This window comes from Nonomuraea sp. NPDC051941, from assembly GCF_044593615.1.
This window is the reverse complement of record NZ_JBIUCF010000083.1, coordinates 1-40,680: the sequence shown is the minus strand read 5'-3', so window position 1 is coordinate 40,680 and position 40,680 is coordinate 1. Positions and strand designations below refer to the sequence as shown.

Annotated in this window: 30 protein-coding genes; 9 read left to right on the top strand and 21 right to left on the bottom strand. The window is 68.9% G+C overall.

Annotated features, from left to right (window positions below; all coding sequences use genetic code 11):
* Nucleotides 1-423 precede the first annotated feature (423 nt).
* Complete coding sequence (locus ACIHFD_RS63885) at nt 424-1,446, bottom strand: hypothetical protein (RefSeq protein WP_397375285.1); 1,023 nt, start codon at nt 1,444-1,446, stop codon at nt 424-426.
* A 190-nt stretch (nt 1,447-1,636) separates the two neighbouring features.
* Here ACIHFD_RS63885 and ACIHFD_RS63880 point away from each other — a divergent pair, with 190 nt between their 5' ends.
* Complete coding sequence (locus tag ACIHFD_RS63880; RefSeq protein WP_397375284.1) at nt 1,637-1,933, top strand: GNAT family N-acetyltransferase; 297 nt, start codon at nt 1,637-1,639, stop codon at nt 1,931-1,933.
* 34 nt (nt 1,934-1,967) lie between these two features.
* Nucleotides 1,968-3,140, top strand: coding sequence for a hypothetical protein (locus tag ACIHFD_RS63875; RefSeq protein WP_397375283.1), 1,173 nt, complete (start codon nt 1,968-1,970; stop codon nt 3,138-3,140).
* Between the two features lie 186 nt (nt 3,141-3,326).
* Here ACIHFD_RS63875 and ACIHFD_RS63870 read toward each other — a convergent pair whose 3' ends face one another.
* A complete protein-coding gene (locus tag ACIHFD_RS63870; RefSeq protein WP_397375282.1) occupies nt 3,327-4,352 on the bottom strand; it encodes an alpha/beta fold hydrolase in 1,026 nt (341 codons plus the stop codon).
* A gap of 216 nt (nt 4,353-4,568) precedes the next feature.
* Entirely contained in the window at nt 4,569-5,402 is an 834-nt protein-coding gene (locus tag ACIHFD_RS63865; RefSeq protein ID WP_397375281.1) for an AraC family transcriptional regulator, read from the bottom strand.
* 79 nt (nt 5,403-5,481) lie between these two features.
* On the opposite strand from ACIHFD_RS63865, the gene ACIHFD_RS63860 reads away from it, so the two are divergent.
* A complete protein-coding gene (locus ACIHFD_RS63860) occupies nt 5,482-6,300 on the top strand; it encodes a phytanoyl-CoA dioxygenase family protein (protein ID WP_397375280.1) in 819 nt (272 codons plus the stop codon).
* A 36-nt stretch (nt 6,301-6,336) separates the two neighbouring features.
* Here ACIHFD_RS63860 and ACIHFD_RS63855 read toward each other — a convergent pair whose 3' ends face one another.
* The 6 genes from ACIHFD_RS63855 to ACIHFD_RS63830 form a co-directional block, all read right to left on the bottom strand.
* A complete protein-coding gene (locus ACIHFD_RS63855) occupies nt 6,337-7,161 on the bottom strand; it encodes a carbohydrate ABC transporter permease (RefSeq protein ID WP_397375279.1) in 825 nt (274 codons plus the stop codon).
* Nucleotides 7,158-8,138, bottom strand: a complete 981-nt coding sequence (locus tag ACIHFD_RS63850; protein WP_350734863.1) for a sugar ABC transporter permease — start codon at nt 8,136-8,138, stop codon at nt 7,158-7,160. Before ACIHFD_RS63850 ends, ACIHFD_RS63855 begins: the two co-directional genes overlap by 4 nt.
* Before the next feature lie 4 nt (nt 8,139-8,142).
* Complete coding sequence (locus ACIHFD_RS63845; protein WP_397375278.1) at nt 8,143-9,603, bottom strand: extracellular solute-binding protein; 1,461 nt, start codon at nt 9,601-9,603, stop codon at nt 8,143-8,145.
* Between the two features lie 38 nt (nt 9,604-9,641).
* The gene (locus ACIHFD_RS63840) at nt 9,642-11,453 is read right to left on the bottom strand and encodes an endo-1,4-beta-xylanase (protein ID WP_397375277.1); all 1,812 of its coding nucleotides are present in this window, start codon (nt 11,451-11,453) and stop codon (nt 9,642-9,644) included.
* A 123-nt stretch (nt 11,454-11,576) separates the two neighbouring features.
* The gene (locus ACIHFD_RS63835; protein WP_397375276.1) at nt 11,577-12,599 is read right to left on the bottom strand and encodes a LacI family DNA-binding transcriptional regulator; all 1,023 of its coding nucleotides are present in this window, start codon (nt 12,597-12,599) and stop codon (nt 11,577-11,579) included.
* A gap of 226 nt (nt 12,600-12,825) precedes the next feature.
* Entirely contained in the window at nt 12,826-14,808 is a 1,983-nt protein-coding gene (locus tag ACIHFD_RS63830; RefSeq protein ID WP_397375275.1) for an MGH1-like glycoside hydrolase domain-containing protein, read from the bottom strand.
* Nucleotides 14,809-15,061: 253 nt separating this feature from the next.
* On the opposite strand from ACIHFD_RS63830, the gene ACIHFD_RS63825 reads away from it, so the two are divergent.
* The 3 genes from ACIHFD_RS63825 (at nt 15,062) to ACIHFD_RS63815 (ending at nt 17,863) form a co-directional block, all read left to right on the top strand.
* Entirely contained in the window at nt 15,062-16,033 is a 972-nt protein-coding gene (locus ACIHFD_RS63825; protein ID WP_397375274.1) for a Gfo/Idh/MocA family protein, read from the top strand.
* Complete coding sequence (locus tag ACIHFD_RS63820) at nt 16,030-17,019, top strand: Gfo/Idh/MocA family protein (RefSeq protein WP_397375273.1); 990 nt, start codon at nt 16,030-16,032, stop codon at nt 17,017-17,019. Before ACIHFD_RS63825 ends, ACIHFD_RS63820 begins: the two co-directional genes overlap by 4 nt.
* A 76-nt stretch (nt 17,020-17,095) precedes the next feature.
* A complete protein-coding gene (locus ACIHFD_RS63815; protein WP_355192541.1) occupies nt 17,096-17,863 on the top strand; it encodes a phytanoyl-CoA dioxygenase family protein in 768 nt (255 codons plus the stop codon).
* A gap of 178 nt (nt 17,864-18,041) precedes the next feature.
* Here the strand turns inward: ACIHFD_RS63815 and ACIHFD_RS63810 are convergent, their stop codons facing one another.
* The 8 genes from ACIHFD_RS63810 to ACIHFD_RS63775 all read right to left on the bottom strand — a co-directional run bounded on the left by ACIHFD_RS63810 (nt 18,042) and on the right by ACIHFD_RS63775 (nt 28,488).
* Complete coding sequence (locus ACIHFD_RS63810) at nt 18,042-20,096, bottom strand: CHAP domain-containing protein (protein ID WP_397375272.1); 2,055 nt, start codon at nt 20,094-20,096, stop codon at nt 18,042-18,044.
* Between the two features lie 541 nt (nt 20,097-20,637).
* Entirely contained in the window at nt 20,638-22,239 is a 1,602-nt protein-coding gene (locus tag ACIHFD_RS63805) for an FAD-dependent oxidoreductase (RefSeq protein WP_397375271.1), read from the bottom strand.
* 21 nt (nt 22,240-22,260) lie between these two features.
* Nucleotides 22,261-23,286, bottom strand: a complete 1,026-nt coding sequence (locus tag ACIHFD_RS63800; protein ID WP_397375270.1) for a LacI family DNA-binding transcriptional regulator — start codon at nt 23,284-23,286, stop codon at nt 22,261-22,263.
* 25 nt (nt 23,287-23,311) lie between these two features.
* Nucleotides 23,312-24,568, bottom strand: a complete 1,257-nt coding sequence (locus tag ACIHFD_RS63795) for an enolase C-terminal domain-like protein (RefSeq protein ID WP_397375269.1) — start codon at nt 24,566-24,568, stop codon at nt 23,312-23,314.
* The gene (locus ACIHFD_RS63790) at nt 24,565-25,413 is read right to left on the bottom strand and encodes an NAD(P)-dependent oxidoreductase (RefSeq protein ID WP_355192549.1); all 849 of its coding nucleotides are present in this window, start codon (nt 25,411-25,413) and stop codon (nt 24,565-24,567) included. The genes ACIHFD_RS63795 and ACIHFD_RS63790 overlap by 4 nt, the downstream gene beginning before the upstream one ends.
* Nucleotides 25,410-26,255 carry a carbohydrate ABC transporter permease gene (locus tag ACIHFD_RS63785; RefSeq protein ID WP_350734886.1) on the bottom strand — a complete coding sequence of 282 codons (846 nt, stop codon included), beginning with the start codon at nt 26,253-26,255 and terminating at the stop codon, nt 25,410-25,412. Before ACIHFD_RS63785 ends, ACIHFD_RS63790 begins: the two co-directional genes overlap by 4 nt.
* A 5-nt stretch (nt 26,256-26,260) precedes the next feature.
* Nucleotides 26,261-27,127 carry a carbohydrate ABC transporter permease gene (locus tag ACIHFD_RS63780; protein WP_397375268.1) on the bottom strand — a complete coding sequence of 289 codons (867 nt, stop codon included), beginning with the start codon at nt 27,125-27,127 and terminating at the stop codon, nt 26,261-26,263.
* The gene (locus tag ACIHFD_RS63775) at nt 27,124-28,488 is read right to left on the bottom strand and encodes an ABC transporter substrate-binding protein (RefSeq protein ID WP_397375267.1); all 1,365 of its coding nucleotides are present in this window, start codon (nt 28,486-28,488) and stop codon (nt 27,124-27,126) included. Before ACIHFD_RS63775 ends, ACIHFD_RS63780 begins: the two co-directional genes overlap by 4 nt.
* Before the next feature lie 172 nt (nt 28,489-28,660).
* Between ACIHFD_RS63775 and ACIHFD_RS63770 the strand changes: the two genes are divergently transcribed.
* From ACIHFD_RS63770 to ACIHFD_RS63760, 3 genes are all read left to right on the top strand, one after another.
* Nucleotides 28,661-30,949, top strand: a complete 2,289-nt coding sequence (locus ACIHFD_RS63770; RefSeq protein WP_397375266.1) for a hypothetical protein — start codon at nt 28,661-28,663, stop codon at nt 30,947-30,949.
* A gap of 406 nt (nt 30,950-31,355) precedes the next feature.
* Nucleotides 31,356-32,288, top strand: a complete 933-nt coding sequence (locus tag ACIHFD_RS63765) for an AraC family transcriptional regulator (RefSeq protein ID WP_397375286.1) — start codon at nt 31,356-31,358, stop codon at nt 32,286-32,288.
* Between the two features lie 228 nt (nt 32,289-32,516).
* Entirely contained in the window at nt 32,517-32,681 is a 165-nt protein-coding gene (locus tag ACIHFD_RS63760) for a hypothetical protein (RefSeq protein WP_355192557.1), read from the top strand.
* Nucleotides 32,682-32,937: 256 nt separating this feature from the next.
* On the opposite strand, the gene ACIHFD_RS63755 is transcribed toward ACIHFD_RS63760, so the two are convergent.
* The 4 genes from ACIHFD_RS63755 to ACIHFD_RS63740 are packed head-to-tail and all read right to left on the bottom strand — an operon-like array spanning nt 32,938 to nt 40,543.
* Complete coding sequence (locus ACIHFD_RS63755; protein ID WP_397375265.1) at nt 32,938-35,661, bottom strand: thiopeptide-type bacteriocin biosynthesis protein; 2,724 nt, start codon at nt 35,659-35,661, stop codon at nt 32,938-32,940.
* Entirely contained in the window at nt 35,654-37,423 is a 1,770-nt protein-coding gene (locus ACIHFD_RS63750; RefSeq protein WP_397375264.1) for an ABC transporter ATP-binding protein, read from the bottom strand. The genes ACIHFD_RS63755 and ACIHFD_RS63750 overlap by 8 nt, the downstream gene beginning before the upstream one ends.
* Nucleotides 37,416-39,059: an ABC transporter transmembrane domain-containing protein gene (locus ACIHFD_RS63745; RefSeq protein WP_397375263.1), complete on the bottom strand. Its 1,644-nt coding sequence runs from the start codon at nt 39,057-39,059 to the stop codon at nt 37,416-37,418. The genes ACIHFD_RS63750 and ACIHFD_RS63745 overlap by 8 nt, the downstream gene beginning before the upstream one ends.
* The gene (locus ACIHFD_RS63740) at nt 39,056-40,543 is read right to left on the bottom strand and encodes a hypothetical protein (protein WP_397375262.1); all 1,488 of its coding nucleotides are present in this window, start codon (nt 40,541-40,543) and stop codon (nt 39,056-39,058) included. Before ACIHFD_RS63740 ends, ACIHFD_RS63745 begins: the two co-directional genes overlap by 4 nt.
* Between the last annotated feature and the right edge of the window lie 137 nt (nt 40,544-40,680).

The window sequence follows — 40,680 nt, the reverse complement described above, 5'->3', positions numbered from 1 at the left end:
CCGGCCGCCAGGAGCGCCCCCGCCCAGGCGGGGGCCACGCCGGCGCTGTCGGTGCCGCCGAAGAAGCACAGCACGCGCGGCACCGGCCCCGCCGGGGGGGGGGGCCCCCCCCCCCCCCCCCCCCCCCCCCCGCCCCGCGCCCCCCCCCCCCCCCCCCCCCCGCCCCCCCCCCCCCCCCCCCCCCCCCCCCCCCACGGTGAATGTATGCGTACCGGTGTGCGTGTCGCCTCTCGGCGAAAGGCACAACGCGGCTCCAGCCGAACGGTAGTCCGCGAAGGCAATAGGTGAGGCCCGGGGACACTGGGCACACCGGCCACGACAGGTGTAACCATCCAGCGGCGCTGGATGTTCCCTGCCTTACGAGGGGATGCGCTACTACTCAGGCAACGGTGCCCTGATCCTGCTGTTCGGCGTCTTCCGCGGCTACCGGGTGTCGGTGAGGCGCAAGACGCCGAGCATGTCGGAGTAGCGCGGATCGCTGCCCGAAGGGTAGAAGGACGCCTCGGCGCCCACCCAGCCGTGGAAGCCGCCGTCGTCGTCGAGGATCTGCAGCAGCGGCTTGACGTGGGAGTTGCCGGTGTAGCAGAACTCGCCGCGCTCCCTGGCCAGGCACGTACACCAGTGCCAGAGCGTGTCGCGCCGGTCGTCGCTGGAGACCTTGACCAGGTAGTACTGGATCGAGCTGTCATTGGTGGCCGTGCCGCCGCCGTAGTTGGGGCAGCCGCCGCTCGCCTGGCACGCGCTCGCCGACGACGGCTGGGCGTAGGTCAGGCACCAGGTCGTCGTCGCGCACGTGCGATAGGCCGTGTTGGTGAACACCTGCCCGGTCGAGGTGGTCACGTTCTCCTTCGTCCAGGACGCGAGATCCTGCTTGAGCGTCCCGGGGAAGGCTTGCACTGTGCTCATCGCCCGGCGCGTGGACAGCGCCGCGTTGCTGCCGTAGCCGTAGGCGTGGGTGGCGAAGGTGTTGTACTTGTTTTCCAGCCGGACGAGCGTGCCGTCGCTGTTGGGCCGCAGGTACCACTGTTCGGACCAGTCCTGGGCGAAGTTCCACGTGATGTTCAGGACATCGCCGGCGACGCCGAAGGTCCCGGTGCGCGACTCGGGCGGGGAGCTCATGAACCCGCCCGCCGTCAGCACCTCGCAGTGGCGGGCGCGGGTGTGGCCGACCGCGCCGCTGACGGTCGAGCAACTGTCGAGGTCGGGTGTGGTGCCGGTACCCTCGCGGGCGGCGGGCGCGGTCTGCCGCCACAGGTATGTGCGCGCCGTGACAGTGCCGTCGGTCGCGAACCGGTACGTGCCCAGACGCACCCAGTTGTCCCGGACGTCGGCGCGCAGCCGGCCCAGGGTGACGACGTAGTTGGCCTTGCCACCGGGGAGGTCAGTGGCGTAGGCAGGGGCCGGGAGCAGCGGTAACAGCAGCAGGACGACGGCAAGGAATCGCATTATGGGCTCCAGATTTCGGCCAAGTCCGAAATGATCTCTTGGGGCAGAGAATAGCCTCGTATCGACTTCCGGTCATGACCCTTATTTGCGCACTCTGCTCCCGCCGGTAATGTCATCGACGCCTGCGGTTGCCGACTGTGGGGGAGGCACGCTGAGGTGATGCCGATCATCATGCCTTTCGATCCCGTCGATGCATTCGAACCCGACCTTCGCCGTCTACACGGACATGGCCGTGGTCCAAGTCCGTGTACACCCCGCCTCGCGCAGGCAAGGGGTCGGCACCCGGCTGCTCCGGGAGGCGGTGCGCGACCTGCGCGCGGAACGGTTCAAGGAAGTCGAAAGCTTGGTGCCGCGCCGTCCGACCATCCGTACGGACGCCGAGGAAGCGGTGCCGCGCCTGGCCCGGAAACCCCTCGTGGGGTTATCCGCGCATCGGCGACGAGCCGGCGGCCGAGCTTGTCACACCTGTACGGCATGCTGTCCTTGATCATCAACTGCCGCTTGGACGATGGAAGGGCACCATGGCGCGACTGCTCCGCAGCATCGAGGACGAGTTATACGTGGAGTACGGAGAACTCGGTCTCGCGGACATCGATCTTCCCGCGATCAGCAGCCCAGACCCGGAGGATTACCACTACATCGCCGCCGTCCGCATGGAGGCATGGGACGCCGAGCCACCAGGCGTCGATGACTCATGGACGCAAGTCGATCAGCCGACATTCGTGGCTGACAGCGGAGTGATCCACCTGGTTTCCATGATGGACGGGCGAGGCCACGACTTCCTCATCGGCCCGCCGTACTTCCAGTACGGCCTGACCGCGCACGTGCGAACGGTCGACGAGCGGGGTGAGGACGCCCCCGACCTGCGATGGCTGTTGCGGTTCTGGCCCATCCGCGATGTTTTCGACCCTCTCATTCATATGCGGGCGATGGAGCGCTTCATCCGGATGCCCAAGGGGTACGTGCCGTTGCCACTCCCGCCCGAGATGCTGCCTCCGCCGCTGGAGCCCCGCCAAGCACTCGTCCCCGTTTCCACGGCGCAGGAGTGGGCCGCCATGCAGCCCGGGGAGTTCGGTGACCGGCTTCGGCGGTTGGAGGAACGGCTCGCCGAGACGGGCGTCACGGTCCACGACTGGCTTCGGGAGCAGGGCGCCGACATCTCCGACGACACGCCCATCACCGAGGACGTCTTCGACGGCCTCAAGGACCGGCCGGGACGCTTCCGCGATCCCTACGTCGATCGCTACTTCGACCGGACTGGGCAGATGTTCGGGCTGCCGCACGGCTTCGACGGCTGGGAACCGCACGTCCAGGAGGAGCGCCTGCGCGAGCTCGCCGACGACGAACGCATCGCCAAGGACCTGAACCCCCGACGCGCCCGCGAGTTCTCCATGCCCTACCACCAGCGGGGAGTCGAGAGCCTCCAACCCGGGAGCACCCGGCGCCTCTGGCGATGGGAAGACGAGATCATCGACGGCCTGCCGTTCGACGAGAGTCTCGTGGTCGGCCGGCAGGTTCATGCTCGCGACCCCTACACCCGGCAGATCTACGCGTCGGGCATCGTCACGATCCTCCGCCCCGAACGGTACAACGGCCGGGCGAACTGGTACGTCGTGCGAGACGCGGAGCCGCACGAGGCCGCACGCGTCCTGTGCTCTGAGGCGACGTGGCTCGATCCAGACGGTCAACAGTGATCAAGGCCCCATGGAAGAGGGAGCCGGCTCCTCGGGGAGTCGGCTCCGTTTCGGGCCGGACGAATGCCAGGACATACCCGACCGGTGCGGCAGGCATTCCCTTGCCGTCACCGGTCACCACCGCGATCCTGCCCTGCCGAGGCGCGATCCGCAGCGTTGACCGGTGACGGCGATCAACGCTTTCGTCTAAAGGTCGTTCCTGGTGAGCCAGGTCAGGCAGGCGTCGGCGACCTCACGCCAGCCGTGGTCGATGGTCAGGGAGTGGCCGCGGTCGGGGAACTCCTGAAAGTCGGTGATCGCGGTGGAGCCCCGGTACTGCTTGAGGGTCGCCTTGGTGACGGTCTCGGGGACAGTGTGGTCCTTGCCGCCGGCGATCAGGAGCAGCGGCCCCCGGGCGTTGTTGCCGGTGTCGACCTTGGCGGGCGAGTGGGGGGAGAAGTTGGCGGCGGCGGCCTCGAACAGCGGCTTGCCCGGCGCGGGGATGGTCCAGCGTTCGTACAGTTCGGCGGCCTCCTCGGCCGGGATGGCGTTGCCGAACGCGTAGGTGAACTGGTCGAGGGTGAGGGAGACGGCCCGGTGCTTGTTGGCCGGGTTCTTGAACACCGGCAGGGTCGAGCGCAGCGCCGACAGCGGCAGGGGCAGCACCCCCTTGATCTGTGCGGCGTCGATCGCGATCGCGGCTCTGGCCAGGTCCTGCCCGAGCAGCTTCTCGGCGATCATGCCGCCGAAGGAATGGCCGATCAGGATCGGCTTGACGTCCAGAGCGTTGATGATCTCCGTGTAGTGGGCGACGACGTACCAGGACGGCAGGGTCTTCCAGCTCGCGGCGGGAGAGCTCTCCTCGAACGCCACGGCCGCGATGGGGCGCTGCGCGGCGGCCGCCACCGAGGTGAGGCGCCGAGGCAGGTCGGCGGCGAACACCGCGGGAAACTGGTCGTCCTTGAGATACAGCTCCACGGCCTCCTCCCCGTCGCCCGTGCGGAAGACGGCCGGCCGCAGCGCCGGGCCCAGCAGGCTGTCAGGGAAGCGGCCCGTGACGTCCAGCACGCTCTCCCCGGCCTCCAGGGCGCCCAGCTCGACGCGTCCGTGAAGGCGCCGTGGGCGTACCGGCATCGCCCCGCCGCTCTTGCGGACGCCGTCCACGAAATCGCCGAGACGCCGCTGTTCGGACTCCCGCCCGAAAAGTGCTATTCCTGGATGATTTGCTGGCATATGAAGCCATGGTCGCGTGCGCTCGGGGTCCCGTCCAGCGAACGTGGCCTCCGGGTAGGACCGGACCGGTGAAGTCGTCGACGGAGCGCGGCAGCTCGCACAGCCCGGTCGGGCGGGCCCAGTGATCGCGCAGGCGGCCCTCGCGCCAGCTCGACGAGCCATCCCTGACCGGCACGCTCGACCGCCGGCGAAGAGCCGGCAGCCGTGGCCCCGTCGTCAGGTCCGCCAGAGCGCCCGGTACTCGCGTGGCGACATGCCCCTCAGCTCCCGGAAACGGCGGTTGAAGTTGGACAGATTGGAGAAGCCGCAGTCGGCGGAGATGCCGGAGACGGTGCGGTCGGTCTCCCTCAGCAACCGGCAGGCGGCGTTGACCCGCAGCATGGTGAGGTAGCCGGTGATCGTGGCACCGGTGGTGCGGCGGAAGAACCGGCTGGCCGAGGCCGGGGCCAGGTGGGCGGCGCGGGCGACGGCTTCGAGCGTGACCGGCCCGGCGTACTCCTCGTTGAGCAGCCGGACGATCGCGTCGATGCGGTCGCGAGTGGCCCCGTTGAGGGAGGGGACGTACCGGTCGCCGGCCAGCGGGCGCGTGTCGGCGCGACGCGACAGCCGGACGAGCGCGTCGATCAGCGCAAGGGTCCGCTCGGGTGGCGGCATCGCGTCGAGGTCGCCGAGGTCCACGGCGTACGGGGGAAAGCTCAGCCCCCGAGCCGAGCGTTCGAGCAGCGCGGCCACGTCGGCGAACTCGGGGCGGTCGAAGAAGTCCCGTCCCAGGAAGTCCCGGCGGAACTGGGCGACGATCGCCTCGTGCCTGCCGTGACCGGGCACCGACTGGTACGTGTGCGGCAGCTGGGGGCCGATCAGGGTCAGGTCGCCGGGACCGTACTCCTCGACGCAGTCGCCCACGAACCGGGTGCCGGTGCCTTGGGTGATCAGGGTCAGTTCGTATTCGCGGTGGAAGTGCCAGGCGAAGCGGAAGTGCGTGGCCTGGCGGACGTACAGCGTCCAAGAGAGCTGGGAGGTGGCCTCGATGTGCTCGTAGAACGCGCGCATGGTGCTCCGTCGTCATGAAAGTATCGGAATCGGTCATCCGTCGCGTGGCTCGAACACCAGGGTGCGGCAGGCTGGTCGCATGACGATCACACCCCACGATCTCGAGTCCCGGTACGACCTCGACGCCGCCGCGCTGCGGCATTTCGACGACAACGGCTTCGTGAAACTGCCCGGCGTGCTGGACGCCGGGACGATCGCGGCGTACGAACCCGAGATCACCGCGAAGGTCATCGACCTGAACACCCAGCACCTCCCCCTCGCCGAACGCGACACGTACGGCAAGGCGTTCCTCCAGGTCACCAACCTGTGGCGGCACAGCGACCTCGTCCGCGAGTTCGTCTTCTCCCGGCGCCTGGCCCGCATCGCGGCCGAGCTGCTCGGCGTGGACGGCGTCCGGCTCTATCACGACCAGGCGCTGTACAAGGAGCCGGGCGGCGGGCTCACCCCGTGGCACGCCGACCAGTACTACTGGCCGCTGGCCGGCGACCGGACCGTGACGGTCTGGATCCCCCTGCAGGAGACGCCGGCCGAGATGGGGCCGCTGGCCTTCGCCGCCGGCAGCCACCGCTTCGAGTACGGCCGTGACCTGCCCATCAGTGACGAGTCCGAGCGGGAGCTGCAGCGGGCGCTGGCCGAGCGGGACTTCCCGTCGGTCGAGACGCCGTACCGGCTCGGCGAGGTGAGCTACCACCTCGGGTGGACGTTCCACCACGCCGCGCCGAACCGCTCGGACCTCCCGCGCCGGGTCATGACCGTGATCTACATGGACGCCGACATCACGGTCTCCCGGCCGGTCAACGACAACCAGCGGCACGACCTGCGTGCGTGGCTGCCCGGAGCCGAGGTGGGAGCCGTCCCGGACACCCCGCTCAATCCCGTTCTGCACCGGAGAGGGTGACCGGCTCCCCGGGGATGGGACACGGAAACCTTTCTGTCACTGCTTGACGGCGCCGGCGAGTCCGTTCACGAAGAACCGCTGCAGCACCAGGAAGATCGCGATGATGGGGGCGAGCGTGATGACGGAGCCGGCGCACAGCAGCGTCCAGTCGGTGGAGTTCTCGCCGATGAAGGCGTACATCCCGACGCCCAGGGTGCGCAGCTCGGGACGGGCGAGGGTGAACACGAGCGGGATGAAGAAGCTGTTCCACGCCGAGATGGCGGTGAACAGGCCGACCGTGGCCAGCATCGGACCCGACAACGGGAGCATGATCCGCCAGAAGACCTGGTGGAAGCTGGCCCCGTCCACCCGGGCGGCGTCCTCCAGCGAGTGGTCGATGGCCCGGAAGTAGCCCATGAACAGGAAGGTGCCGAAGACGATCCCGCCCGCGGACTGCACGATGATGATCGACCAGAGGCTGTTGAGCAGGCCGAGCGCGTCCATGATGTCGAAGATCGGGATGATGGTGTAGCCGTGGGGCAGGAATACCGTCCCCGCGACCACGACCAGGACGAGCCCCTTGCCGGGGAACTCGGTGCGGGCCAGCGTGTAGCCGGCCATGGCGGTGACGAGCAGGGTGATGACCACCGTGGCGACGGTGATGGTGAGGGTGTTGAGGAAGTACTGGCCGAAGGACGCCCCCTGCCAGGCCTGCCCGTAGTTGGCCCACAGCGGCGTGCCGGGCAGCGGGTTCAGGCCGCGGCCGAAGAACTCGTCGGTGCTCTTCAGCGAGCTGCCCAGCGTCCACAGGAACGGGTACAGCCAGGCGATCCCGCCGAGGAGCAGGAACGCGTGCGTCAGCCACGGCGCGCGCCGGGTCATGCGCGACCTCCCCTGCGCTTGACCAGCACCCGCAGGAAGAGGGCCTGGGCCACGGCGAAGACGATGAGCAGCATCCCGTAGAAGAACGACGCCGCCGAGGCCAGGCCGACGTCCCGCTCGACGCCGGTGCCGCCGAACCCGCCGAACGCCAGGTGGTAGACGTAGGTGTTCACGACCTCGGTGGCGAAGTACGGCCCGCCGTTGGTGAGCACCTGCACGAGGTCGAAGACCTGGAACGAGCCGATGACCGACAGCAGGACGATGACGACCCCCACCGACCTGAGCATGGGGACGGTGATGTAGCGGAAGCTCGCGAGGGCGCCCGCGCCGTCGAGCCGCGCCGCCTCGTACAGCTCGTCGGGGATCGTCTGCAGACCGGCCAGGAAATAGACGAGGTTGTAGCCCAGCGTGTGCCAGATCCCGACCCCGATGATGATGATCATCGCGAAACTCGGGTCGCCGAGCCAGTCCACGTATTCGTCCGTGAGGCCGATCGACATCAGCACGTCGTTGACCACGTCGCCGAAATTGGAGAAGAGCAGCTGGACGACCACGCCGACGACCGCGGCCGACGTCACCACCGGAAGGAAGAAGAGCGTCCGGTACAGAGTCCTCCCGCGCAGCCGGCGGTTGTTCAGCACGAGGGCGAGCGCGAGCGCGAGAACGAGCTGGACGGGCACCACGAGCAGCACGTAGAAGAACGTGTTGCGCAGGGCTCCCCAGAAGATGGAGTCCGTCATCACCCGGGCGAAGTTGGCGAGCCCGACGAAGTCGCCGGGCTCGCCGATCCCGTCCCACCGGTAGAAGGTGTAGCCGAGCGACGCGATGATCGGGTAGATCACGAACGCCAGCAGCAGCACCAGCATCGGCAGGACGTACAGGTAGGACCAGCGCGCCGCGGCGATCCGCCGTCGCAGGCGGGACGCCCTGCCCGCGATCAGCGCGCGGGGCCGGCCGACCAGTTGGATGTCCGTCATCAGCTCATCCGCGCTTGGTGGTGTACGGCTTGGCGATGTCCCAGTCGGCGAACACGTAGTCGTCCATGCTGACCTTGAGCCCCTGCCCGCGGGCCTTCGACACGGCCTCGCTCAGGGCACTGTTGAGGCGGTCCTCGAGTTCCTTGAGCGCCTTGGGCGTGTCCTTGAGCTGGCCGGTGTAGATGCCGGCCGCGACGTCCGGGAGGTCCGGCTGGACCGGCGCCACCTCCACCTTGGCGATCTCCGGGTTGCGGATGGCGGGCACCGGGCCGACGAGGGCCGTGTTCGCCATGGCCACGTACTGCTTGAACGTCGGTGAGGTCACCCCCGCCGGGTCGTTGTTCTCGGGGTAGACCGACAGGCCGTAGCCGCCCTGCACCCAGCGCTTGCCGGCGGCGGGGCTGTAGAACCAGTCGAGCCAGGCCCACGCCTGGTCGGGGTTCCTGGCCTTGGCCGAGATGCCCATCAGGTAGCTGCCCGGGGCCCCGTAGAAGAAGCCCTGCGGGGTGCCGGTCGGCGACGGGAGCGTCATGAGGCTGTAGTCCTTGAAACCGGCCTCCTCCCAGGGCGCCTGGTTCCACACGCCGCCGACGATCATGCCGAACCGGCCCTTCGAGAAGAACGCCCTGGCCTGCTCGTCCGAGATGCTCATCGAGTTCGGGTAGATGAAGCCGCGGCTCTTCCAGTCGAGGAGGAGAGCGAGGAAGTCGGCGTAGTTGCGGTCGGTCCCGTACGTCCATTTCCCGGTGCGGTAGTCGACCGACTGGCTGCCCCCGGGCGACCCGGCGCCGCGGCAGAACAGCTCGATCAGCCACGGCAGGGCCCCCTTCTGCGCGTTGCCGAAGCCGAGCCCGAAGACCTTGCCGCCGCTCTTGCTCGTGATCGCCTCGGCGGCACGGGTGATGTCGTCCCACGTCTTCGGGATGAGCACCGACCCGTCGGGGTTGGTCAGGCCGGCCTCCTTGAAGACCCCGTTGTGGATGTAGAGCTGCAGCGCCGGCGCCAGGCCGCTGAAGGGCGCGGAGTAGACCTTGCCGCCGAAGATGTTGACGCCCTCGACGAAACTGTTGGCGGGGAACCTCGACCGCCACTCGGGGGTGGCCCACTTGTCCAGGGGCATCAGCCAGCCCTCGCCGACGTGCGTCTCCAGTTTCGGCTTGGTGGGCAGCAGGAGGACGTCGGGGGCGGTGCCGCTGCGGAAGGCCAGCGCCACGAGGTCGAGGTACTTGTCGGTGACCTGGGTGGTCTTCTTGATCGTGGTCTTGCCGTTGGCCTGCTGGAAGAGCTTGATCTCGTTGTCCACCCACGGCGCCTGGCTGACGTACCAGTCCCAGTACGCCAGCGTGGTGCCCTGCGCCGGGGCGGCGTTCTGCCGGGAGTCGCCGCAGCCGGCGAGGAACGCGGCGCCGCCGGTGGCGACGGCGGCCCCCAGGAGTTGCCGGCGGCTGAGCTGAATGGCTGACATGGACTTTCCTTTCGATGAGCCGACTCGATGTGCTGACGTCAGCCGACGACCACCGTGATGGCCTTGCCGGCGATGGTCGGCATCGAGACGGCGACCTCCTTGGTGACGCCGCCGGCCGTGACCTTGACGGTGTAGTCGCCGAGGAAGCCCCGCACCGTGGTCGATCCGGTCGCCCCGGTCGTGGCCGTCGCCCTGGTCCACCACTTGCCGTAGATGAGGTCGCGCCAGGCCACGGCGTTCGGCTTGGGCGTGTAGTCGGTCCGGAACAGGGCCCGCTTGGGATCCCAGGTGTCGCCCTCCCAGAACCCGAACGTGCTGACCCCGGTGACCTGCGGCATGCTGAACATCACGGTGAGGAAGTCACGCGTGTAGTCGGCCTGGAGCTGCTCGTCGGTGGTGCCCACGTCGAACTCGGTGATCGCGACGGGCAGGCCGATCCCGCCGAACTTGTTGATCAGCGTGATCAGGTCCTGCGGCGAGGTGAGCTGCTCACCGGTGAAGTGCCCCTGGATGCCGATCCCGCCGATGGGTGCCCCGCCGTCCTTCAGCGAGCGGGCCAGGGCGGCGAACTGGTCCTGGTGGCGGACCTCCCAGCCGTTGTCCTCGATGATGTCGTAGTCGTTGAGGTAGAGCCTGGGGCCCGCGTCGGCCTGCCGGGTCAGCCGGAACCAGCGGTCGATCTCGCCGTCGCCGAGCACGTTCTGCACGTCATGGTTGGCGTACGGCTCGTTGACCACGTCCCACTCGTCGATCTTGCCGGCGAGCGTGCTCGCCTCGTCGGTGATGTGGGTGTCGATCCTGTTCCGCAGCGCGGCCGGGTCGTTGCGCAGGCCGCAGACATCGGCAGGCATGTTGCCGCACGAGGGCCAGATCAGGGTGTGCCCGCGGACGAACAGGCCGTTGTCGCGTCCCCACTGGAGCGCGGGCAGCGTGTACGTGTTCCGCTCGGTCACGTTCTCCCAGTGGTTCCACTTGAGGTTGTTGCCGAGCGTGAACTGGTTGAAGTTGGCCAGCAGCGTGTCGCGGTACTTCTGCCCCGCGGTGTTCTGGGTCATCAGGCGTATGCCGTCCGCGGCCGAGCCGAACTTGAAGGCGTGCCTGGTCATCTCCGCCTGAACGGTGGCGCCTGGGACGAGGTGGCCCTGGGAGTCGACGACCTTGACGTAGATGTTGCCCTTGCGGTCGCGTTCGATCCGGTCGGCGGCGGCGGCCCGCCAGGACGCGGCCGCGTCACGACCGGCGTAGGTGGCCTGCGGCCACCCGGCCGGGGTCCCCGGTCCGTACCGCAGCACCGACACTCCCGCGATCTGCAGCACCTGCGGCCCGTACCCGAGCCAGAAGTTGACGCGGACCTGCCCGGCCGCGTAGTCGGCGGCCATCCGGAACGGCAGCTGGAAGCGCTGCCACCCGGCCCCGAACTTCATCGCCGCCTGGGTGGACTTGCTGTAGCTCCCGCCGTTCTGCTCGAACACGAAGTGGGCCAGGCCGGATCCGGACGGGGTCGGCGTGACCGACCGCGCCCAGAAGGTGGCCAGCATCGCCTCGCCCTTGACCGTGGGCTGCGCGGACGGGACGCCCACGCCGAAGGAGTACTCGCCGTCCAGGCCGGACGAGCTCGGCTGCCCGGTCACCGTGACCTGCAGCGCCTGGTCGAAGTCCGGCTGCCCTTGAACGGTGACTATCTTCGTCTGGGGTGCGGGATTACCCGTGAACTGGGTGAACGATTCGAGGACGTCGGCCGGCATGACCTCGGTCGGTGCGGCGGCGGTCGCGGGCGCCGCCGGTCCCATCAGCGCCGCGAGCAGCGCTCCGGGGATCACGTACGCCAGCGCCTTGGTGAAGCGACCCATGAGGGGGCCTTTCTTTCGACGGGCAGGGGGGATCATGACCGGTGCCGCCAGGGCGCCGGTCTTCGCTTCGTCGATGTGAAAGTTGAGGTGAAAGTCGAGATGAGAGTCGAGGTGAGATGCGTGTCAGACGGGAGCGGGGCCCGTGCTGTCCCGGACGACGAGAGTGGTCGGCAGCTGGATGCGGGTAGGCGGTGGCGGGTCTTCCCCGGACCCAGGGGAGACGATGGCGAGCAGCATCCGGGCCGCCTGCTGGCCCATCGCCTCGAACGGCTGGCCGACCGTGGTGAGGGCGGGCTTGACGTGCGCCGACGACGGTATGTCGTCGAATCCGACCACTGACAGGTCCTCGGGCACCCGCAGACCACGGTCGGTGGCGGCCTCCATGGCGGCGTAGGCGGTGACGTCGTTGTGCGCGAACACCGCCGTCGGCCGGTCGGCGCGATCCAGCAGCTCGCGCACCAGCTCGCGGGCCCGCGGCGGCTCGAACGCGCTCTGCGCGGTGAGCGAGGCGTCGATCGGGACTCCGGCCTCGGTCAGCGCGTCCTCGTAGCCGCGCTGCCGGTCCTGGCAGCACGGGTACGTCATCGGCCCGGCCAGCGACGCGATCCGCCGGTGACCGAGGTCCAGCAGGTGGCGGACCGCGCCGCGGGCGCCCTCGTAGTTGTCGGCCTCGACCGACGGCAGGTCGAAGTGGGAGCCGAGGGTGTTGATGAGGACCACGGGCACGCCCTGCCCGTGCAGGTCGAGCAGGGGCTTCATGGGCTGGTCCTGGTTGATCACCAGGACCCCGGCCGACAACCCCGAGGCGAGCATTCGGTCGATGACCGGCCCGTAGTCGCGGTCGTTGGTGCTCGTGTAGAGGATGATCTCGTACGGCGTGCGCTCGATGACGGAGGCGACCCCGAAGTTCAGCGGGGCCACCATCCGCCACGTCAGCCCGGGCACGATCATGCCGATGAACGGCGGCCGCCCCTTCGCCAGCGCGCTCGCGGTGGCGCTGGGCACGTAGTTGTGGCGGGTGATGACCGCCAGCACGCGCCGCCGGGTGGCCGGGTCGACCCGCGGGCTGTTGTTGATCACCAGCGACACCGTGGATTTCGATACGCCGGCCAGCCGTGCTATATCGCGGATCGTGATTTTCTCCATGCCCGTTCCCCAGCTGCGTCCGGCCTTTTGTCAAACCGGTCCAACACCATTTCCTGGGACGGTAGCGCTGGACCGGTTCGATAGCAATACTTCGACGAAAAACAGGAGTAACTCGCCCGTAACTCTTGCGACGAATACGGGCCGATGGCGTGCCGGCTCGGCGGTCGTGCCGCCCGGCATGAGCAGCCCGGCCACCTGGGCGCTGACCCGTAGCCCGGCGTCGCCGTTACTCGATCACCTCGCCGGTCTTGCGCGGACGGCCGTCGACGGTGACGACGCCTGAGGCGGTCGAGACGTCGATCATGCGCCCCCGGTGGACCAGCCCGGTCAGCTCTAAGTCCCCGTCGGGGAGCGCTGCCGGGGTGACGACCAGGCTGCCGTCGAGCCGGAAGCGCACGCCCGCCGCGCCGGTCAGGATCGCCTCCGCACCGGCCAGCCCGGCGACGATGTTGACCCGGCGGCCTGCGGGCGGTGCCGCCGGGCGGTCGCAGTAGTGCTCCTGGGGGTAGTACGGGAAGTGCTGCCCCATCCAGAGCAGCCGTCGCATGACACTCCAGGCGAGGGACGGCTCGCCGTGCTCCCAGAGCGTCAGGGCGAGCTGCGGGCCCTCCCCGGTGTACGCCCCGCCGCCCGACCAGTCGGTGTCACCGAGCTCGTAGTGCAGCCGGTCGTCCGCGGCCACGGCGCTGACGCCGTACGGTGCGAGGAACGAGCCGTCACGCAGCCGCCTCAGCATGGCCGAGGCCATCTCCGGCGTGCAGGCGCCGTTCCGCATCGCGTCGAACGCCTGGACGTGCTGGACGAGCTCGGTGTGCCCGTCGGGGTAACGGCAGCGGAACCAGCCCTCGCGCTCGTCCCACAGCTCGCGGGCGATCGCGTGCCTGATGTCACGGGCGCGGGAGCGCAACTCGCCGACGGGCAGCCGCGCGCCGGACACCTCGGCCAGCTCGGCGAGCCGGTCGAGACACCAGGCGCGTTCGGCGTTGGGGCTGGCGACCACGTGCTCCCAGCCGGTGCCGCGCATCTCCAGCAGGTTGTGCTGGGTGCCGTAGTCGCGTAGCGCCCCGGCCGGGGTGAAGCGGGCGTCCAGCCCTTCGACCAGCTCGTGGAGCTGGGTGACCAGGGCGGGGGAGATGCCCTGGTGGGCGGCGACGGCGGTGGCGAGGGTGACCAGGGACCAGCCGCTGTAGGCGTACGGGACGCCCTGGCCCGTGCCGTCGGGAGCGATCGCGTAGTGGCTGGTGAGGTCCACCTTCATGAGGGATTCCAGAACAGTGGTGGTGGCGTCGCCGAGCATGAGGGAGAGCAGGTGGGGGGCGTACCCGCCGGTGTCCCACGCGTAGGAGCACAGCGCCCCGCCGTCCAGCCCGGAGGTGGCCACGAAGGGCGAGGTGATGAAGCCGGGGTTGTCCCAGAGACAGGCCAGCCCGCTGGACAGTGAGCCGCGCCAGTACGCCTCCAGCCCCGGGATGTCGCTGGACAGCCGCGGCACCCGCGCCAGCGCCGCGGCCAGCCGGCGCTCCGACTGGCCGCGGGATTCGGCGGCCAGCTCCCGCAGCCGCCCGGGCGGCGTCCCCGCGCCGGCGCGAACGGCCAGCGCGAACACCGCGCTCCCGCCCGCCGGGACGTCTTGGTGGAGTCCCTCGTGGGAGAGCTCGACGGTGACGTCCCCGGCCTGCCAGGTCCACGGTCCCGTGCGCGTGGCCTCCGGACCGGGCTCGGGCGGGACCCAGCCCCATTCGCCGAGCGAGACACGGCGGGGGCCACCGGGATCGGCGCGCGGGTGCAGGGTCACGGCGACGTCTCGCTCAGACCGGTTGGTGATCTCCACCTCCAGGACGAACCCGGCCTGGCCGTACAGCGGGGTGAGGGTGCTCCGCACCCCGAACGACACGAGTTCGCCGTGGTGGCGGCGGTGGTATGTGCCCTGCCTCTCGATCCGGCCAGGCCACCAGGTGCCGCCCGCGTGGAGCAGGCCCACTCCGGCCACGCCGGGCGCCGCGCCGTCGGCGATCCGGTGCCCGTCCACGTCCAGCTCGACGGCCAGCGCGGCGCCGGGGGCCGCGTACGGTGGCGCGAACCACCCGCCGACCCCGCACACCGAGCCCGGTGGGGCGTGGACGGTGGTCCAGCCGCTGGTGACCCAGGTGTGGCCGGGCGCCACGCTCTGGCGCAGGTCGAAGGCGAACTCGTCAACTGCGTAAGGCATGCGTCAATCCCTTGCCTGACGGGTGGCTGGGTGGGGAGATCTCTCCGAAGGGCGCGGACGACCGGCGCTCGTGACCGATGCTGACATCGGCCCGTATTCATCGCAAGAGTTGCCGCAGTATTACAGCCGTTTTTCGTTCAAGTATTGCCATCGAACCGGTCCAGGACTAGCGTCCGGGTAGGGTTTTGGACCGGTTCGACAAAGGTATGGCCACCTCCGAAGGCTGAATCCACCCATAACGCAAGGATCATTCGTGCCCCTGCGCCTCGCCATCCTCAGCTTCTGGCACGTGCACGCTCCCGACTACGCTCGCCAGGCATCCGAGCACCCCGGCACCGAGATCACCGCCGTCTGGGACGAGGACGCCGCCCGCGGGCGGGCCCGGGCCGACGACCTCGGCGCCGATTTCCATCCCGACCTCGGCGGACTGCTCGCGCGCGGTGACGTCGACGCCGTGGTCGTCACCTGCCCGACCACCGCGCACCGCGAGGTCATCACGGCCGCCGCGGCGGCCGGCAAGCACATCTTCACCGAGAAGGTCCTGGCCCCGACCTCGGCCGAGTGCGCGGAGATCACCGCCGCCGCGGAGAAGTCCGGCGTCGCGCTGATGCTCGCGCTCCCCAGGCTGTACGACGGCTACACGACGGCCATCCGCAAGGTGCTGGCCGACGGCGAACTCGGCCGCCTCACCCTTGTCCGGATCCGCCTGGCCCACGGCGGCTCGGTCGGCGACGGCTGGCTCCCCGAGCACTTCTACGACCCGGCCGCCACCGCGGGCGGTGCCCTCATCGACCTCGGCTGCCACCCCATGTACCTGGCCCGGCTGTTCCTCGGCCGCATGCCCGAGTCTGTGACCGGGTCCTTCGGCCATGTGACGAAGCGCGCCGTCGAGGACAACGCCGTCGCGGTGCTGCGCTGCGCGGACGGCACGCTTGGCGTGGTGGAGGCGTCCTTCGTCGCACCGGCTTCCCCGTTCACCATCGAGCTGCACGGCACCGAAGGCTCCCTGGTGTACGGGACGCCCGAGCCGCGGATGCTGCTCAGCACCGGCGGCGGCTGGCGCGAACTGCCCGTGCCGCCGCGTACCGGCACGCCGTTCGAGCTGTTCGTACGCCATGTCGCCGACGGCACCCGTGACGAGGAGAACCTCGCCCTCGGCCTCGACCTGACCCGCTTGATGGTCGCCGCCACCCGCGACAGCCGCGAGGAAGGAAGCCGTATATGACCCTCTCCATCGGCCTCATCGGCTGCGGTAACATCTCCCGCTCCCATCTGCGCGGCTATCTCGCCGTCCCGGACGAGGCGGCCGTCACCGCCGTCGCCGACGTGGACCTCGACACCGCCACCGAGCGCGCCCAGCAGGCGGGTGGCGCCCAGGCGTACCGCTCCTACGAGCGCATGCTGGAGGAGGCCCCCGTTGACGCCGTGGACATCTGTCTGCCCCACCATCTGCATGCCGACGCCGTCATCGCCGCCGCCAAGGCCGGCAAGCACATCCTGTGCGAGAAGCCGCTGTGCCTGACGATCGCCGAGGCCGAGCGGATCGCCGACGCGGTGGGCACAGCCGGGGTCACCCTGATGTGCGCGCACAACCAGCTCACCTTGCCCGCGGTCGCCCACGCCCGCGAGCTCATCGACTCCGGCGCGCTGGGCCGGGTGTACGAACTGCGTACCACCGACAGCTTCTTCAACGACTTCGACCCGTCGACGATGGGCTGGCGCGCCCATGCGGCCACCAGCGGCGGCGGCGAGCTCATCGACACCGGCTACCACCCCACCTACCTGCTGCTGTACCTGGCCTCCGCCCGCCCGGCCGCGGTGACGGCGATGCTCAGCACCCACCGGCTGGCGTTCATGGAGGGCGAGGATTCCGCCCGGGTGCTGGTGCGCTTCGCCGACGGCGCGGTGGGGGAGGTGGTGACCAGCTGGGCCTACGAGGCGGCGCCGTTCACCGAGAAGTTCTCGGCGGTCGGCGAGCTCGGCAGCCTGTGGAGCGACGGCACGACGCTGTGCCACAAGCCACGCGGCGGGGCCGCCACCACGCTCGAATTTCCGGCCGTCGACTCCATTCCGGCCGTCTGCGCCGACTTCGTCCGCCGGATACGTGACGGATCGCGGCCGGTGCACACCCACGAAGAAGGCACGGACGTGCTCAAGGTCATTCTCGCGGCCTACCGGTCCGCGCAGGAGAAACGAGAGATCACCCTGTGACGGGCCGCGAGACCGGCGACTCGACTTCGATCTGCGGGCCGCGTCATCCATCCCGGCGCGCGTATGGGGGAGCCTTATGAGTGACGTCCTCGAGCGATTCGACCGCGACGGCTACGCCGTCTTCCGCGATGTCATCGACCGGGAGCTGGTGCGGGAGGCGGCCGGCCACGTCGACTGGCTGCAGCGCCGCCACCCGGATCTGCGGCCCGAACATCTGGGCCACACGCTGCTGCGCGACGACCCGTTCTGGCTGCGGTTGATCTCGGACGACCGGCTGCTGGACATCGCGCAGACCTTCATCGGCCCGGACATCGCGCTGTTCGCCTCGCACTACATCAGCAAACCGCCGTACTCCGGGCAGCCGGTGCTCTGGCACCAGGACGCGGCGTTCTGGCCGCTGGAGCCGATGCGGGTGGTCACGCTCTGGCTGGCCATCGACCACTCGACGCCGGGGAACGGCTGCGTACGGCTGATCCCCGGCAGCCACCGCGGTGACATCCAGGCGATGCGTCCCAACACGACGGTGGACAATGTGCTCGGCGAAGAGATCGCGGCCGAGGTGGAGGAGTCGGCGGCCGTGGACATGGTGCTGGCGCCGGGCGACGTCGAGGTGCACCACCCGAACATCGTGCACGGCAGCAACGCGAACACCTCGCCAGAGCGGCGATGCGGGCTGACCATCCGCTACATCCCGACCTCGACCCGCATCACGGCGGACGAGCAGCCTTACCCGAGCGCGTTCCACCTGCGCGGCGAACCCGGCGTGAACGCCTATCAGCCATGGCCCGACTTCGACCCGGCACGGCACTACCGTTTCGCGGGGGCGGAGGTCACGCGGCGGTAGAAGCAGACGGGACCTACGTACCGGCGTGCGGCAACGACGGCCGCAGGCCGGTACGTAGGTCCCGCCGTACAGCACGAGACCGGGATGCGCTGTCCGACCCGGCGTCGGCGTAGGCGGCACGGACGATCTCCCGCACGGCGGGCGGCAGCGTGCCGACGGTCAGGAGCGGGCGCTCCAGCTAGAGCGCGTCGGGGGCCGGGGGTGTCTTCCCGCCGGTGACATCCTCATCGCCGGCGTGCTGGTCGCTGCGCCCATTGCGGGCGGGGTCGGGGACGTTCTCGTCCGTGGACTCGGCCGGGGTGAAGGCGTTGAACGGGCTCGTCGCCGCGGGGATGACGATGGGCTCGACGGGCCCGGTGTCGACGGTCGACTCCAGCGGTCCAGGGTTGACGATCGACTCCAGCGGCTCGGTCAAGGCGTCATCCTCCTGAGGGCCGAGAGCGGGGTCGGGTCGCCGGTTCTCCTGCTGGGAGGGGGTGCTGTCCTGCTCGCCGGGTGGGGTGGTGTCGAGGGCTACGGCAGCCTCGATGGCTTCCAGGAGCTCCCATCTCCACACCGTGCTCTCGTCCGGCTCGGCGACGCCGTGCCGCGGGACGACCGGTACGGGCGGGCTCGGGGGAGCGTACCCGGCGGCGGCGGTGGCGGCCGAGCGGGCGCCGGCGCGCGTCTTGAGCACCACGAACACCGCGAACAGAACCACGACGGTGACCACGGCCGAGGTGACCAACGCCGGAGTGGACAGGCTGGGCAGCGGGCCGCTGACCGAGGCCTGGAGGTGCGTGGGGAACGCCGTCGCGACCGCGGTGTCAGCCGCTTTCGGCGCGGCAGGGGTGCTCTCGTCGGGGACCGGCTCGGCCGAGAAGGGGGCGGTGGTCGGCGTGGGGGTGGCAGCCGGCTCGGACTGGGACGTGGCCGCCGCCTCCGTCGGGGAAGCGGTCGGCTCGGGTTCGGGAGAAGCGGTCGGCTCGGCGGTGGTGGCGGTCGGCGAAGGAGTGGTCTCCGAAGCCGTCTGCGGCACCGATGCGCTGGCCGGGGTCGTCGTCGAGGGCGTCGTCGAGGGCGTGGTCGAGGGGGTGTCGGAGGTCGGGGTCGCGCTGGCTGTGGGAGGTGTCTCGGAGACGGTTGGCGTTGGAATGGCCGTGGCCGTGGCCGAGGGCGTGTCGGAGGTCGGGGTGACCGTGGCGGTCGGAGCGTCGGAAGTCGGGGTGGGGGTGCCGGTCGGGGTATCGGAGGTCGGGGTGTCGGAGGTCGGGGTGGTGGACGGCGTGTCCGATGTCGGACTGGCGCTCGGGTTGTCGGAGGAACTCGGGGCCGGGGCAACCGTGGCGGGCGGAATGTCGGCGGTGTTCCGGCCCGGGTCGTCAGCCCCGGGCCGGGCGCCTGACGGAGCCGCGTGGTCGTCGGTGGCCTGAGGGTTCTGGTTGTGGGGGCTTTGGAGTGTCTTGTCGCCGGACGGCTGCTCTTGCCCCGTGTGATCGCTGGATGGCTGCGCTTGTCCCGTGTGATCGCTGGACGGCTGGCGGGGTGCCCGGTCGGAGGGTTGGTCGTTGGTCGTGTCCGCGTCGGGTCTCGAGTCAGCGGGCCGGTGACCGGGTTGTTCCTGGTTCTTGTGGATGTCGCGTGATGCCTCAGACGTCTGGTCTGCGTATTGATCTTGCCGCGTCTGGGACCCGGGTCGTGCTTCGGCGGACCAGTCGCCGGCCGCCTGTTGCGGCGCCTCGGGTTCGGGCCGCGCCTGAACCAGCTGGAGTACGGACTTGGTCGCGTCCAGGTTGGTCTTGACCCGTTCCGGATAGCCGTACCCGACGACACTGCTCGTGCTGCGCTCTTTACTCTCCACGACGCCGCCGTCGGTGTTGCCCTCGATCGTGAAGATCGTGTCGCCTCGCACCTTCGTCACGACGCCGACGTGGTCGATGTCGTCGATCTTGCCGGAGCCGCTCCAGTCGAAGAAGACCAACGCGCCGGGCGTCGGAACCTTCCCCCACGCGTGCTGTTCCTTGAACCACTTCGCGTGTGCCACCGTCCACGCGAACTGGCCGACCCATGCCTGGTAGCCGAGCTTGTGTGCCGCCCACGAGATGTACATGTCGCACCACGGGGCCGAGCTGTAGTCGGCGTCGAACTCGACGTTGCTGCCGTACCATTCGCCGAACTTGGTGCTCGAGCCCTTGTCGGCATAGCCGAGCTGGCGCTGGAGCAGTTCGATGAACCTCTGCGTCTCTGGCGTCATGGAAGTGAGGGAACCTCCTGAACAAGACCGGATATATGCACATTGATCCTGACAAAATTGGTAATCTTGTGACCAATGTGAATAAACCGGAAGTCTGCGATAGGGCGAGGGTAGCCTGATGTTTCCGCAGGTCAAGTGCGCCCCAAGGAGGGTTCAACGCTTCCGGCGAAGGTAAAGTCCCAGGTAGAAGGCGGTGTCCGATGTGTCGCCTGATGGGAGATATATAGAAAGATCTACCTAAATTCGCTAACAAGCACCCGTCAGCGGGTCCCACTCGTGGTGTCGGACTCACGTGTGTCGAGTGGCTGCACGACAGTCGCGAGGCGCCATGCCCGTACTCGTCGTGAATGGGCCTTTCGCGGGCTCCGACGGCACAGCCCCGCCTGGGCCGGCCGCGCCGTCGTCGATGAGCGATTCGCCCCTGGCCACCAAGGTCGAGGCGGGTGACCAGCCGATCTCGGCGATGGCGGCCAGGCGGGGCTGGTCATGAACTCGGCGTCGTCTCGGTCAACAGTGGCGCTTCGACACCGCGGGCCGAGGATCAGTAGCCCGCCGGTGCCGGCCAGTGGCGTTCGATCCCGATCGTGTCCAGTTCCCCGGTGAACTCCTCCAGCAAGGTCTCCTTCCCCCTGACCTCCTGCGGTTCCACCTCCCGGCGCAGGCAGTACGAGGCCAGCTGGCCCGCGACCTCACCCACATTCCATTCCACAGGATGCAGGCGAAAACACCCGTTCGAGATGTGCGTGGTGCCGATGTTCTTCCCCGCGGGCAGCAGGTTGCGCATCCTGACGGGCAGCAACGCGCCGAGCGGGATCTCGAAGGGCACGCTGGCGATGTCGATGTAGTTGTCCCCACCGGTCGACGGGTGCAGGTCGATGCGGTACGCGCCGACTCCGACGGAGTCATGGTGCCGCAGCGTGCCGCGGTCGCCGCGGACGGCCCTGGAGACATGGTGCTCGGTGACGGTGGTGACCGCGCGGATGCGCCTCGACTCCCTGACGTAGGCGGACTTCGCCAATCCGTCCGCGGTGCCGACCACGTCGTGGCGGAGCCGGAGCCCGGGAAAGCCGGTGCCGCCGTCGGGGCGGGGCGCTTCGGTCTGGAGCCAGTACAGCAGCGACAGCGACAGTTGCCTGGCCTCCCTGTGCGCCAGCGCGGCCGTGTCGGCGTCCACCTCGATGATCGGGCGCAGCCAGTAGTCGTTCAGCGGCCAGTTGACCAACGTGATGTCAGAAGCGGCGAAGCCGGGCTCGAACAGGTCGCGGGCGAGGATCCTGCGGAACATCCACAGGTCCTTGTCCCCCGATTGGGCGCTCTGGTCGGCCAGCACCCCGCGGGGGTCGCCGGGCGGGTTGGGGTCGAACCAGCGGGCTTCGGGCTCCAGGGTGCGTGGGTCCGGTGCGCTGAAGCCGAGCAGCGGCCCGGGCCAGAAGCCGGGCCGGTAGTCGCGCCAGAATCCGTAGTCCGCAGGCCGGTCGATGACGTGGTTCTCCCCGTCGTGGTGGGAGACGGCGAAGCAGTAGGTGATGCCCTGCATGTTCAGCGGCTGGTACTCGTCCGGCGCGTGCGGCTCGTCGTGCTCGCCGCGGGCCTCCGCGCCCGTGACGTACTCCGTCCTCGCCAGCGGCAGCAGATCGCCGGTCTCCGTCGCGTCGAGGACATAGGCGGCGGCGATGGTGTGCGAGTCGCCGGAGCGGAGATCCAGCAGCGTGACGGCCCTGACGCGGTCACGGTCCACCTCGACATCGACGGGGCGGTGTTCAAGGAGGACGCGCAGGCGCCCGGCGGCCACGTGGGGAGCCAGCATGGCCTGCAGGATCGCCAGGGAGACGCGTGGTTCGTGGCACAACTTGCTGACATATCCGGCGCCGGGGTTCAGCTCGCGCCAGCGCTGCGCGCCGCCGGTCATGGGGTACCAGCGCCGGTAGTAGTCGCGGATGGAGCCGCGCACGTCACGATAGGTAGCGGTGGAGCCGTAGCTCTCGATCCACGGGTGCTCGTCGGGAGGTACGGCCTGCGCGGTGAGCTGGCCGCCGATCCAGTCCGTCTCCTCGGTGAGGACGACGTCGTGGCCCGCACGGCAGGCGGCCAGGGCCGCGGCGACGCCGCCCAGCCCACCGCCGACGATGAGGATGTCGGTCATGGGTGATGCCTTTCGAGAGGGCTAGCGGGGAGGCGCCGCGGTCTCGCCTGGCTCAAGCTCGCAGGTCAGGAGCTGATGCCTGGGGACCGTACGGTCTCCCGCGATGAGTTTCGTGAGCAGCCGGACGGCCGCGGCCCCCATCTCACGACGGGGTACGGCGAAGCCGGTGAGCCCTGCCGCGCGCTCGCGGGGGTCGCCGAACGTGGCCAGGGAGAGGTCGTCGGGGAAGCGGAGCCCCGCGCGCTCGGCGGCCGCCAGGAGGGCGCGGTGGGCGGCGTCGGTGTCGGTGGCCTCGGTGACCACCGCGGTGATGCCCTGGTCGCGCCAGGCGCGCAGCCGGTCGGGGGTCAGGTCGGCGCCGTCGGTGCGCACCACCTCGGCTGCCAGCCCGCACTCTTCCATGCCGCTCCTGAAGCCCGCCTCCCTGTCGACGGAGGTGATCGCCTCGTCGGCTTCGCGCACGTACAGGATGCGCTCGTGGCCCAGCCCTGCCAGATGCCGCACCACGGCGGCGCCGGCGGACACGTAGTCGGCGCCGATGTAGGCCAGGCGGTCGCCGAACTCGTCGTGCCGCCCTATGTAGACGACAGGCAGATCGGTGGCCAGCAGGCGGTCCATCTCCCGCACGGGCAGGTGCCTGCCCAGGAACAGGCAGCCGTCGGCCAGTCGTACCCGGTTGAGCACCTGGGCGTGCGGGCGCTCGCCCGTGGTGCTGGAGGCGATGAACATCAGCAGGTCGTAGCCCTGCGCCGCCGACTCCTCCTCGATACCCACCAGGAACGGGTAGTAGGCGTGGGATATCTCATTGGGGAAGGTCGAGGTGAAGGTGTAGAGGCCGAGCAGGTTGTTCTGCCCGGCCGCCAGGCGGGTGGCGATCGGGTCGGGCACGTACCCGAGTTGCTCGGCGGCCTCCATGACCTTGCGCTGGGTCTCCTGGGCGATGCCCATGGCAGCGGCGCCGCCGCCGAGGATCAGGGACACGGTCGGCTGTGAGACGCCGGCCAGTCGAGCGATGTCCGCCTGACGAGGGCGACCGCTGGGTCTCATGGCATATCCCCCAAGAAGTAGTAGATCACGGAGCCTCGATCCCGCCGTCGGGCCTGCGCACCCGCGCGGCCCACCGCTCGTGCAGGTGCGTTTCCGGTGGGTATCGCCTGGCGGCGTTCTCGTCGAGGTCGACGCCCCAGCCGGGTCGATCGGAGGGGGCGATGTAGCCGTTCACCGTCCTCAATGTTCCCGGGAACACCTCGTGCACGGTCTCCGGGTAGACATGCGCCTCCTGGATCCCGAACGCGGGGCTGGTGACGTCGAGCGTGACGTTGGCCGCCGCGCCCACCGGTGACACGTCGGGCGGCCCGTGCCAGGCCGTCCGCACCCCGGTCAGCTCGCACAGCGCGGCGAGCTTGCGCACGGGCGTCAGCCCGCCGACGGCCGAGACGTGCAGGCGCAGGTAGTCGACGCCGCCGGAGGTGATGAGGCGCGCCGCGTCGGTCACCGAGGAGACCAGCTCGCCGGAGGCGATCGGCATCGGCGCGGCCGCCCGCACCTCGGGCAGCCGGTCGAAGTGCTCGGGTGCGAGCGGGTCCTCCAGGAAGAACAGCCGGTACGGCTCCAGCGACCGCGCGAGCGCCACGGCCTCCTTCGGCGTGAGCCGGTTGTGCGCGTCGTGCAGCAGGCCGAGTTCCTCGCCGAGGACCTCGCGGGCGCGCTCGAACAACTTCGGCGTGCTCCGCAGGTAGTGGCCGACGTCCCAGCCGTCGGGATGGGGGCTGCCCGGATACCCGCCGGGCGTGCCGACGCCGCCGTACGTGCCGAGCCCCGGCCCGCCCGCCTGCAGCCGCACGTAACGGTAGCCCTGCTCGGCGAGCGCGGCGGCCCGCTCGATCGACTCCTCGACCTCGCCACCGCGAGCCCCGGTGTAGACGGCGGCAGCCGCCCTGACCCGCCCGCCCAGCAGCTCGTACACCGGCACGCCGAAGCGTTTGCCCGCGATGTCCCACAACGCCTGGTCGATGCCGGACAGCGCGTTGTTGTGCACAGGCCCGCCCCGCCAGTACGAGGAGTAGTGCAGCATCCGGCCGATGTCCTCGATGTCGGCCGGGTGCCGGCCGATGACCATGGGAGCGAGGTGCCGCTCGATCGCGGCGACCACGGCGTGGAAGCGCTGGGTGAAGGTGGCGCAGCCCAGGCCGTACAACCCGGGTTCCGAGGTGTCGATGCGCACGACGACGAGCGGGACCCCGCCTGGAGCGGTGACGATCGCGCGCACACTGGTGATGCGCAGCCCGTCCCTGGCCTGCCACGGCGCCTGCGTCTCCGGCATGATCATGATTGTCGCTCCTCTGGGAACGGATGCCGAGCAGTGAATCCGAGCAGTCGCCTGGCCGGCTCGAGATCGATGGCCACGGTCCTGCCGGGCAATGCCGTACGGCGCGGCACGCCGGGGTGGTGCGCCGCGAGCAGCTCCTCGGTGGGGGTGGCCACGAGCGTCTCGTCCGCGGCGACGAAGATGACCGGCGCGCCGTGCAACGGGGCCGTCAGCCCGAGCAGGCAGGCACGCGCGGCGTCGCGCAGGTCGAGGTAGCTCCACACCTCCGCGGCCCCGGCCGCGGGATCCCCGGCCAGCCGCTCCGCGCGCGCGGCGAGCCTGGCCTGGTCGCCGAGGAAGGGGAAGCGCAGCGCGGCCACGGTCATGCCGTGCCGCCGGTGCATCATCGCCGCCGTCGCCTCGTCCACCTGCTTGGACAGCGCGTACGGGTCCTCGATCTGCAACGGCACCCGCTCGTCCAGCGGCAGGTACGGCGGGCTCGGGCGCGACCTGGCGAACGGCAGGCCGGTGACCGACAGGCTGCCGGCGATCACGGCCCGCCGTACCCCCTGCTCTCCCGCCTCGTTCAGCACCACGAACGTCGCCTGCGTGTTGGCCGAGAACACCACCTCGGGCGCCGCCACCTCGGGGGAGGCCAGGGCCGCTGTGTGAACGACGGCGTCGGCCCCTTCGAGGGCCGCGCGGACGGCGGCCGGGTCGCGGGCGTCGCCCACGACGACCCGCTCCGCCGCCAGCGGGCCGGGATCCTGCGCGACGAGCGCGGTCACGGCGATGTCCCGCGACGCGAGCTCTGCCAGTACGGCGGAGCCGAGGCGGCCTGCCGCACCGGTGACCAGGACCCTCATCCCTTCAGCCCCGTGAAGGCGATGCCCCGGATGATCTGCCGCTGGAACAGCAGGAATACCAGGACAGGCGGGATGATCGCGATCAGCATCCCGGCGATGAGCAGGGCCTGGTCCGAGGTGTCCGCCAGCCGGGGCAGGGCCACCGCCAGCGGCTGGCTCTCGGTGTCGGTGATGGCGATCATGGGCCAGAGGAAGTCCTTCCACGCGTTCATGACAGCCAGCAGTGATACCACGGCCAGGATCGGACGTGACATCGGTAGCACCACCCGGGTGAAGATCCGCCATGGTCCCGCGCCGTCGAGGCGCGCCGCCTCGAACAACTCCTTGGGTATGCCGTCGAAGAACTGCTTGACCAGCAGGACGTTGAAGGCGTGCGCCCCGGCGGGCAACCACACCGACAGCGGGGTGTTGGCGATGGACAGGTCCAGGACGGTCAGGTACAGCGAGACCATCGAGACGGTGCCGGGCAGGAACAGCGTCGCCAGGACCGCGCCGTAGACGTACCTGCCGTAGGAGGGTCGCAGGACCGACAGCGCGTAGGCGCCTGTCGTCGCGACGAACAGCTGCGTGAACCAGGAGCCGCCGACGAGTACGACGGTGTTCGTCAGGTAGTGGCCGACCTCCAGGGTCGTCCACGCCTCCGCCAGGTTCGACCATCGCACGTCCGCCGGCCACAGGGCCAGCGGACGGCGTAGCGACTCCTGGGTGGAGGAGATCGCGCCCTTGAAGATCCAGTAGATCGGCCCGGCACCCTCCAGGAGCAGGGCCACGATGAGCAGCACCTGGGTGGTGCCCAGTCCGAGGCGCATCCCGCGCCCACGCCGTTCGGTGTCGGAGATCACTCCCCTCACTTCGTCCCCCAAGCTCTGGTGAGCCGCAGGTACACGGCGGACAGCACCGCCAGCACCACGGCCAGGCTCACGCTCAACGCCGCCGCCGTGCCGTAGTCGCCGTTGACGAACGCGTACCTGTAGATCAGTAGCAGCACCGTGACCGTCGAGTCCTCCGGCCCGCCGTCGGTCAGCACGAACGGCTCGGTGAACACCTGGAAGGTGTTGATCACCTGGAGCAGCAGCATGATCAGCAGGATGGGCCGGAGTTGCGGCAGCGTCACATGCCACAACCTGCGCCACACCGACGCCCCGTCCAGCTCGGCCGCCTCGTACAGCTCGGTCGGCACGCTGGACAGCGCGGCCAGGTAGATGAGCACGACGCCGCCGGCGCCCGCCCAGGTCGCCTCCAGGATCAGGCTCGGCATCGCCATGCCCGTGGACTGCAACCAGGGGTACGGTCCCAGCCCGACCAACCCGAGCAGCTGGTTGAACAGGCCGGAGTCCGGGTCGTAGAACCACTTCCACATCAGCACGGCCACCACCGGCGGCACCACCACCGGCAGGTAGACCAGCACCCGCATCAGCCCGGAACCGCGCCGCAGCTCCGACATCAGCACCGCCAGGAAGATCGGCAGCGGAAAGCCGATCAGCAGGGCCAGGCCGGTGAACAGCAGGGTGTTGCGCACCGCCGTGCCCAGCAGGGGGTCGGCGAGCAGGGTGCGGAAATTGTCCAGGCCCGCGAAGGTCGCCGCCTCGACCAGGTTGGTCTGCTGGAATCCGAGCACCACGCTGCGGATGATCGGCCACCACGAGAACAGGCCGAAGACCAGCACCGTCGGGATGAGGAACAGCGCGGCCGCGACGCCTTTGCCCCGGGTCACTGGGCTTTCTCAAGCAGCGGCGCGACCCGTGCCGCCGCTTTGGTCAGCTCGTCGCGCGGGTCGGCGTCCTTGCGGGTCAGGACGGCCTGCACGGCGGTGTCGAGTGCGCCGTACAGGTCCTGGGCGGCGACGGGGGGTTCGACGACGTACTCCAGCTTGTCGGTGTCCTTCACGTAGGGCGCGAAGTTCGACACCGGGATGTTGCCGTGCTTGGCGATCGCGGCGTTCACCGGGCCTGACACCGACGTGCCGTAGAACGGGAGCGTGGGCAGGCCGACGGCCAGTTTGTCGGCGGCGTTGGCCACGGCCAGCTGCTCGGCGGCCGCCGGGTCGTAGTTGGGTTTGAGGTAGTAGAAGTCGATCCACTTCACCGCGGCGGCTCGCTGCGCGGCCGTGGCTTTGGCGTTGACGGCCGCGACCAGCCCGCCCAGCAGTGTCGCCTTGCCGCCGCCCTGCTGCGGCAGCGCCGCGATGCCGAAGTCGTCCGGCTTGCCGGAGTAGAGGGTGGTGTAGCGGCTGTAGCTGTTGACGGTGCCGATCATCATGCCGATCTTGCCGGCGGCGAAGTCGCGCTCCGCGTCCTGCTGGGTGCGCAGTTGGTTGGCGCCCATGGAGTCGTCCTGCCACCGCATCGTGGACAGGTGCCGGAGCGCCTGCTCCGCCGGGCCGTCCAAGAGCGAGGGCACGTACCTGTCACCCTCCTGCTTCTCCATCCGCCCGCCAAAGGAGTAGGTCATCGCGGTCAGGATCCAGCCGCCGGTGTTCTTGACCGTCATCTGCGTGTACCCCGCGGCTCCCGTCCCGGCGATCTTCTTGGCCGCCGCCCTGACCTCGTCCCATGTGGCGGGTGGCCGGTCCGGATCGAGCCCCGCCTTCGTGAACAGGGCGCGGTTGTAGACCAGGCCCAGCGCGTACTCGGTGACGGGCAGGCCGTAGACCTTGCCGTCCGCGCCGGTCGCGGGAGCCAGCGCGCGGGGGTCGAAGTCTCCCGCGTGCGGCAGGCTCTTGATCTCGGCGCTGAGGTCGGCGACCTGGCGCCGGGCGATGAGTCCCGGCGGCTCGGTGAGCGGCACGGTCAGCACCGTCTCCGCGTTTCCACCGGCCAGCCTGGTCGCGAACGTCCTGGCGTCCCACTGCGTGTCGGTCGGCTTGATCTTGATGGTGGGGTTGGCCTTCTCGAACGCGGCGACCGCGTCGAGGAACTGCGCGCGGGTCTTCGCGGCGGTCGTGGGAGGCATGCCCGCCACGGTGATCGTGGTCTTGCCCGAGTCCTCACCCGACGAGCCGGACGAGCAGCCCGCCGTCGCGGCGGCGAGCACGAGCGCCCCCGCCATCCACCTTCTGGGGGCTGGCACATCCATGGCTACTCCTCTGGGTTAATGCGGATTAGGTGGCATCTAATCCGCATTAGGAGGACGTGTCAAGGCATTACCGGCAGATTACGTGATGCACACAAATCACCCTTGACACTCTCGTTCCGGCCGGAGTACACCTCTTCCTAATCCGCATTAGGTCGACAGGGAAGAGATCTTCATGTCCGACATCCCCCGACGCCGTTTCCTCGGCGGAGCCGTAGCGGCCGGACTCGCAGGGGCGCTGGTTCCCGCGGCACAAGCCCAGGCCGACACCCCTTCGATCTCCGCCGACGGCATCACGCTGACCGCGGCCACCGACGGCGGCATCACCGTCCGCGACGGCGGTGGCGTCGAGCGGGTCAGGCTCACCGGGTTCATGGCCAAGGACTCCGTCACCGGCATCCAGCGAACCACCGGCGGAACGCCGTCGCTCATCACGCTCCAGGACGGCACGCAGGCCATCCAGGTCGACTACACGCTCCCCGGCACGGCCGCCGGAATCACCGTCCGCGGCGTCTTCAGCGTCGCGCCGCACCGCGCGAAGCTCCGCTGGGAGGTCGGCGGCTCGACCACGCTGATCCCTGCCGGTTTCATGCTCGGCCGCACCGTCGTCTCTCCCTCGGCGCCCGAGTCCTTCGCCGCGCTGACGACGTGGAACCGCGACGCCGGGGGAGGAGTGCCGTACGAAAGCAACGCCGGGGTCGTCTATCAAGAGACCTGGGCCGACACCCGCGCCTACTTCCGGCTGGCCACCACCACCCCTGCCTGGACCAACGCCACCTGGATCCACGCGCCGGGCACCGGGACCGCGAGCGCGGCCGTGACGGAGGCCGACCTGGTGCTCGGCTCGATGCGGCCCGCGGCGGGCGGCACCATGGGCGCGGGCCTTCCGCTCGGCGTGGAGGTCTGGACCGACCAGCCCTTCTCCCTCTGGGACGCCGGCGGCCGGCCCATGGCCCTGCACGCGGAGGTCGCCAACGGGGGGAAGGCCGCCCGCAACGTCAAGCTGTCGTGGTGGGCGCGCGACTTCGACGGCAGGACGCTGGCCAGCGGCAGCGTGACCGGCACGGTCGCGGCGGGAGCCGCGTGGAAACAGACCTTCACCGTCACCTCGCCACCCCGCGGGATCGTGTTCACCGAGGTGAGCGCCACCGCGGGCACCGACAGCGCGTTCGCCCGCACCAACCTCGCCGTCCTGCCGCCGCACACCTACCAGGCGGGCGCCGACAGCATGTTCGGCATCGCCAACTACCCCTGGCTGCTCAGGCCCGACACCGCCGCCGTCGTGGGACTGATGAAACGCCTGGGCATCCAGCGTGTCCGCATCTCCTACGACGGCGGGCCGGGTCTCCCGCCCGCCACCCTCGACGCGGCGGGGATCAGTCACAACATCGAGCTCGCCGGGATCCCCCTGGGCGGAACGGCCGCCGAGGTCGCCGCCTGGGCCGACACGAACACGCAGAAGGCGATCGGGTCGGGTGCCGGCTACTTCGAGGTCGCCAACGAGGTGAACAAGCCATGGATGAGCGGAGAGACCGCCGCCGCCTACGTGCGGGACGGACTACGCCCGGTACGCGACCGGCTGACCGCTGCGGGAGCGCCCACCAAGGTGCTCAACGCCGGTCTGGCCGGCATGGATCACGTCTGGACCAAGAACTTCCACGACGCCGGCGGCTGGGACCTCATCGACGGGTTCGCCTTCCACCCCGGCAGGGGCAACTTCACGCCGGACTACGCGCCGCCTCCTGAGGAATGGACGCAGGGCAGCAACGGCTCCTACTGGAACTTCCTCGGCGGCCTGCGCAAGGCCCGCGAGATGATCGCGGAGTACGGGCACAAGGAGTTGTGGCTGACCGAGGCCTACGCCTGCACGAAGCCGAACAGCTGGTGGCACGACACCTACCGGCAGGCCGCGGAGAACGTCCTGCTCACCCTGGCGCTGGCCAAGGCCGAGGGGGTGCGCTGCGTGAACTGGTACCAGCTGCACGACAGCGTCCTCGGCAAGCCGCAGATGGCCGACCCGGCCAACCCCGAATACCACTACGGGCTCATGAACCGCGACACCAGCGCCAAGCCGTCCATGCTCGCCTACGCCACGGCCGCGCAGGTGCTGGACAGGGCGACGTTCGTACGCTGGCTGGAGCTGGCCGACCCCGACCTGAAGGGACTGCTGTTCAGCACGCCGGAAGGACCCGTCTCGATCCTGTGGAGCAGGAAGGACGGATACCTGCTCAACACCGACCATGCGCCGGGCTCCACCTGGTTCGCCGCACCGGAACCGTGGGTGGACGGCTGGCCGACCAAGACGGACCTGAAGGTGGCCGCCGCCGGGAGCTCGGTGAGGGAGCTCGACTGCATCGGCAGGGAACGACGGCTCACCGCCCGCGAAGGCAAGGTCAAGGTCCGGCTGGACGGCGCCCCGCGTATCTACTTCGGTCTGACGGCGACTCCTGACCAACTGCCCTGAGGCCGAACTCTCCCCTGCCCTGGGTGCAGAGAGCGCCGCCCATCCGCGACCTGCGCCTGTGCCGTTGATCCCGAACTCCCGCGCCACCGACGCGACCGTCCAGCCCCACGTTGAACTCCGGCGAGAACCGGACGGAATCTATCCCGAACGCGCAGTGGATCAGTCGTAACGCGGATATTGCCTGCCGCTGCGCGTCGCTAGGCTCATCCGCGCCTCATACCGTGAGGCGGAAATCGACGCAGGATGTGCACGACGTCCGCGATCAGGGCCGGACACGCTGTCTCTTGACACACCTCTGTCCGGCCAATTGGGTAGGTCCAGCCACGGGAGCTGGGGGATCAAGACCATGAATGAATTGAGATCACAGAGCTTGGGAAGCCTCCCGAGTCCATCCGCTCCGGCCTTGATGTTCAAAGGCGACGTAGAGGAAATGCGAGCGCAGGTCTCGCAGAACTTCTCGCCGCACGGCCTCAAGGTCATCAAAAGCCATTCGAACGGTGGCCGGTACAGGCTTCTGCACCGCGGGAACATCGTCTTGCACACACTGGCGTACGGGGCCGAAATCCGTGTCGAAGTACCGGCGCTGCCCGACTTCTACAACATTCACGTGCCGTTGACCGGTGGTGGAAGATTAACGGTCGGGCGCCAGGATGTTGCCGCACCACTCACCATCATCGGCCCTCGGCGGCGCATCAACATGAACTGGAGCGTCGATCACGATGTCATGATCATCCAGATTCCCGAGGTGCTTGTCGATCGCCTCCTTGAGGATCAGCTCGGTGACGCCCCGAAAAAAGATATGCACTTCGAGCCACAAGTCATCGATGAGAGCCCTCTGGGTCGAGCACTCACCGCACTTTCCCTCCCCGCTACGGCAGGAATACCGTTCCCCTTTGCAACCTCATCTCTCGCCGAACACCATTTCGAGCAGTTTTTGCTGCACACCATGCTCGGCTCGCAGCCCCATACCTACTCTGCCGACCTCGACGGGCCCAATGCCCCATCGACCTCCGCAGCGCTTCGACGCGCACGCCACTTCTGCGAAGAACACGCCGCTGAGCCGATCACTCTAGGAGACATCGCCACTGCGGCCAGGGTGAGCGTCCGTACCCTTCAGGCGGGCTTCCGCGAACACCTGCAGACAACGCCCATGGCCTATCTGCGCAATGTACGGCTGGCCCGGGCGCACGCCGATCTTGTCCACATCGCAGCGACAGGCAGCCAGACCACTGTTACAGAGGTGGCGCTCCGCTGGGGTTTCGTGCATCTGAGCCGGTTCGCCTCCCTCTACCGCCAGACCTACGGTCACGCGCCCTCCGTCACACGTCGAGGACGATAGTGAAGGCGATGGTTAAGGATGCGAGACGCGTCCGACCGGTTGAAGGGTGAGGGCGTCGTCCGCCATGAGGTCCTGGTGCTCGCCACTGTTCGCGCGGGCTCCGCGCGATGACGATCGTCCGGTATCCGGATCGCGCCGCAGGCCGCTCGCTTACCGGATAGTCCGGCATTCCACCTCTCCGTACGATCCACTGCAGGAGACCGAGAGACACGAGCATCAGGAGGAAAAGTGCGCAAGAGCGTTCTCGCCCTGGCCGCGACTTTAGCGTTCACCGGGGCTGGACTCGCGTTCGCCGCCGCTCCGGCGAGCGCCGAGAACCGCGACTTCTCAGTCGGCAACCGCGACTTCTCAGCCGGGAACCGCGATTTCTCGGTCGGGAACCGCGATTTCTGAATAGGCAACGGCGAAGCTCCGGTCGCCGACCAGGGATAACGGTCGGCGACTGAGTGGATCCGATGTGGCGGATAAGGTGTGCAGTTTCCTGCACACCGCACCCGTGCCTGATGACGGGTGCGGGAGCCGCGGCTGGCGTTCAGCGTGACTCGAAGGGGTTGAAGGCGGCGTACGACAGGTCCGGTTCGGCCAGTCGGCGGCGCGCCGGTCACCAGTGACGGCGGCCCGGCCGACGTCGGCCACGGCGCGGACGCGCTCACGTTCGGCTTGCGACGGCGCGGCCGGGTGCGGCTTGCGGGCCCGAAAGCCGTCGCTGGGTCTCCAGTAGCCACAGCGCTCCCACTTGCTCATCGGCCGGCATTATGCCGCGTCTGTTCAGATGCATATGGGTCAGGCTGCGGACTACGCCGATATCATCGGCCAAATCTGAGAGGCTGCCCGCCGTGCGGGTTTCGTACAACCCTCGAATGTGCGTGAGCCAGGGCGCTTGCCCCTCCGTCAGCAAGTTCATGAGCTCCTTGCGGGCCTCATGCGCACGTCGTCGTGACACCTTCCGAGCCGGCAGCCCCGCGCTCATGCGGGTCAGCACCTCAGCGACGACATCAGCAGGAGCGCGCAAAGACTCGAGATAGAGATGGGTCAAGGCGGCCGCCAGCAGGGCCCTGTCCTGTTGTGACTGCCGGAGCGGCCTGAGGCAGGCGAGTGCGGATCTGCTGTCTTCGCAGAAGGAGCGTTCGCAGGCTGCCAGGCCTTCAGCACCCCCATATCGGCGGGTCTCCGGGCGGTAGGGCTCAATGGAGAAGGTGGTCACGAGGTCCTTTCCGGCCAGTACCCGAAGCACCTGACTCATTTCGATGACATTCGTGTCTTCGCTCCGGATCCTGATTCGGAGATGCCGGACGGGATCGTCGTACCGGACGAAGAACCACTGCGCCTTCCGGCGCTCAAGATGGTTACCGAGGACACGGATCACCTCGTCCTCGTCATCGGGATCCGCGACGATGTGGAAGGCCCACCACCGGTCGCCAGGAAGGTGCACGACCGGCTCGGTCACCTGGGAGACGTCCGCCGGTATGCGGGGATGTTCCGTGTTGACCATGGTGGCGACGAATTCGACGGGGCGGTCAGCCATCTCGCTGACAAAGGACTCCTCGACCCATTCACGTCCACGGCGCCTTTCGTCCGCGAGGAGGTCCCGGTGCAGGGGGTTTTCAAGGTCGAGCAGAAGCCGGGTATCGCCTTCCCCGACATGCACGTACCTGGGCATCGCCGGACTGCCGAGCGCTGCGTCGATCCGCCACCTGGCCGGGGAGATGATCAGATCGCCGATCTCCACCCGCGGCAGCGCGCTGTTCGTCGCGGGCAGTGCTCCCCAGTCCCAGCCGGGAACGGCAGTGCCGAAGGCGGACACCCGATGGGCGAAATCCAGTAGTGGGGGCGCATCACCGGTATTGACCAGGTGGTGGGTACGTGCGACGACCTTGCGCCCGTCAGTCCGCGACCGCAGGTACGGCACGCCATCCGAGACGCCGACCACCAAATCGGCGGGTCGTGTCACGGGCCGTTCCGCGGTAGAGGGAGCCGACGACCAGGCGAGCAGCCCTTCGTAGGGAGAACAGCCGGTGGCGAGGTTGCGCAAAGCGTCCTGCCAATAGTCGATGGCCAGGAAAAGCGCCTCTGAGCCCTCACGACGCACCGCCGCCGCGACATGTTCCTCAACACGCGGGTCCAGTCCGGCGAAGCGTGAAAAGGCCCGGCCGCCGGGGCCGGCCAATCCTCGTGGCCCCAGCACCCAGCCCGGGTCCCGAGGATCGCCCGTATTGGTTCGTTGGACGAAGACGTCGTACGACACGGCAGCCCGGCTCAGCACAGGCAGGGTGGCGACGTCCTCCGGAACGATCGAGACCCTGTTCGCTGCCGCACGCCGGATCAGGGCAGCCCGGAGCGCTGTCAGTCGCGGGGAATCGGTCACGCCTGGTGCCGGTGGCCGTTCCTCGTCCAGCACTCGCTCAAAGGGGACTTCCTCATGCCCGAAACGTCGTTCGAACCTCTCTGCGAAGTCGGCGATCCACCGGTCCGGCTCTTGCGCCATGGCCAACCGCAGGAGGACAGGCATGGCCGCGAGCAGGGCGTGCTTCAGGGCGTTCGGCGCTCGGCCGTCCACGGACATGGCCAGATCCATGGCCAGGCACGCGCGGGCATCCCGCCAGTCAAAGATCTCAGTCGCCTTCTTGACCGCGTCGATCCCCTCCCCGAGAGGGCATTGCTCGAGCTGACGCAGCAGGGGAACCCGATAGCCCAACTCATGTGGCGCAGGTCGACGTGCAGAGCTCACCAGCAGCCCGGCCTCCCACAGCCGGCTGACGAAGGCGCGAGGATCGAGGATCCCTGGGTCCGTGATGTGAACCAGTTCGGCAACAGAGTCGATGTCACGTGGCTCGGTGCAGTAGTCGCAGATCGTGTCGACGACTGGCAGCCGTCGTACCGAACGCATGGTCACGTTGTTACCGGGCGGTGCGAACAGGATCCGCCGAGCGGTCACCCGCCGGCTCGGGTTCACCTCGACCGTCGCAGCGGTGCTGTCAGCGAGACGGCACGCCACGGTGGCGTCCAACCTGACCCTCTTGGTGAAGGCGCGTGGGCGGATCTCGCCCAGGTCCGCGCCCCAGGTGGTGAAGCCCGTGGCGGCGAACAGACCGAAGGGCGTGGGACGATGGCTCATACGGTTGACGTACTTGAGGAAGGTCCGCTGCATGCGCTGCCGGGCCTCGGGATCAGGCTGCCAGGCTCCCGACGCATAGAGATCCAGGCGGCTCGCGAAGCGCGGGTTGGCCACCCAGACAGCCTCGGCCAGGACGGCGTTCGACCACAGCCGGATGATGGGATCCCCCTCGTGGCTGTGGTCCGGCATGTCGTACGGCAGGACGGGCATGCGGACCATCACGAGCGGCAGCGCCGACCACGCTTCCTGCTCAGGCATTCGGCGTGTGCTCCAGGCTGCTGCCGGTGTCCCAGACACGCCACAGCCTTGCGTAAATGTCGTCGCGCCGGAGCAGCTCGTCATGAGAGCCCACTTCAGCGATACGGCCGCCCGACATGGCGATGATCTGGTCCGCCTGGGCGGCCGTGTCCAACTTGTGAGCGATCTGGATGACCGTGTGGCCATGAAGTGAGCGGCGGAGCACGTCGTCCAGCCGCCGCTGCGTCGTTCTGGGGAGCGCGGAGGTGGCCTCGTCGAGAATGAGGATCGCCGGGGGATTCAGCAGGATTCGAGCCAAGGCGAGTTGCTGCGACTCCGCTGGAGTCGGGACATACGCCTCTTCTCCCAGCTCGGCGTCGATGCCTCCGTCCAACCGCGAGATCCAGGACATCGCGCCGGTGGCTTCCAAAGCGGCGGTCACCTGCTCGTCGGTGGCTGCAGGCATGAACAGGCGTAGGTTGGCCGCGGCGCTCCGTTTGAAGACGTGGTCCTCCTGAGTGACCAGCGCGATGTGACGGCGCAGAACGCTTGGCGGAAAACTGGCGATGTCGGTGCCGCCGACAAGTATGCGTCCCTGTGACGCGGGCTGGGCTCCGGCCATGAGCAGAGCCAGGGTGGTCTTGCCCGCCCCCGACGGGCCCACGATGGCCGTTCTTGTGCCGTGTTCGATGCGCAGGTGGGCGTCTTCGACCACGGGATGGCCCGGCTTGTACGCGAAGGTCACGCCTTCCACCACTACCGATCGGTCGACCGGTTCGGGGCCGGACTCCTCGATCTCCCACGGCGTCTCGGGCACTCCGACGATTCTGGCCAGCCCGGCTGAGCCGCTCTGAAACTCGTCGAACCAGTCGGCGAGGTCGTCGAGCGGCCCGATCAGGGCTTGCGTATAGAGGACAACAGTTGTCACCTCGCCGACGTCCGCCAGCCCGATGCCGACCATCCACGCCCCGACGCCGGCGGTGACGACCAAAGGCAGGAAATAGCCGATCTGTACGAGGGGAAACCACCGGGCCGACAGATCAACAGGGGTGACAGAAGCGTCCCTGGCCTCGGCCACGCCGGAAGCGATCAGTCGACCACGCCGGCCGCCAAGGTCGAACGCCTCTACCACCTGTGCGCCCTGCGCGGTCTCCAACACCAGGGTCGACAGCCGTGACTGGGCGGCGAGTTCGTCCTGGTAGGCCTTCCGGAGCCGCTTGGCGTACCTGCGCGTCGCCACCACGATGATCGGAACACCGACCAGCACCGTCCAGCCCAGAAGAGGGTTGGCCACGAAGGAAGCAGTGACCGTGAGCACCAGCGTGAGCAGCGCGGCCACCGTCTCCGGCAACCCGGATCTCACGACCTCATGGATGACCTCCATGTCGTTGGTGGACCGGGAGAGGATCTCACCCGTCCCCACGCTCTCGACCCGCTGCAACGGCATTCGCAGTACGCGGCTGACGAACGTCTCGCGCAGGTCGGCGAACACTCTCTCGCCCAGCCTGAAGGCCGACTTCCTGGCGAAGAACACCAGGACGCCCTGGAGCAGGACACACGCCGCGATTCCCGCGACGGCGAGGTCAAGGGGAAATCCTGGCGACCTGTGCGCGATGCTGTCGACGACATCGCCAAGGAGCATCGGCGGTACCAGCCCGACCGCTACCGCCACAAGGTAGAGGCAGACGACGGCGCCCAGTGTGCCGCGGTTGGACCTCAGCAGCCGCAGGACTTCGGCGCGGATCCTCGCGTTGTCGGCTGTCGGCAGGGTGGCGTCAGACATCCTGGATCTCCCGTGCGACTACGGCTCGGTAGGTCTTGCAGGTCGTCAGCAGCTGACGGTGGGTTCCGCTGACGAGGTCGCGTTCCAGGTAGAGCACCCGATCGGCGAGCTCCAGGAACGCCGGGCTCCGGGTCAGCACCACGGTGCCCGATTTCTGCCGGAAGGAGCGCAGGCGCGACGCGACCTCCTGCTCGGTGGCGCTGTCCAGCGCCTCTGTCGGCCGTACCATGACCAGATAGGGGCTCTGACGTGCGAGAGCGGAGGCGAGGGCCAGCCGTTGGCGCTGACCGCCCGACAGATTGCGTGCACGCGGTCCCACCGTCAGGTCCAGGCCTTCGGAGCTCATGGTCAGCAGGTCGTCGCAGACGGCTGTGCGCAGGGCCTCCAGTACTTCGTCATCGCTGAGGCCACCGGCCGATTCAACAGCCTCACGGATGGTTCCGGAGAAGAGGAACGGCTGCGCGCCGTGATAGAGCACCGTCTTGCGTACGTCGGAGCGAGGGGCTTCGGCCAGTGCGGTGCCGCCGATCGAGGCTCGCCAGGCGGGATCATCGGCTCGCAGCCCCGCCAGGTGTTCCGCGATCCGCGTCTCGTCGGCCGGCGATTCGGGAACGACGACGACCAGCTCTCCCGGTCGGACCACGATGCCCGTGCGAGGTGTGGTCAGTTCACCCGTGAGAATGCCCGGTTCGTCTGCGCGAAGCTGCTCCCGGTCAGAGCCTCCCAAGCAGGCGTTGTAATTCTCTGTCGCGACCAATGCCCCGGCCCGGGTCCTCACAAAGTCTGCGACCGATCCAACGGGCTCCACCAGGAACACCGCCGCGGCACAGAACGCAACCAGTGCGCCTGGTTCGATCTCGCCGCTCAGCGCCAGTCGTCCGCCGGCCCAGGTGACCAGAATGAGCAGCAGGTTCGGCAGGAAGACGGCGGAGGCCGACAACAGCGCTTGGGTGCCTCCCACCGCGACGCCCGCTCGGAGTGTCTGCTTCGACACGACTCGGTAGTGCTCCTCGAAGGTCGCCTGCGCCCCGAGACCACGGAGCACCCGCAGCCCTCCCGCGAGGTCGACCCCCAGCTCGTTCAGCGTGCCGAGGATTTTCCTGTGGGCCCGCTGCCGGCCCTCCAGCGGCACCGCGATCCTTGTGGTGAGGAGGGAGACGAGCACGACGCCAAGCAGGACGGCCCCGCCGAGCGCCAGGGACTCCGCGAGCAGGTACGTGGCGATCACCGCCATCGCGGCGATCGAACCGAGCAACCGTGCGATGGCATTCGGGAACCCTCCGATCGCGTCGGTGTCGGAGTTGACCGAGGTGCCCAGCTCGCCCGTGGAGCCCTGCACGCCTCTGGTGACCCGATCGCCCAGACGGGCCTTCAAGTCGAATGACACCCGGATCTTCAACTTGGCCGCCACGACATAGCGGGTGATCGATGCGGCGATGGTGACCGCCGCCAGCGTCGCCAGGAGCGCAATCGAGCCCACCAGGCCGGAGGTCGTGTCGATCAGAATCGCGAGAATTCTGCCCAGCGACCATGGGATCAACGCTTCCGCGCCCCACTGCACCATGGCCAGCCCGACGAGAAGGCCGACTGTCCTCTTGTTCTCCCGAATGGGGTCCGACAGCGCAAGGTGGTTCACGACTGCTCCTCGGCATCCGCCTCAGGGGGTAGGAGGGGGATCTCCTTCACGTCCGGATAAAGCGCTCGCAGGGCGTCCATTCCAGCGACGCGGCCGATCTCGGCGAGGATGTCGGCTGCGGCGTCGAGGAATGGTCCCCTTCGTGATCCCGCGGCGAATTTGAGCAGACCGCGCGGTCGGCTGACACGCGGGATGACCGCGTCGAACCGGTGCGATCGGAAACCGAAGCTCGCGCCGTGGACGAGGCGGATTCCTCGGATGGCGGCCGCGTGGCGCAGCACACCCAGGACGAACCCATGATTGGCGACGCTGTCCTCGGCGCTGTCCTCGGCCAATTCGATGATGACGAACGGGGCGTCGCGGATGATGTCGTTCTCCGAGGCGAGCGAGGGGTGAACCACTGAGCTGAACACACCGCTGACCGTTGCCAGCCTCTCGGCGACATACCGATTGTTGGCGTACACCTGGCCCGCGTGCCGTCGATGCCAGGCCGGGCGGAACAGGAAGGGAGCGTCCAGCGCCGCGATATCGGCGGCGCTCGGCCCGGCGCCGGTCACTCCACGCACCAGCCGCAGCACCTTCGCCAGTTCGCCCGCTCGCGGCACCCCACCGACCATCCCTTGGTGATGGAGGACATTGGCGACGCCGAGATTGGCCAGTTCCAGCCCCTGCTGGTCGAGTTTGAGCGCCGAGCGCACCTCGATGAACGTGACAGCGTCACGACCCGCCATCGCTTCCAGCACCTGCCGCATCGGCCAGGCCGGGGAGATCAGCGTGGTATCCGCGATCACCACCCGGGGGCGAGCCGGATCTTGCGCCCAGGCGCGCAGCCACCGCCGCAGCGGCAGAACATCCAGAGTGCGGCTGTAACGAACCGGCTCGACAAGGAGGACGTCGGCGCCGGAAAACGATGCCGGGTCCGTCAACGCCGACGGCGGGATCTTCTCGTGAGAGACGGCGGAAGACGCAAGGTACTCCAGGAGGAGGTCGGTTTCGAAGTAGTCACCCCAGTATGCGATTTTCAACGGGTGTGCCTCGGTCGGATGCATCATATGAATGAGCGATTGCAGCACATGGGTGAGTGCGGCCATTCCGCTGGAGAAAGCTACGCTCTCCAGCGCCCATCCGGTGGGAACATGCTCCGCCACGGCAGCAGCCAGCCGTGCCTCCAGGTGAGAAGCCGTCATGTTCCGTTCATAGCTGTGGTCGAGCTCGCACCCGCTGGGCAGTACCGTCCGGAGCATCGTGTCGGGCGAGCGGAATCTCTGCTCGCTCATCGCGTGAGCGCGTCTCAGCAATAGCGACCTGAGTGTCTCCGCGGCTCGGTCGAGCTCGTGTTCGGCCAAGAGGCCCCGAGTGACGTCGACGCCCGCGAGTCGGTGGTGAAGCGACCGCCAGTCCGGTAGGTCCTCGTAAGGCAGCTCCATTATCTCCCGGACAAGCTCGGCGAGCAGCTTCTGCTCAACCGCCAAGAAATCATCCATCAATCCTGCTTGATGATAAAGAGGCGGGGGGGGGGGGGGGGGGGGGGGGGGGGGGGGGGGGGGGGGGGGGGGGGGGGGGGGGGGGGTGGTTGTGGGGGTGGGGGGGGGGGGGGGGGGGGGGGGGGGGGGGGGGCGGG

Excerpts from the sequence above, each read along its gene's own strand:
- ACIHFD_RS63775 (WP_397375267.1), bottom strand. The coding sequence starts at position 28,488 with ATGGATGTGCCAGCCCCCAGAAGGTGGATGGCGGGGGCGCTCGTGCTC.
- ACIHFD_RS63740 (WP_397375262.1), bottom strand. The coding sequence starts at position 40,543 with ATGGATGATTTCTTGGCGGTTGAGCAGAAGCTGCTCGCCGAGCTTGTC.
- ACIHFD_RS63800 (WP_397375270.1), bottom strand. The coding sequence starts at position 23,286 with ATGAGACCCAGCGGTCGCCCTCGTCAGGCGGACATCGCTCGACTGGCC.
- ACIHFD_RS63815 (WP_355192541.1), top strand. The coding sequence starts at position 17,096 with ATGAGTGACGTCCTCGAGCGATTCGACCGCGACGGCTACGCCGTCTTC.
- ACIHFD_RS63820 (WP_397375273.1), top strand. The coding sequence starts at position 16,030 with ATGACCCTCTCCATCGGCCTCATCGGCTGCGGTAACATCTCCCGCTCC.
- ACIHFD_RS63875 (WP_397375283.1), top strand. The coding sequence starts at position 1,968 with ATGGCGCGACTGCTCCGCAGCATCGAGGACGAGTTATACGTGGAGTAC.
- ACIHFD_RS63870 (WP_397375282.1), bottom strand. The coding sequence starts at position 4,352 with ATGCCAGCAAATCATCCAGGAATAGCACTTTTCGGGCGGGAGTCCGAA.
- ACIHFD_RS63805 (WP_397375271.1), bottom strand. The coding sequence starts at position 22,239 with ATGACCGACATCCTCATCGTCGGCGGTGGGCTGGGCGGCGTCGCCGCG.
- ACIHFD_RS63885 (WP_397375285.1), bottom strand. The coding sequence starts at position 1,446 with ATGCGATTCCTTGCCGTCGTCCTGCTGCTGTTACCGCTGCTCCCGGCC.
- ACIHFD_RS63880 (WP_397375284.1), top strand. The coding sequence starts at position 1,637 with ATGCATTCGAACCCGACCTTCGCCGTCTACACGGACATGGCCGTGGTC.
- ACIHFD_RS63850 (WP_350734863.1), bottom strand. The coding sequence starts at position 8,138 with ATGACGGACATCCAACTGGTCGGCCGGCCCCGCGCGCTGATCGCGGGC.
- ACIHFD_RS63765 (WP_397375286.1), top strand. The coding sequence starts at position 31,356 with ATGTTCAAAGGCGACGTAGAGGAAATGCGAGCGCAGGTCTCGCAGAAC.
- ACIHFD_RS63830 (WP_397375275.1), bottom strand. The coding sequence starts at position 14,808 with ATGCCTTACGCAGTTGACGAGTTCGCCTTCGACCTGCGCCAGAGCGTG.
- ACIHFD_RS63770 (WP_397375266.1), top strand. The coding sequence starts at position 28,661 with ATGTCCGACATCCCCCGACGCCGTTTCCTCGGCGGAGCCGTAGCGGCC.
- ACIHFD_RS63865 (WP_397375281.1), bottom strand. The coding sequence starts at position 5,402 with ATGCGCGCGTTCTACGAGCACATCGAGGCCACCTCCCAGCTCTCTTGG.
- ACIHFD_RS63840 (WP_397375277.1), bottom strand. The coding sequence starts at position 11,453 with ATGGGTCGCTTCACCAAGGCGCTGGCGTACGTGATCCCCGGAGCGCTG.
- ACIHFD_RS63755 (WP_397375265.1), bottom strand. The coding sequence starts at position 35,661 with ATGCCTGAGCAGGAAGCGTGGTCGGCGCTGCCGCTCGTGATGGTCCGC.
- ACIHFD_RS63790 (WP_355192549.1), bottom strand. The coding sequence starts at position 25,413 with ATGAGGGTCCTGGTCACCGGTGCGGCAGGCCGCCTCGGCTCCGCCGTA.
- ACIHFD_RS63845 (WP_397375278.1), bottom strand. The coding sequence starts at position 9,603 with ATGTCAGCCATTCAGCTCAGCCGCCGGCAACTCCTGGGGGCCGCCGTC.
- ACIHFD_RS63860 (WP_397375280.1), top strand. The coding sequence starts at position 5,482 with ATGACGATCACACCCCACGATCTCGAGTCCCGGTACGACCTCGACGCC.
- ACIHFD_RS63810 (WP_397375272.1), bottom strand. The coding sequence starts at position 20,096 with ATGACGCCAGAGACGCAGAGGTTCATCGAACTGCTCCAGCGCCAGCTC.
- ACIHFD_RS63835 (WP_397375276.1), bottom strand. The coding sequence starts at position 12,599 with ATGGAGAAAATCACGATCCGCGATATAGCACGGCTGGCCGGCGTATCG.
- ACIHFD_RS63795 (WP_397375269.1), bottom strand. The coding sequence starts at position 24,568 with ATGATCATGCCGGAGACGCAGGCGCCGTGGCAGGCCAGGGACGGGCTG.
- ACIHFD_RS63855 (WP_397375279.1), bottom strand. The coding sequence starts at position 7,161 with ATGACCCGGCGCGCGCCGTGGCTGACGCACGCGTTCCTGCTCCTCGGC.
- ACIHFD_RS63750 (WP_397375264.1), bottom strand. The coding sequence starts at position 37,423 with ATGTCTGACGCCACCCTGCCGACAGCCGACAACGCGAGGATCCGCGCC.